The sequence below is a fragment of the Thalassospira sp. MCCC 1A02491 genome, assembly GCF_001613785.1.
GTDB lineage: Bacteria > Pseudomonadota > Alphaproteobacteria > Rhodospirillales > Thalassospiraceae > Thalassospira > Thalassospira povalilytica.
In genome coordinates, this window is record NZ_LPVX01000004.1 from 56875 (window position 1) to 114545 (window position 57671).

Sequence of the window (57671 nt, forward strand, 5' to 3'; positions counted from 1 at the left end):
CAATGCATAATTATATAGTTATGCAAAATACGCAATTCCTCATTTTACATAACCAAAACCATCTGCGAAATTGTGCGCAAATAAGCAGGGTGGAAACGACATGAGTCTACAAGTCGCCCCGATCAACGGGACACATATCCATTACAGCCAGTCCGGGCCGAAAGACGCGCCTGTGCTGCTGTTTTCGAACTCGCTTGGTACCGATCTGCGCATCTGGGATGATGTTGTTGCGGCATTGTCTGACCGCTTCAACATTGTGACCTATGACAAGCGCGGTCATGGATTGTCAGGCATCGGTGATGCGCCATATGACATTGCGCTGCATGCCAATGACCTGATCGGGCTGCTTGATCATCTTGGCCTTGGCAAGGTGATCATTTGCGGCCTGTCGGTTGGCGGACTGATTGCCCAGAAAGTCACGCAATTGCAGCCCGAACGCGTTCGCGGCCTGATCCTTTGTGATACTGCCCCCAAGCTTGGTGATTATAACGGCTGGAATACCCGGATCGAAGCCATCAAGGCCGACGGGATTGATGTTCTGGGCGATGCGATCATGGAACGCTGGTTGTCGCCGACGTTCCGCAAGGACCGTCCGCTTGAAACCGCGATGTATCGCGACATGCTCGTGCGCACGACAGAGGCCGGCTATATCGGCACCTGTGTGGCGCTGCGCGACGGTGATTTGCGCGAAGCGGCGGGCAAGATTGCGGTTCCGACCTTATGTATCTGTGGATCGGATGACCTGGCGACACCGCCCGATGTGGTGCGCGAAATGGCGACCATGATCCCGAATGCCGAATTTGAATTGATTGACGGGGTCGGGCATTTGCCCTGCATCGAAACCCCGGAATTGCTGACCCGGTTGATCGACCGATTTACCAAGGAGAAGAACCTTGTCTGAGAGCCGGTATGACATTGGCATGAAAACCCGCCGTTCCGTTCTGGGCGATGCGCATGTGGATCGTGCGTCAAAAAACATCACCGAAATTGATGAAGGTTTTCAGCGCTATATCACTGAAAATGTCTGGAATGGTGTCTGGACCAGCGACACATTCACCAAACGCGAACGGTCCATCGTTACCATCGCCCTTCTTGCAGGGCTTGGTCACGAAGAAGAACTCGCCATGCATATCCGGGCGACTCTGAATACCGGGGCGACACGCGATGATATCCGTGAAACCCTGATGCATGTTGCGGTCTATGCCGGCGTTCCCGCCGCCAACACGGCATTCCGCATCGCCAAACAAGCCTATGCCGAGATCGACGCGGCATCCAAGGGAGAGTAAGTTAAATGTCCGTTTTCAAACCGCGTGACTGGGGATCCCACGCCCCGTTCATTGCTCCGGGCTACAAATCCACCATTCTGCGTGGCCCGTCGCGCCCGCCGCTGGCGATCAAGTCCGGCCTGACCGAAGGCACCGGACCGCGTTTTGCCCCGGCCAGTGTGCGTGCACTTGATTTCGACCTGACCAAAAACGGGATCACCAACGGCGAACCGCTTGGCGAACGCATTGTGGTGCATGGCCGTGTCATGGATACTGATGGTCGCCCGCAGCCGAACATTCTTGTCGAAATCTGGCAGGCGAACGCGGCAGGCCGTTATGTGCACAAGGTTGATCAGCACGAAGCGCCGCTTGATCCGAATTTCCGCGGTTCGGGACGCTGCATGACCGATGAAAACGGAAATTACAAATTCTATACCATCAAGCCGGGGGCCTATCCGTGGGGCAACCATTTCAATGCCTGGCGTCCGAACCATATTCACCTGTCGCTGTTTGGTCCGGGCTTTGCCACCCGCCTTGTAACCCAGATGTATTTCCCGGGTGATCCGCTGCTTGAACTTGATCCGATTTTCCTGGGTACCGAAGACCCGGTCGCACGCGAACGTCTGATTGCCAAATTCTCGATCGACAAGACCGAGGAAAGCTTTGCGCTGGGTTATCAGTTTGACATTGTCCTGCGCGGACGCAACGGCACCCCGATGGAGAATTAAGTCATGGCATATGGTGAAACCCCTTCACAGACGGTTGGTCCGTATTTCGCCTATGGCCTGACAGCAGGTCAGTATGGCTATGATTTTACCGATATCGCCGATCCGGTTGTTGCCGGCCCGGATGCCAAGGGTGAACATATCCGCATCACCGGCACTGTGTTCGATGCCGAAGGCAATCCGGTCAATGACGCGATGATCGAAATCTGGCAGGCCGATGCCGACGGCGTTTACAGCGAAAAGCCGGTCGATGTTGCTGATGCCGGTTTCCGTGGTCTTGGCCGGTGCGGCACGGGCACGGATGCCAAAAACCGTTTCTGGTTTGATACGGTCAAGCCGGGCGTCGTTGCCGATGCCCAGGCCCCGTTTGTCAATGTGATCGTGTTCATGCGCGGCATGCTTGTTCACGCCTTTACCCGTTTTTACTTCGACGACGAAGCTGAACTGAATGCCACGGACACCGTCCTGCAATCGGTTCCGGCAGATCGTCGCGACACCTTGATTGCCAAGCGTGTCGAAACCCCAAGCGGGATCGAATACCGGATCGACATCCACATGCAGGGGGACGCGGAAACCGTGTTCTTCGACGTGTAGGCCGATCTGGTCCGATGGCTGCGTCCGCTGCTTTGGGGAAAGCCGGCGGTCGCAGCCATCGATCCGATTTCCCGCATGATGCGGGGCTGTTGCCCCGAATTTGTTTTGTTCTGTTTTGGTTTGATACCACAGGAGTTTTACCGTGGTTGCACGTTTCATGTCGCTTAAAGAGGCTGTCGCGTCCTGCGTTAAGGATGGCGACACCATTTCGATGGAAGGCTTCACCCATCTTATCCCGCATGCTGCCGGGCACGAGATCATCCGTCAGGGGATCAAGGATCTGACCCTGATCCGCATGACGCCCGATATGATCTATGATCAGCTGATCGGTGCCGGATGTGCCAAAAAACTGATCTTCTCCTGGGGCGGTAACCCGGGTGTTGGTTCGCTGCATCGTCTGCGCGAAGCGGTTCAGGAAAGCTGGCCGCACAAGCTTGAGATCGAAGAACATTCCCACGCGGCGATGGCCAATGCCTATGACGCCGGTGCGGCCGGTCTGCCCTGTGCGGTGTTCAAGGGATATCGTGGTGCGGAACTGCCGCGCGTAAACCCGAACATCAAGTTCATCAAATGCCCGTTCACCGGCGAAAGCCTGGCCGCGGTTCCGTCGATCCGCCCGGATGTGACGGTTGTTCACGCCCAGAAAGCCAACAAAAAGGGCGATGTCCTGTTTGAAGGCATCGTTGGTGTGCAGAAAGAAGCCGTTCTGGCCGCCAAGAAATCCATCGTGACGGTCGAAGAGATCGTTGATGATTTCGGCGATATCTCGTCAAACGCTGTGATGCTGCCGAACTGGGCGGTTACCGCGATTGTTGAAATCCCGGGTGGGGCGCATCCGTCCTATGCACAGGGGTACTACAAGCGCGACAACGCGTTTTACAAGGCATGGGATCCGATTGCCCGCGATCGGGAGGCCTTCCTGGCCTGGATCGAAGAACATGTCATGAATGGCGGTCCCGAAGATTTCGCGGCCAAGCGTGAAGCAAACAAAGGCTAAGCGGAGAAAAGATCATGGTTGAATATACCCCGACTGAAATGATGACGGTATCCGCCGCACGCGCGCTTAAAAACGACGATGTGTGCTTTGTTGGTATCGGTATGCCGTCTGCGGCCTGTAACCTGGCGCGTCTGACCCATGCACCTGACATCACTCTGATTTATGAAAGTGGCACGATTGGCACCAAGCCCGACGTTCTGCCGCTGTCGATCGGTGATGGCGAGCTGTGCGAAACCGCTGTGAACACGGTTCCGGTGCCCGAAATGTTCCGCTACTGGCTTCAGGGCGGCAAGATTTCGGTCGGTTTCCTTGGTGCAGCCCAGCTTGATAAATATGGCAACATCAACACCACCGTGATTGGTGATTACGACAACCCCAAAGTCCGTCTTCCGGGCGGTGGCGGTGCGCCGGAAATCGCAACCAGCTGTGGCGAAGTCTTCCTGGTGATGAAACAAAGCAAACGCGGTTTTGTCGAAAAGATCGATTTCGTGACGTCGCTTGGTCATGGCAAGGGCGGTGATGACCGCGCGTCCTATGGTGTGGATACCAAAGGTCCGTCGCGTCTGATTACCGATCTTTGCATCATGGAACCGCATCCGGTCGGCAAACAGTTCATCGTGACGTCGATCCATCCGGGCGTAACCCGCGAAGAAATCATCGAAAATACCGGTTGGGATGTTGAGTTTGCCGACGAAGTCGCCGAAACTGCGATCCCGTCCGAGAAAGAATTGCAGGTTCTTCGTGAACTGCATGCTCGTACCGCCAAGGCCCATGCGGGTCAGCAGTAAGAGTAATAACAAGGATCTTAGAAATGGCTGACGCATATATTTGCGATTACATCCGTACCCCGATTGGCCGCTTTGGTGGCAGCCTGTCACAGGTACGTGCCGACGATCTTGGCGCGGTGCCGCTCAAGGCACTGGTTGAACGCAATCCCGATCTTGGTTTTGGTGCTGTTGACGATGTGGTATTTGGCTGTGCCAACCAGGCAGGTGAAGACAACCGCAACGTTGCACGCATGTCATCGCTTCTGGCCGGATTGCCCGAAACCGTGACCGGAACCACGGTCAACCGTCTGTGCGGTTCGGGCATGGATGCGATCATCATTGCCGCACGCGCGATCAAGGCGGGCGAAGCCGACCTGATGATTGCCGGTGGCGTTGAAAGCATGTCACGCGCACCGTTCGTGATGCCCAAGGCAACGTCGGCGTTTTCGCGCAATGCGGAAATCTATGACACCACCATTGGCTGGCGGTTCGTCAATCCGGTGATGAAAAAGCAGTACGGCGTGGATTCCATGCCCGAAACCGGTGAAAACGTTGCCGAAGATTTCAACATTTCGCGCGGGGATCAGGATGCCTTTGCCGTGCGTTCACAGGAAAAGGCCGTCGCTGCCCAGCAGAACGGGACCCTTGCCCAGGAAATCACCCCGGTGACCATTCCCCAGCGCAAAGGCGATCCGGTTGTGGTGGATACCGATGAACATCCGCGTGCGGGTACCACGGTTGAAACCCTTGCCAAATTGCCGACCCCGTTCCGCGAAGGCGGTTCGGTAACCGCGGGTAACGCATCGGGCGTCAATGACGGGGCGGCTGCCCTGATCGTGGCATCCGAAGCCGCGGTCAAGAAATATGGCCTGAAACCGATTGCCAAGGTTGTCGGTGGTGCGACGGCGGGTGTTGCGCCGCGTATCATGGGCTTTGGCCCGGCACCGGCATCGAAAAAGCTTCTGGCACGTCTGGGCTGGACCACTGATCAGCTTGATGTGATCGAACTGAACGAAGCATTCGCATCCCAGGGTCTTGCGACCCTTCGTGATCTTGGCATTGCCGATGATGACGCGCGTGTGAACCCGAATGGCGGGGCGATTGCCCTTGGTCATCCGTTGGGCATGTCGGGTGCACGTATTGCCGGTACGGCTGCCCTTCAGCTTAAACGCACGGGTGGCAAATACGCATTGGCGACCATGTGCATTGGTGTCGGTCAGGGGATTGCGATTGCGCTTGAAGCAGTCTGATCCCGGGAACGATTTGCCCATGAGTTGAAAGACGCCCCTGTGCGCTCAGATGTTTCTGAACGGGCAGGGGCTTCTTTTTGCGTTGTTGACCAACCCGTTGCACAGCGCGACACTATGAATTCGCACCTGATTACCATGGTGGATTTGACCTGATGACGATTTCGCCTTTTGACTCGGCCCTGCTTGGTGGGCTGTTTTCCGATCCGGAAATTGCGGCCCTGTTTGATGACCGGGCACAGATTGCCTCGATGTTGCTTTTTGAATCTGCCCTTGCCGCGGCAGAAGCCCGCGCAGGTGTCATTCCGGGGGAAAGTGCCGCACGGATTGCCGAAGTTTGCCGCGATTTCAATCCGGACCCGGCGTCTTTGGCGGCGGGAACGGCAAGTGCCGGTGTGCCGGTCCCGGCCCTGGTCAAGGCGTTAAAGGCCGAGATTGGCGGTGAAGATGCCCGGTTCGCCCATTTCGGTGCCACCAGTCAGGATGTGGTTGATACCGCACTGGTATTGCGGTTGCGCGATGCAATCGGCATCATCCGCCGGCGCATTCGCAAACTGGCCAGATCGCTTGCGGCCCATGCCGATGCACATCGCAAGACCGTGATGATCGGGCGCACCCGTTCACAACAGGCTGTTCCGACAACATTCGGCTTAAAGGCTGCCGGTTGGTTGGCTCCGCTGGTGCGGATCGACCGGCGGATCGACAGCTTGGCGGCGGATTTGTTGCGTCTGTCCTTTGGCGGGGCGGCGGGCACGCTGGCATCAATCGGGGCAAAGGCCGCCGATGTCGAAAGCAACCTGGCCGAGGAACTTGATCTTCCGGCATCTGACATGCCCTGGCATGCGCAGCGTGATGTTCTGGTGGATTTCGCAAGCCAGTTAACAGCGTTAACCGGCGCGCTTGGCAAAATGGGTCAGGATCTTGTTTTGCTGGCGCAATCGGAAATCGCCGAAGTCCAGCCGGGCAAGGGCGGCGGGTCATCCACCATGCCCCATAAATCCAACCCGGTGCAGGCCGAAATGCTTGTGACACTGGCACGCTTCAATGCCGGGCAACTTGGCGTTTTCAGCCAGTCACAGCTTCATGATCATGAACGTTGCGGATCAAGCTGGCTTCTGGAATGGCTGACCTTGCCGCAGATCATTATTGCGGCGGGAACGGCATTGGCGCAGGCCGTCGATATGGTGCCGGACCTTAAAATCAATACCGGGCGCATGGCCGAAAACCTTGAATTGTCGCGCGGGGCGATGCTGGCAGAAGCCGCGACCTTTGCCCTTGCCGACCATATCGGGCGTGATGCCGCGGACAAGCTGGTCAAGGACGCCATTGCCAAATCATCGGCAAACGGGTCGAACCTGTTTGATGAATTGCCCAAATTGACCGACGCGCCGGTAAACTGGGCACAGGTCGGCGATCCTGCAAACTATGTCGGGCAGGCGGATTTGTTCATCGATCGTGTTCTGGGAACGGCCAAACGCGGATTGCGGGACTGATCAAACCGGTTTCAAATTCAAAAGGCTGCCAGCGTTGGACCGTTGGCAGCCTTTTTTATGCGGGTTGGCCCGGTTTGCGCAGGCGCTTTTCAACAGCATAATTGTGGATCGGAACGCCATTGATTTCAAAGTCGCGCCGCTCGACCACGGAAAATCCCTGTTTAAGCAGGAAGGATTTGGCAAGTTCGCTGGCCTCGGAATAGAGCTTGCCGATATTTTGCGCATTGGCGGCGTTTTCAAGTTCACCATAAAGGCTGGCAACCACCCCGGTTCCCGCCACATCGGGGCTGGCATATAAAAATCCGATATGGCCATCGGGTTCAACATCGCCAAAGGCAACCGCACGATCATTCTGATCAACGGCGACCAGGCAATAGCGCCCGTCGGTCATCAGTTTTTTGAACTGATCGGGATTTGGTTGCAGGCTGGCCCAGATCGCCACCTGTTCCGGGCCATATGATTTCGGGCCGAGTTCGGCGACCGCCCGGGCATATATGTCGGTCATTGTCGCGGCATCTTCGTCGCGAAACCGGCGAATGGTGATCATTGCGCTGATCCCCATGCGGTATCAAAGAACCGGACTTCAAGTTCCGTTGCCCGCGCAAAGAACGAAAGGCAGCCGTTGCGGTCCGATGCCGACAGGGTGGGGCCAACCTGATCAAGCTGATCATTCAGATAGCCAACCACACTTTCAAAATACGCACCGACATGAAGATCAAGCCATTCGGCATACCAGAAATCCTCGGGACGCTCTGTCAGGGACCGGTTGACCCGGTCCGCCCAGCCAAGATAGGTGCCTTCGGCCACGGCAAGTACGGCCAGCATATCGGCATAGCTGGTACCATTGGCAGCATCGGCCATCAATTGTTTGAAATCGCTTGTGGCAGGCCAGTCGGGCTGTGTTGCGCGGGCTTCATCGGTAACGCCAAGTGCGACAAAGCATCGCTCGAAATAGGTGTTTTCAGCCCCGGTCAGAAGAGCCAGAAACTGGCAGCCGGGAATGCGGTCCTTCAATGTCGGGGCGCGCGATACCGCAGCAGCCAGAAGGGCAACAAACCGGTCGATAAAGCGATGATCCTGAATAAGATAGTTTTCAAGATTGCGTTTGGGGATTGCCGCCTTACCCCAGGCATCCGTGAAGGGATGATGCGTGACGCGATTCCAGTTTTCAGCAACCGATGCCTTGAGCCAATCTGAAAATCTGCCGTCCGGGTTGGCGTGCTTCCATTCGGGATAATCCGGGGCGGATGAAGCCGCAGCAGGCTGGGGGATATCGATCGTCACGGCACGGTTCCTGATGTGTTTTGATGTGTTTTGATTTTTCCCCTTTTTACATGCCGCTCATATAAGGGCAATAATCCAAATCACATGTCTTCGAATTGGCCGCCAATTGATCATTATCAATGTAAATCAATACATAGTGATATAATGCTCGTGTGATCTTACTGCGACGGCCCAAGGAGGATGTCATGGCAAATGTCGGGATGATTGATCGTGTATTGCGTGCCTGTGTCGGTGCGTTTCTGATTGCCTTGCCGCTGATTATGGCAACACCCGAACAGGGGATGGTGGCCTATGGGACATTCGGCTGGGTGATGGTTGCAGCCGGGATTGTCATGTTATTGACCGCGGCCTTCCGGTTTTGCCCGCTTTATCTGTTGCTGGGTGTTCGGACCTGTCCGCTTTCGAAATAACGTGCGGGTTGCTGTCAGTCTTCTGCACATGACAATTTTCTGTTCAAGCGGTTGCAACGACCGCGCTATAGTGGCATCCGTATCAGTTAAGGTGTTCTGCGCATGTCCGTTTTGACGGGCAGATTGCGGTACGCCATCGGCAAGACATAACGGAACAGAAAAATGAAACGCCTGAGCGACGACCTGACGGTATCCCCGCAATTGCCACTTGATGCGATCGACGAGATTGCCAAGGCCGGTTACAAGACCATCATCTGTAACCGCCCGGATAATGAAGACCCGGGCCAGCCATCCTTTGCCGAGATTGCCGCCAAGGCCGAAGCCGCCGGCATCAAGGCAATTTTCCAGCCGGTCGCAAGTGGCAATGTTTCGGACGCCGATGCCGACGCATTTGCCGCCAATCTTGCCGCGGCGGAAAAGCCGATCTTTGCCTATTGCCGGACTGGCACGCGTTGCACGATCCTGTGGTCACTGGCCAATGCCGGAAATCTGCCGGTTCAGGACATTATCAAATCTGCATCCGATGCCGGTTATGACATGTCGCCGCTATTGCCGCGCATTGCTGCGCGCGCCTAAGTGCGGCTGTCCGTTTATTGACCTTTATGCGATGGGAACGGTCCCCATCGCATAAATGCGCGGCACGCCTGCCAAAATTGCACTATCGCATTTTTGCAAATCATGTCGATATGACAGGACGGTATGATACCGTGTGTCAGATTTTCTGCTGTGGGTGTGACTTTGAATACGCGTGAAAAGGCCAAAATTGATATCCGGTTGGCCGTGCCTGGCGACATTGATGCGCTGTGCGAAATTGAAGATCAATCCTTTGAAATTGACCGGCTGAACCGGCGCGCATTCAAACGCTTTGTCGGAAGCGAAACCGCGCGTCTGTGCGTTGCCTGCACCGATGACGGCGTGGTTGGCTATGCGCTGGTGATTTTCCGGCGCAATGTCGCGCTTGCCCGTCTTTATTCCCTGGCGGTATCGCCGCAATGGCGCGGGCAGGGGATCGGGCAGCAATTGATCACCCGGGCCGAAGAACTCAGTCTTGATTTCGGTGCGCCAATCCTGCGTCTGGAAGTCAGTCAGAAAAATGATCGCGCCATTTCGCTGTTTCATGCGGCGGGTTACCGCGAATTTGCGCTTTATCCGGATTATTATCCCGATCATTCCGACGCGTTGCGCATGGAAAAGGTATTGGTGCCCAATGCCCTGCGTCTGCCATCCCCCATTCATTTCTATCACCAGACCTTGCCATTCACCTGTGGCCCGGCGGCCCTGATGATGGCGATGAATGCGCTTGATCCGTCACTTGAACTTGATCGCAATCTGGAAATTGCCCTGTGGCGCGAAGCAACCACCGTGTTCATGACATCGGGCCACGGCGGATGTGGTCCGCTGGGGCTGGCATTGGCGGCCAATCGTCGCGGATTTGGTGCCGAGGTGCTAAGCAGCCGCGACGGGCCGCTTTTTGTTGATACGGTGCGCAAACCCAAAAACCGCGAAGTGGTCGAACTGGTGCATTATGATTTTGCCCGTCAGGCCCAGGATGCCGGCATTGTGGTGACGACCGGACCGTTTGGCGTGGCCGAAATCGAAGAACGCGCCAAACAGGGCAAGATGGCGCTGGTCCTGATCAGCCAGTACCGCATTTACGGTGACAAGATCCCGCATTGGGTCGTGGTGTCGGGCTTTGATGACCGGTTTGTCTATGTGAGTGATCCCGACATCGGCGATGATCACGAACCGTTTAATGGCAGTGATTGTTTGTCGGTGCCGATCCTGCGCAACGAGTTTGATCTGATGGCCAGATACGGGCGCGACAAGCTGCAAGCCGCCGTCTTCATAGACAAAAAGGCCGGGTAAACCCGGCCTTTTTTATTGTGCGATTGAGAATTCAGGGGCGGGCAATCTTGCCCAGAAGATGCGCAATGATGCGGCGATAAAGCTCCATGCCCAGAACCACGTCCTCGACCCCGGCATCGACATTGGGGTTGTCGTTCACCTCGATCACCATCGGGCCATGCGGGGTTTCCTTGACATCCACACCATAAAGTCCGTCGCCCATAAGCCGGGCCGCGGCAAGGGCGGTTGCAACGATATCGGCGGGCGCATCTTCAACCGCAAGCGTTTCAAACCCGCCTTCCTCGAAGCTTTTGCCGTCATCTTCATGTTTGACGATCTGCCAGTGGCCCGGCGCCATGAAATAGCGGCTGGCAAAGATCGGCTCGCCGCCAAGAACACCGATACGCCAGTCAAAGGTCGTTTCGACATATTCCTGAATGACCAGAAGTTCCGAGTTCTTGAACATCTCGGTCGCGACTTCATTAAGGTGTTCGGGTGATTTCACCTTGCGCACCCCGCGCGAGAAGCAGCCATCCGGAACCTTGAGAACCGACGGGAAGCTGAATTGCTGACCGATTTCGGCAATGCGGCGCTTGTCAAAAATCGCACTTTTCGGGGCCGGGATACGATGGGTGCGCAGCAACTCGGCCAGATAAACCTTGTTGGTACAACGCAGCATCGAGTCCGGATCATCAATCACCGGAATGCCTTCCTTTACCGCGCGTTTGGCAAAGCGATAGGTGTGGTGATCAAGGGCCGTTGTTTCGCGGATCAAAAGTGCATCAAATTCCGAAAGATGATGGAAATCCTTGGCCGTGATAAGTTCGGCCTTGGCGCCAAGATCGGATGCGGCCTGAACAAAGTTTGCCAATGCTTCCTTGTCTGACGGCGGCAAAACTTCGTCCGGGTCATGCAGGATCGCGACCAGTGCGGTCGGCGGGGTGACGTTGCCCTGCTTGCGCACACGTCCGCGCAAATAGGCGCGAAGGGCTGCTTCAAATTCGGCAAGGTTGCTGTCATCAAGCTGGCCAAGGGACGGGGCTTCGATTTCGCGCAAAATCTTGCGGTCCTGCTTGTTCAGATGCAGGCGCAGGATCGGGCAGCGGAACTGGTCAAATGCCCGTTCGGCGATCTGGCGGAACCGTTTGTCGGCGGTGCGCCCGAAATAGACATCAATATGATCCGGTGCCTGTTCCGGGCCATGGCCGGATTTTGCCAGCGCATCAATGATCTGCGGGCTGAGTTCCGAACGCGCGGTTTTCTGAAGACGTTTCCAGTTAAGGTCCAGAAGCACATCTGCCTCGGGAATGACACGTTCGGCACGCGCAGCAGCCAGAAGGCTGCAATAATAGCCGCGCGACAGATATTCATAGGATTGGCACAGGTTGATCACACGGCGGTTGCGCACCCCGTGATCAAGCGCAAGATAGTCACGCACCCGCATGACGCGCGCACCCGAAACAGCAAAACGCTGATCGGACAGGCGATCAACAAGGATCAGTGGTGCACCGGTGGCAACCGCCGGGGTGACATCGGTCTGGCCGTCATAGAGCGCATGTTCAAGGCGAATGCCGTCACCGCCATCTTCGTAATAGCCCGGAAGATCGGCGACCTTCTGATAGCCGTGGCGCTCATACAGATTGCGCGCGGTGTCGTTTTGAACCCGCACTTCAAGGCGCATACGATGGCAACCGGCATCCATTGCCAGATTCTCGAGCCCCGCCAGAAGCTGTGTGCCAAGACCTTTTCCGCGCCATTCCTGTGAAATCGCAAGCGAGTAAATCCGGGCGACGACCGCATTGGCCCGCAACAGCAGCAATCCGTATCCGACAATGGCCGGTTTATCGGCATCGCCGGCATCCGCAACAAGCAGACGCGCAGATGCCTGACGCAAGAAGCGCGAAAAAGAGGCGCGCGAAATCAGGTCGCTTTGAAAATTGGCGGTCTCAAGGGCGCAAAGCCCATCAAGGTCGGCACGTACTGCGTTGCGAATAATGACGGTATTGGTCTGGGTCGAAGCCACGAGACGGACCTCCTGCGATTGGATGTGATGCATATGTTGCGCGCAACTCCCGGTACGCTCAAACCAAAAAGCTCACAAGTGCGAATATTGTTCACAGCCATGCCATTTTTTCATGGGAAGTGGCACAGGTGACACTCGACCTGTAAGATGAATGAAAATATGGTGTTTTCAGTTCGCTGTTTTGAAAATAACAACAATTCTGTTTGCAACAATCCCTGATGGGATCAAAGGGTATAAAAGAACGCCAAACGATGTTAACTGGCGTCACCTGACCGGACACAAAGCACAAGGGATATGACGTTTGACAAGCCGCATCCGCCGCAAATTTGGATCATATGGGCGATCTGCTGCGATCGTTCCGCTCTTGATGGCGGGAACGATGCTGGCTGCGTGCTCATCTGACGAAGGAATTGGCGGGCTGGATTTCGGGTTTGGCAATGGCGAATCACAAGCCCCGGCTGATCTGCGCACCACCATCCCCTATGAGGTGCAACTGACCGGCATTGACGATCATGAAGAACAGCTGATCGAGGCATTGAACGCGGTCAGTACCGCGCGCCGGTTGCAGTCACGCCCGACCGCTTCGCGTGCCGGACTGCAACGCCGGGCCGAAGATGATGTTGAACGGTTCCAGGCGGTTCTGCGATCCAACGGATTCTATGACGGCCAGATCACGTTCGAGATCACCGAAAAAACCGGTGATGACGCGCCCGTCGAAGAAAACGGCAATCCGGCGGGCAGCGATAATAATGAAAATGATGATATCACCGCAAATGACACGGTGAATGGCACCGCATCGCAAGACACGGTTGATGAAGCTGATAACCGCGACAATGGTGCAAACGGTGATAACGGTAATAATGGTGAGAATGGCGATGGCGCACCCACACCGCTTGTTCTGACCTATATGATCGATACCGGTGCGCCATATCTGATTGCGTCGGTTGACCTAGTGATTGTGCGCCCGGACGAAGTCGTCGAACGCCCGGCAACCGATGCCGAACTTGAAAGAACCCGCCTGCAAATCGGTCAGCGCGCCACGGCGGAACCGATCATTCTTGGTGAACAATTCGGTGTCGATATCCTGCGTGATCAGGGCTATCCGCTGGTCAAGGCGACCAAGCGCACGGTGATGGCCGATACCGCACAGAAAACCATTTCGATCAAATATGCCTTTGAAACCGGGCCAAAGGCCAATTTCGGCGCGGTCACGGTCAATGGTGCAGACGAGGTCGATCAGGATTTCATCGCGGGATATCGCAGCTGGCGGGCCGGCGAACAATACAGTCCCGAACGGGTGCGCGAAACGCGGCGCGATCTGGCGCAGACCAACCTGTTTGACAGTGTGATCGTCAAGGTCGCAGGCCCGGTCGGCGAAAGCGGCGAGATCCCCGTTGAAATCAATGTGGTCGAACGCAAAATGCGGTCAATCGGCGGCGGGGTTGATTTTTCGACCGCGGATGGCCCGGGCGCCAACGCATTCTGGGAACATCGAAATCTGTTCGGTGCCGGCGAACGGTTGCGGCTTGGTGCCGATGCCTCAAGCCTTGAACAGGGTCTAAGTGCGGAATTCAAAAAGCCGCAATTCCTGCAACGCAAACAGGCCCTGGTGGCCGAGGCGAATGCAAAAAACAATGATACCGATGCCTATCAGGGTGCAACGGTTGACAGTTTTGTCGGTGTCGAACGTCCACTTGGTGAAAACTGGTCGACGACCCTTGGTGTGACGGCGGAATATTCCGACCTGACCGGGTCGGATTCCCCGAACGAGGAATTCTACCTTGCCGGTTTGCGCGGTATCCTGCGTCATGACAATACGGACAATCCGCTTGATCCCACGCGCGGAACGCGGTTTGAAATCAATGTGTCGCCCTATATGGGGCTGACCGATCATGATACCAATTTCACATCGGTGTCGCTGTCCGGGTCGCAATATCTTTCGATTGATGATGACGGGGATTATGTTTTGGCCGCAAGGGCGCGGACCGGGACAATCATTGGCGAGGAACGCGGCAATTTGCCATCGAACAAACGCTATTATTCCGGTGGCGGCGGGTCGATCCGTGGCTATGAATATCAGAAAGTCGGCCCCCTTGATGATGATCATGATCCGCTTGGCGGGCGTTCGGTTCTTGAACTCGGTTTTGAATTCCGTGCCCGGGTCACCGAAAGTTTCGGCGTCGTGCCGTTTGTCGAAGGCGGCAATGTCTATGCGCGCAGCGAACCCGAAGACATTTCCCTGTTATGGGCGGCCGGTCTCGGTTTCCGGTATTACACCGCCGTCGGGCCATTGCGCTTTGACGTTGCCGTGCCACTTGATAAGCGTGAAAACGTCGATGATGACTATCAATTCTATATCAGTCTGGGGCAGGCATTTTGACCAGGTCTGAACTTCCGTCAGAGAATAAGCCGCATGAACATGAACGCCGTAAACCAGCCCTGAAATGGGCCCGTTACGGTGCGTTTGGTATTGGCGGCACCGTCCTTGCCGTGGCTGCTGTTGTCGGAATTGCCGGGACCGGACCGGTGTTGCGTGCATTGACGCCGATGATCAATGAAACGGTTTCAGCTGCGACCGACAGTTCATTTGAGCTTGGCCGGATCGAGGGCAGCGTGTGGACCGGGCTGACACTTGATGGTCTGCGAATGGAACGCGCGGCAGACGGCTTTCACCTGGGTCTTGACCAGGTCGATTTTGACTGGTCGCCACTGGCCCTTTTGGGCGGGAAATTGCAAATCAATCAAGTTGGTTTGCAAACGGCCAGCATCGTGCTTCCTGATGGCAGTCTTCCCGATACCCCCGATGACGAAACACCCGATGAAAGTGGCGGGTTCAGTTTGCCGCTTGCTGTGTCGGTTGATGCGATTGATCTTCGCGAAATTGCGCTGGTTGAACCGGTTTCGGGCAAGGGATTTTTATACAGCCTTAAGGCCAATGGCGCGATCGGCACCAATCTTTCGGCAACAGCTGCGGTGAATTTGCAGCCACTTGATGGTGGCAGCGATCAGCTTGATGTCGATCTTGATTTTGATGGTCCCAAACAGCGACTGTCGGCCAGAATTGACGGGGAACTGGGCCGCGAAGGTGTGGTCATGACCCTTGCGGGGGTGACGCCCGATATTGCACCCGATGTACGCATCAAGCTTGCCGGGGATGGCCCGGCCGATGACTGGAATGGTAAACTTGAACTGACCGCAGGCGGTTATGCGGCGCTGACCAGCGATGTCGGTGTGCAATTGTCATCCGATGTTCTGGCCTTTTCGCTGGATGGCGGGGTTCAGTCATTTGACCGTATTTCCGGTGATTTGCCCGAACCGCTAAGGGGGGATATTGCCCTTGGCATTGGCGGGGCATTCAATGCGGATGATCAAAAACTCGCCCTTCATCGCATCACGGTGGCGATGGCAGATGTGCTTGATCTGTCGGCAAGTGCAAATCTTGATCTGGCTGAAAACCTGATTGCCGCACGGCTGGATGGCGATATTGATCCGGTCTTGTCCGGACTGCTTGATGATGTGGTACGCTGGGGGCAGGTTGCGCTGTCGGTCGAGGCCAATGGCGATCTTGCCATGCCCGGTCTTGTCGTTGCGATTGATGGTCAGGATGTTGCAACACCGGTTTCGACGATCGCACGCATGCAAGTGCGCGCCAACATGCCGGCATCTGATGGGGACGGGCCGGTTGCGGCAAGCCTTGATGCATCGACGTCGGGCACCGTCTGGCAAGACATTGATCTTGGTGCATTTTTGGGTGCGGATCAGGAACTTTCGCTCGATGCGCTGGTAAATCCGGATTTTTCGAGGATATCAGTCGGCAAGCTGGTGCTGACTGCGCCGCAAATGTCGGTTAACGGTTCTGCTGAAATTGATGAAACATTTTCGCTTAACAGGGCAAAGCTGGTCGGTGATGTTGCCGATCTGTCGATCTTTGCGCCGATTTCCGGTCTTGATCTTGGCGGGCAGGGGCAGGTTACGCTCGATAATCTGAGCTGGTCGGAACAGGACGGTCTGAAAAGTGATGTGACGGTTTCGGGCACGCAAACCACGTTCGGGATTTCCGATCTTGACCGGATTGTCGGACCGTCCCCGACGATTTCTGGCAAGGTTGCACTCCTGCCCAATCTTGATCTGATGGTTGATCTGGATGTGGTAAATGCGGCAACGCTCAAAGGACCGGTCAAAGTCGACATCACAAACGAATTCGAACGTCTTGCTGTTACGGTCGATCTTGATGTCGCGCCGGGTACGGTGCCACCCGATATCGGGGTGACGATTGCACCGGCAAAGCTTTCAGTGCGTCTGGACGGGGATATTGCCGCCCCGCCTGGTCAGATTGACCTGCGGGTGCCAAATGTCAAAGCCGGCGGCCAGCGCATTGATAATGTTGTGTTATCGAGCCGCATGTCATGGCCTGATCAGGCGGTATTGGCGCTGCGCAATAGCGGTTCGTTCAATCTGGGCAAGCATGCCTATGACATCGCGGCGAATGTGCGCCTGCCGGAAAATGATCTGTTGATCAGCGACATTCTGTTGCGCGGTGAATTTCTGGATCTGGGCGGCGAACTTGTTCTGCCGGGTTATGCCGTCCCGATGAAGGGCAGTCTTGAGCTAACCAAGCTTGATGCCGAAATGCTTGGCGATTTCGGGGTGCCCTTTGCCAATGGAACGATCAGTGGCGATATCGGCTTTGTGCCGGAAGACGGGCTTCAAACCGTCACGCTGTCGGCCTTGGCCAAAGGGTTGCGTATTGATCAGCAGCCCGATGGCAATCCGGCAATGATCGAGAATGTGAATATCGCCGCGACAATCCGTGATGCCTTTGCCCAGCCCGATATCAAGGCCGATATTGATGGCAAGGATATCGTCTTTTCACCCGTCGCCATTGATGACGTTACCATCGGGATTATGGGTGGGCTGGATGCCTTTGACGTCACGATGAACACGACCGGATTTTATCAGGGCAATGTCCCGATGTCGGCGGATTTGGCTGCGAATATCGGGTTGGGGGATGATATCCGTGTGGTCGCGGACAAGTTCGACTTTGCGCTTAGTGACCAGACCATCAAACTGCGCCGTCCGTTGCAATTTGTCATGGCAGCGAACGGTCAGCAAAATCTGGATGCTGATGTAACCGTCGGGTCCGGTCGTCTGGTGGCAACGGTTGCGCAGGAAGCAGGTCAGAAATCAATAGCCGGTGACCTTTCGCTTGATGATGTCGATCTGGGGCCATGGGGCCGCATTGCCGGGTATGACGGGCTAAGCGGTGTTGCAAATCTGTCGGCCAACTTGCGCGAGACCAAGGGCACTTTGCCCGTGGCCGCGGTCAAAGGTCGGATCAGTGGCATTACCGCAAACACGGTCAAGGATATGGAGCCGTTCGAAATGGTTCTTAACCTTGATCTTGCCAAGGGGATCCTTAACGGGACGGCCAATCTTGGCAATCGCGATGTCAAAATCCTGTCGGCGCAGGGAACAGTCCCGCTTGCGGTTTCGGTCCTTGCACAGAATTTCAGTCCCGATCTTGCCGCACCGGTATCGGCAAGTGTGCGGATGAATGGCGAAATTGCCGAATTCTGGCCCTATGTGCCGGCGCCGGATCATCAGGTATCGGGCACGATCAATCTGGAACTTGATGTTGCCGGAACACTTGATGATATCGGCTGGAAAGGCAATCTCGGCCTGTCTGACGGGCATTACGAGAACCTTGTTTATGGTACGATCCTTGAACAGGTTACGCTTGCGGGCGAATTTGATCAGAACGGGCTTTCGATCCCGTCAATCACCGCAACTGATGGCGGCAACGGCAAACTTGATGCATCGGTTGACCTGACGATGAAGGATGGCGGCGAGGCGGCCTATGACGTAACCGCCACCTTGCGCAATTTCGCCCTGTCGCGGGTCGATGAATTGCAATTCTGGGCCGATGTTGACACCAAGGTTACCGGCAATCAGGAAAGTGCCGATATCGAAAGCACGGTTACCGTTCAGCGTGGCGAGGTGGATTTGTCGCTCGCGCTGCCGGAATCGGTTCCGACGATCGAAGTCGCCAATCTGCCAGACGAGGAAGAAAAGGAAGAAGCCCGCAAGGCAGCTGAAAAGGATAACGGTTTTTCCGGTAATCTTGACGTGACTGTCGATATTCCCGGCCGTCTGTTTGTGCGCGGCAAGGGGCTTGACTCCGAATGGGGCGGGCGTCTTGAAATTTCGGGCACCACCGATGATCCCAGCATTGTCGGTCAATTGTCCGCCTTGCGCGGGCAGCTTGATATCATCGGCAAGACATTCGTCATCAAGGATTCCAAAATCACCTTTGCCGGGGGATCACCACCCGATCCGATGCTTGATATCAAAGGCGTCTATAGCACGGCCGATCTGGAAGTCACCGCCGGGTTCCAGGGGCCGTCAAGCGATCCGGAACTGGTTCTGACGTCGGTGCCGTCCTTGCCCGAAGATGAAATTCTGTCCCAGGTCCTGTTTGGCAAATCCCAGGGCAGCCTGAGTGCTGTCGAAGCCGTGCAGCTGGCCAGTGCGGTGAACGAGCTTTCAGGCGGGGGCAGTGGGCTTGATGTGGTCGGAAGTGTCCGACGCTTTATTGGTGCCGATGTGCTTCAGGTCGGGGGCGGTGAAAACGGGCCTGAGGTCAAGGTCGGCAAATACCTGACCGAGGGGGTCTATGTCGGCACCAGGGCCGGATCAACACCGGGATCAAGCGGGGTTGAAGTCGAAATCGAAGTCACACCAAATATCAGCGTGACCAGCGAAACCACCGAAATCGACAGCAAGGCGGGTGTTCAGTATCGGCTGGATTACTAGGTCGGGGCGAACTTAGCCGAATTTCAGGTCGCTGATATCAACCAGCGCCCCGTGGCGGCAAATCACCCTTCCTGCGACCTTTTGGGCGACGGCAATGGCGTCTTCGATGCTGTTGCCGTGTGACCGTGCTGCCAGAAACGCCCCGTTAAAGGAATCGCCGGCCGATGTTGTATCGACAATGTCGTTGATCACGGGCGGGGAAACAAAGCCCGACTGTCCGTCACGATTGCACCAATAGGTCGGCGCACCGCCCGATTTGACCACAACTTCGCGCAGACCGGCATCAAGCCATCTTTGGCCCGTCTGTTGCACGGATGTATCCCCGAAAAGGGCAGCATCATCGTCAAAGGTCGGAAGTGCCGTGTCACAATATGGCGCAATCGCCTGATAGATATCGATTGCGGTTTTTGCATCAGGCCAAAGGCGCGGGCGATGGTTGGTATCAAAGTAAACCTTACCACCCTGATCGGCATATTCGGCGACAAGCCTGATCATGTTCTGGCGATCAGCAGGCGAAAGGATCGCAAGACTGATCCCCGACAGATAAAACCCGTCAAAGCGCGCAAAGGCATTTTTGATGGTCTGGTCATGTCCGCCCGCCAGAACCTGTTTGGCGGCGGCCTGATCGCGCCAATAGGAAAAGCTTCGTTCGCCGGTGGCATCGGTCTGGATGGTGTAAAGACCGGGCAGGGCGCCGTCGATCTGGCGGACAAGATCGGTCGCAATGCCATCGGCCTGCCAGGCCGCAATCATCGCATTGCTATAGGCATCGCGACCAAGTGCCGTGATATAGGCAGCCATCCCCGATTGTGCCGGATCAAGAAGGCGGCTGGTGCGCGCCATATAGGTCGCGGCATTCAACGTATCCCCGGCAAAGCCAAGCTTTGCAGCGCCGAAAACAGACCCGGGCTGTGCCCCGGAAAGTTCAAGCATACATTCACCGATAAATGCGATCTGGGGCATGGGGGTACCTTTGTGCGGGGCAGATAAATTTGGTGGGCGCGCCTAGTCCCCGATGGGCTGGCGCCCGGTCGGCAGATTGACCGTCAGAAGGGATGATCTGATACGGCGCAGCTTTTCTTTTGCCTGATCTGGCATGCGGCGCGCAACAGCGGTGGCAATGACATCGATGGTGGCCAGAAACGCATGGCGTGTTGCCGTGGGTTTATAGATATCGGGGTTTTCAGGCATCTCTATCCCGATGACAAGATCGCTTTCCGCAGCAAGCGGGCTGTCAGGATTGGTCAGCGAGATGACCTTGGCACCATATTGCCGGGCAATGGCGGCGGAATGGATCAGCTCGGTCGGGCGACCGCTGGTCGAAATGGCGAAAACCACATCGTCGGGCCCCAAAGTTGACGACAGCATGCGTTGCAAATAGCCGTCACTTTGCGATTGTGCCGGAATGCCCAGGCGGAAAAACCGGTTGGCAGCATCAAACGCCACGGTGGTCGAACCACCCCCGACGCCGAAAAACGCAATCTGGCGGGCCTTGACCAGAATGTCGGCGGCCTGATCGACCTGGCTTGATGAAATCTGTTCGCGCAGAAGGCGCAAATTGTCGATGATAACGCCCAGAACGTGACTTGAAAGAACGTCTGCATCTGTTGTGTCATCCGAAATGTCTTCGGATGTCAGATACTGCATACTGACCGCAAGGTTCTGCGCCAGACGCATTTTGAAATCACGGAACCCGTCACACCCCAGTGTCCGGCAAAAACGAATGACCGTCGGTTCGCTGACGCCAACATTGTTGGCAAGATCGGAAAGGGCAATCGTGGTAACCGCTTCCAGATTCTCGCTGACATAATTGGCAACCAGCTGTTCCCGGTTGGGGAACTCACCCGACTGGTTACGCAGCAAACTGATAATGTCGGCCGTCGGTTGCATGGGTCTTGTCCGGTTCTGTTTCAAAGGTCGGGCAGGGGTGCCAAAATTGGCACCCCTTTGGGAAATATCACTTTTCCGGTTTGTAGGCGATAGCTTCAATTTCAATCTTTGCGTCAACCATCATCTGGGACTGTACCGTGGAACGTGCAGGACGCTCACCCGGGAAGAATTCGGCATAAACGCGGTTAAAGGTCCAGAAATCGCGGGTATCAGCCAGCCAGACATTGATCTTGAAGACATCATCAAGCGTGCAATCGGCCAATGCCAGTGCGGCCTTGACGTTTTCCATGGTCAGACGGGTCTGGTCTTCGATACCGCCATAGGCGATTTCACCATTTTCCTTCATTGCGACCTGACCGGAAATATAGACGTAGTCGCCTGCGCGAACTGCGGGTGAAAACGGCAATTTCTGTCCGCCGGCACCGCTGCGTTCATTGCCATAATGTTTGATCGCCATTGAAAACTCCCTGCTTTGGCTGATGGATCGTTGTAAAAACAATATCCTGTTTAAAATGTAGTTTAACTACCTAAATCAGTTTCAAATTTCGGTCAATAGCCGAAAAATTGTACTTTTAATGTCAAAAATGTGTAGACAAGCTACAAAATGATACTCAATATGTAGAAAAAATACACAAAAGATTCATCAGCGGAGAGTTTGGCGAAGATGGCATTACGCCGTGTTGAAACCATTGCAGCAATGTTAAGCCGTGGCCTGAACTGGGGTGTCGAACGCGTGATCGCGGTTCTGATGCTGGTTCTGGTTCTGGATGTATGGCTTGGGGTTATTGACCGATACATTTTCCATTGGCAATTGCCATGGCCCGAAGAACTTGCCCGTTATCTGATGATCTGGGCGGCACTTCTGGCGATTTCGGCCGGGATTGCGCGCCGCGAACATATCGGCATCGGCATGTTTGTCTTAAGCCTGCCAATGCCGATCCAGCGCACCATCCTGTTTCTTGTCGATCTGATTGCGCTTGCAGCCTTCCTGTATCTGGCGATCTACGGATTTGGTTTTGCCGAAGGCGGCATGCGCCGACAGGCGATGATTTTCGGCATGTCGCTCGCACTTCCCTATGCCGCAGTGCCGGTTTCGGCACTTCTGGCAGCCATCCAGCTTCTTCTTGTTGCCTTGCGTGATCAGGGCCGTTTCATCCCGGTTGATCTTGCGGAGGGCGCAGAATGATCGTCGCCATTATCTTTGTTATTCTGATGGTTCTGGGCATGCCGATCGGCTTTGCCCTTGGTGTGGCGGGCGTTGTCGGCCTGTTTGACATGGGCGGGGGGATGTTCCTGTCCCAGGGCCCAAGCAAGGTGTTTAACGGTCTGAACGTATTCCCGTTCCTTGCCATGCCGTTCTTTATTCTGGCCGGCGAAATCATGAACCATATCGGCATTACCAGCCGTCTGGTCAAATTCGCCCAGGCCCTTGTCGGGCATATGCGCGGTGGTCTTGCCCATACCAACATGCTGGCATCGGTCTTCTTTGCCGGTCTGACCGGGGCTGCGACCGCGGATGCGGCGGCCTTTGGCAAGACGCTTGTGCCAGCGATGGTTGAACGCGGATATCGCCGCGACTATGCCTGTGCGGTTACTGCGGCCGGATCAATCATCGGCCCGACCATTCCGCCGTCAGGCCTGATGGTGGTTTATGGGTCGCTGATGGGGGTTTCGATCGGTGGTCTGTTTGCCGCGGGGATCCTGCCCGGTCTGATGATCTGTCTGATCTGCATGACCGTGATTGCCGTGACTGCACGTGCCAAGAACCTGCCGAAAAATGAACGCCGGGCGACACTTCTGGAAATCTGGCAGATTTTCAAATCATCGATTACCGCCCTGATCATGCCGCTGATCATTCTGGGGGGGATCCTTGGCGGGGTTGTCACACCGACCGAGGCGGCATCAGTTGCCGTCGGCTATGCGCTGTTTATCGGGGTGTTCATCTATCGCGCGCTCAGCTTTGCGGATTTCTTCAAGATGCTGGTGCGCACCGCGCGTGTGACCGGGGTGATCTTTGTGATCATTGCCTTTGCGTCGATCCTTGGCTGGTGGCTGAGTTTCAACCGCATCCCGCAAGAAGTCGCAAGCCTCGTTCTGGGCGTCTCGGAAAACCCCTATATCGTGATCTTTATGATTGTCGGGCTGCTTTTGATGATCGGCATGGTGATGGATATCAATGCCATCCTGATCATTCTGGCGCCGGTTCTGGTTCCGCTGACCCTTCAGATCGGGATGGACCCGATCCATGCCGGGATCATCTTTGTCCTTGCACTCAATATCTCGCTGATGACGCCGCCCGTCGGGGCCTGTCTGTTCGTGCTGTCATCAGTGACGGGTGAAAAGCTTGAAAAAATTGCTGCACAGCTTTGGCCGTTCCTTCTGGCCGAGTTGGGCGTGTTGTTCCTGTTTGCCTTCTGGTCGGATCTGGCACTCGCGATACCGCGACTGCTTGGCTTCCGCTAGGCCAGCGGGTTGAAGACAGCCCCGGTCAGTCCGGGCCGGGGCGCGCACCAAAACAAGATGCCGGACACCATAAAGTCGTTACATCAAGGAGAGGTAAGAATGAAAACCGTAAAGCGTTTGGGCGCTGCTGCCCTGGCAACTGCGATGCTGATGGGCAGCACCTCGATGGCGTTTGCCGAAACCAAGGTTCTGAAATTCGCGCATGACAACAAGGCCGACCCGTTTGAAAACCCGGCCCATGCCTGCACCGCGGTTTTTGCCAATATTGTCGAAGCTGACACCAATGGCGAAATCAAGGTCGAAGTCTATCCGTCCAACCAGCTTGGTTCGGCTGCCGAACATGTTCAGATGGTGCGCGATGACCTGATTCAGGCGACGCTGACCTCGACCGGTGCGCTGGCATCCTATTATCCGCGCATTGATGTTCTGAACCTTGCATTCGCGTTCGACAGCAACGCATCGACCTATGATGTGTTTGACGGTCCGTTCGGTTCGGCACTTGCATCGGATATCGAAGGCACCCTTGGTGACGTCAAGGTTCTTGGCTTCCCCGATACCGGCGGGTTCTTTGCTGTGACCAACTCCAAGCATTCCATCGCGACGCTTGAAGATTTCAAAGGCATCCGTATCCGTACCATGTCGCTGCCGTCGCATCAGAAAATCATGCAGGCGCTGGGTGCAGAAGCATACCCGATGGCCTGGGGTGAAGTTTATGCCGGCCTTCAGACCGGTGTGATCGATGGTCAGATGAACCCGGTTCCGACCGTGACCTTTGCCAAGTTCAACGAAGTCCAGGGCTACCTGACGCTGACCAACCACCTGTTCTCGCCTTACACCATGATGCTGTCGAAAACCTTCTGGGATGGTTTGACTGCCGATCAGCAGAAAATCATTCGTTACGCTGCGCAGTCTTGCGTTGTTGCAAGCCGTGGTGTTTCGCGCGTGATCGAGGCATCTGATCGTGGTCTTGCCGGTCTTAAGGACAAAATGGAAATCACCGCACTGTCGGCTGAAGACCGTGAAAAGTTCAAAGAAGCAACCCAGCCGGTCGTGGTCAAACACGTTCAGGAAAGCCTCGGTGACGAAGGCGTCAAGCTTCTGAACCTGTTCCAGCAGGAAGTCGATAAGGCCAACGCCAGCCGTTACATGGAATAAGCCGTTCCATCTGCCGAAGGGGCAGGGTTCTGCCCCTTCGGATTCCATTTTCCAATTTCATAAGACCAATAACAAAGGCACGGGCCATGCGGATTTTTTGCGCCTCGATTGCAACCGAGACCAATACATTTTCCCCTTTAAGAACTGATTTTTCCGATTTTCAGGAAAGCTTTTACGCACCTCCCGGCCAACATCCGGTCACACCGACGCTGTGCAGTGCCGTCTTTACCGAAGGCCGTCTTCGCGCTGCCAAGGAAGGCTGGGAACTGATCGAAGGAACCGCAACCTGGGCCGAACCGGGCGGGTTGGTCAGCCGCGAGACGTATGAACAACTCCGTGACGAGGTTCTTGGTCAGTTGCGCGCGGCCATGCCGGTGGATGGCGTGATCCTTGGCCTGCATGGGGCAATGGTGGCCCAGGATTATCTTGATTGCGAAGGTGATCTGATTTCGCGCATTCGCGATCTGGTCGGTCCGGATGTCGTGATCGGCACCAGTTTCGATCCGCATAGTCATTTGACCGCACTTCGGGTCGACAATGCCGACATTATCGTGGCGTTCAAGGAATTTCCCCATACCGATTTTGTCGAAACCGGCCGGGCGGTTGTTGATCTTGTCCTGCGCACCTTGCGTGGTGAAATCACCCCGACCAAGGCGGTGTTTGATTGCCACATGATCGAAGTTCTGCCGACGTCACGCGAACCGATGCGGTCCTTTATCGACCGGGCAAAGGATATGGAAGGCACGGGCGATATCCTGTCGATATCGTTCATTCACGGATTTATGGCTGGTGACGTTCCCGATCTTGGGGCCAAGGTCGTTGTCACCACCAACAATAACCCTGCGGAAGCCAAACAGATAGCACGAGACCTGGGGGTTGAGTTGTTTGGTTTCCGTGGGGCCACCCGTCCGACATTCCTTAAACCCGAAGCCGCCCTTGATCAGGCACTGGCATCCGATGCACAGCCGATTGTTCTGACCGATGTCTGGGATAATCCGGGCGGCGGTGTTCCGGGCGACAGCACGATTTTGCTGCGTGCGGTGATGGAACGCGGGCTTTCCGATTATGCCTTTGGCACGCTTTGGGATCCGATGGCGGTAAAGACCTGTTTCTCGGCTGGCGAGGGCGCGACATTGCCGCTGCGCTTTGGCGGAAAAACCGGGGCCCATGCGGGCGCACCCATTGATGCCGAGGTGGTGGTCAAAAAGCTTGAACGCGATGCCTGGCAGTATTTTGGCCAAAGCATCGTGCCGCTTGGTGATTGCGCGGTGATTGAACTTCCGGGCGGGGGCGAGGTCATTTTGAACACCAACCGGTCGCAAAGTTTCGATCCCAGCCTGTTTTCCAATATGGGCATCGATCCGAAATCAAAAAAATATCTGTTTATCAAATCGACCAATCACTTCTACGATGCCTTCGCCAAGATCGCGGGCGAGATCATCTATATCGATGTGCATGGTCCTTATCCGTCGGATCCGAAAACCAACGGATACCGTCATGTCAAACGTCCGCTTTGGCCGATTGTCGATGATCCGTTTGCCCAAAAGGCAGGCTGATTGTCGATTGCCACTGCACCCTTCGCGTCACCACCGAATATCAAAGGACGTTTTTCATGACCCGTTCACCGCAATATCCCGAACTTGATACGCCTTGTGCAGTGGTCAATCTTGATACGGTCGATCGGAATATCGATGCCTATCAGGCCTATTGCGACAAGCATGGGATTGCGCTGCGCCCTCATATCAAAACCCACAAACTTCCGGCCTTTGCCAAACAGCAACTTGATGCCGGGGCCAAGGGGATTACCTGTCAGAAAATCGGCGAAGCCGAAGTCATGGCCGATGCCGGCATGGATGACATTCTTCTGACCTATAACGTGTTGGGGGATCGCAAACTTGCCCGTCTGCGGGCTTTGTTTGACCGGGTCAAAACCCTGCGCGTGGTGGCCGATAACCTGCCGGTGATCAATGGTCTGTCGCGTGCCTTTGCCGATAGTGCCAAGCCGCTTGAAATCCTGATTGAATGCGATACCGGTGGTGGGCGCTGCGGCGTTCAGACCCCGCAGGCGGCCCTGGAACTTGCGCAAAAGATCAAGACCCTTCCGGGCATATCCTTTGCCGGTCTGATGACCTATCCGGCGGCCGGGGGTGGTGACAAGGTTGCCGCATTCTTTGGGGATGCGATGACCAAGCTTGCGGCGGTCGGCATTGACTGCCCGATCAGAAGTTCCGGCGGAACCCCCGACATGTGGAAGGCCCACGAGGTCGCCAATATCACCGAATACCGTATCGGTACCTATATCTATAATGACCGCTCGCTGATGGCGCGCGGTGTGTGTGCGGAAGATGATTGTGCGCTTCGTGTTTTGACCGAAATCGTGTCGCTTCCGGCCCCGGGCCGCGCGATCATTGATGCCGGGTCCAAGGTTCTGACATCTGATCTTCTGGGACTTGACGGGTATGGCTATGTGGTTGGTCATACCGATGTTGCGGTGGTCGGGCTTTCCGAAGAACACGGCATTTTGCATTTTGACGCGGGTCTGACCCCGTTTGAAATTGGCGAACGGATTGAAATCATCCCCAACCATGTCTGCGTGGTCAGCAATATGCTTGATCAGGTGCATCTGGTGCGCGGTGATGCAATCCAAACCGTCGATGTGGAAGCGCGCGGCAAGGTTCTGTAATCAAACGAAAATATGTTGGATGAGCCCGGAATTTACGCCGGGTCATGGTTGGGCAGATAGCCGGTAAACCCGGTAATCAGCCATTTTCCATCCGGCTGCTTTTCGCAGTAATAATGGGTTTTCCAAAGCAGACGGTCTTCTGTGCCGTCTGCTTTTTTGATGCGCCCGTTGAAATGTTTGCGCACCAGTGCCCGGTTGCCGGTGATGTCGATTTTTTCAAGTCGGGTGGCGCGAAATACCCCGTCAAACAGGTCTTCGGCAAAGTCGATCTTTTGGGCGTCGACGGCCTGGCGCAGCCATTCATCGCGATAGGCACCAAGGTCGGGAAACATCATTTTCCAGTCATCGGGATTATCGGATTTGCAGGCATCAATCGCGTAAAAGCCGTCTGCCTTGAAATCATCCGCAACCATTGACCAGTCGGCGGCGACAAAGGCCGCAATATCACGCAAAACCAGCATTTCCCAGATACGGGTGCGGTCGGTATCCGTGGACGGAAACGGGCAGGAACGGGGCAGGGGCATGGGGTGCTATCCGGTTGATATAAAAATTGTTTCCATCAGTTTCGCATCCCGGTCCCGACCAATCAATCATCGGGTATGAAAACGCGTAAAAATACGCATCCCTTATCCGAAGTGATTGCAAACAGGGTAAAATTGAAGAAAGATCGAAACAGGACGTCAATTCCTGTGGCGTTCAGTCCCGCAATGTCCGAGGTGCCGATGGCTTGGGGTGGTTTCACATCTGCTGAACTTGAATGGCAATATAATCCGCGCGAAACCGTGCCGGAATTCATGACCCATTTCGAACGGTTTGTGAAACTGTCCGATGAAACGCGTGCCCAGCTTGGCGGCAAGATCGATGTTCGCTTTGGCGACGGTCCCAAGGAAACCATGGATGTTTTCATGGCATCGGAACCGGGGGCTCCGGTTCATGTGTTTTTCCATGGCGGATATTGGCGCAGCCAGGACAAAAAGGATTACGCCTTTGTCGCCCGTGATCTGGTCGCGGCCGGGTTTACCGTGATTTGCCCGAATTATGATCTGTGCCCGGATGTGACGGTGGCTGATATCACCGACGAAGCCGTGCGCTGCATTGATTATATCTATCGCCATATCGAAGACTTTAACGGTGATCGCGACCGCATTTCGATTTCCGGCCATTCGGCGGGTGGTCAAATCGTGGCCCGTCTTGCCACCCATGACTGGGAAGAAACGCTTGGCGATCCGGCACCATTTTCCGCCGTTGTTCCGATATCGGGTGTGTTTGATCTCGAACCGGTCCGTCACACGACGCTGAATGAGGATATCCGGCTTGATGCGGCGTCTGCGGCGGATAACTCGCCAATGCTTGATGCGGTGCCGGTGGATGTGCGGATGATGGTGATTGTCGGCGGTAATGAAAGCCCGGAATTCGTTCGTCAAAGTGATGCCTATGGCGCCTATTGCGGCAGTGCCGGGCACAAGGTCCCGGTCTATAAGGCGTGGGGGGCAAACCACTTTACCGTGCTTGAAGAAGTCTTTTTGGGCACGGGGTCACTGTTTGGGCATCTCAAGCGGTTTCTGCTGCCCTAAACGACGGCAATTTCCATAAAAAACAGCATAAAAAACCGGTGCTCATCCTGTGACGGGGCGGTCCTGACGTGGTATAAAAAACGTCCGCTACCAAACTGAAATCAAAAATAATTCTACAGGAAGGCACATGCGTTTCATCACTGCTGAAGATATCGACAAATTTGTATCGCCCCGGGACCTGGTCGAAGCCCTGCGCAACGGATTTGCCCAAGGGTGCGAAGCCCCGCTGCGCAGCCATTTCAACATGGAACGCAGCAACGAGGATGATGCGACTTTCCTGATCATGCCGGCCTGGCAAAAGGACGGGGCCGCGGGGGTGAAAATCGCCGCCGTGGTGCCGGGGAATTCGGCGCGCAATCTTCCGGCGGTTTCGGGGACCTATGTTCTTCTGGATGCGGTAACTGGTCAGCCATCCGCCGTGATTGATGGTACCAAACTGACCACGCGCCGCACGGCCGCGGCATCGGCCCTGGCGGCGGATTATCTGGCGCGCAAGGATGCGACTGACATGGTCATGGTCGGATCGGGTGCGATGGCCCCGCAACTGATCAAGGCCCATGCATCGGTGCGCCCGATCAAAAATGTCACGATCTGGAACCGCAATGCCGATAAGGCGACAAAGCTTGCCGCGGAAATTGCCGAACTTGGTTTCAATGCGTCGGGTACTGATGATCTTGAAACGGCCTGTAAGTCCGCAGACCTGATTTCATGCGCCACCCTTTCGACCGAACCGCTTGTGCGCGGTGACTGGCTGCGCGACGGCACCCATGTTGATCTGGTCGGTGCTTTCAAACCAACCATGCGCGAAACCGATGATGGCGTGATGGCAAAATGCCGGATCTTTGTCGACAGCGTCGAAGGGGCCAGTGCCGAAGGCGGTGATGTGGTTCAGGCGATCAATAGTGGTGCGATCGCCAACACCGATATTCTGGGCGATCTGTTCGGTCTGACCCGCGGGGACGTTTCCGGACGCCAAAGCGACGGGGAATGCACCGTTTTCAAATCGGTCGGTCATTCGCTTGAAGATTTCTTTGCCGCAGTCGCCGTGGTAAAGGCGGTCGAAAAATGATCAGTGCCGATCTGTTCGCCCCGGAACCGCTCGAAGCGTTTCGTGGCAAAATCAAACCGGAATGGATTGATTTCAACGGGCATATGAATGTCGGCTATTACGTCGTTGCCTTTGATCTGGGATCGATGGCGTTCCTTGATGCGGTGGGGATGGGATATACTTATCCCGAACGGCGCGGCGGGTCGACTTTCGGGCTTGAAATGCATGTGACCTATGATCGGGAAATTCATCAGGATGACCCGTTCGTCATCTATACAAGGGTGCTTGATTGCGATCAGAAACGCATTCACATGTATCATGAAATGCGCCATGGCACCGAAGGCTGGCTGGCCTCGACCAACGAAATCATCACCATGCATATCAATATGGCGGAACGCCGGTCGGCCCCGTTTCCCGATGATATCATGACGACCCTTAACCGGATCCGCGAAGCCCATGCCGAACTTCCGATCCCGTCCGGGGTCGGGCGCAAAATCGGCATTCGCCGCAAGTAAAATGGAAACCCCCGCAGTCATCGATGCGGGGTTTTCTTTTGGGCCTATGGGCGGGTTGCCATATAAAGTCGGCACATCTCTCCCGACAGATTGACATCCTGATCACGCAGAAATGTCAGGCCAAGCTTTTCCAGCATGTGAATGGATGGGCCATTGTCAGGCAGGCAATACCCGTAAACCTTGTCAAACCCATATGTGTTCCAGCCATGATCAAGCAGGGCAGAACAAACTTCATAAGCATATCCCTTGCCCTGATGGGTCTCGGTCACGGCATAGCCGATATCGGGCGCATCAAGGGTTTCGCGTTTGACAAAACCGATCAGTCCAATCGGGTTTCGGGTTGCCTTTTCAACGGCAACACACATTCCAAATCCCAGCTTTTCATAATTCTCGCGAAAGCGCAGATCGATGTAATCGCGCGCAGCGGCAAGATCATGGATATTGCGATCGCCGATGAACCGGATCCAGCCCGGTTCGTTCAGTAGTTGCAGGATGAACGGGGCATCGTCATGGTTGGCTTCGCGCAGGATGGTGCGCGGTGTTTCAAGAATGGTCATGATGTGGGGCGCTTGTTATGGTGGAAACTGTCGATCAAAACTGTAGCGTGAATTCCATGTAATCAAAGCCGTTTTTCGTTTGCAAACGCGGAGGAAACAATGCCGGTCAAGCCCATCAAACTGACATTCGAAGGTGCCCACGGGGCGGAACTGGCCGCAAGGCTTGATTTGCCGGTCGGGCCGGTGCGGGCCTATGCGCTGTTTGCCCATTGCTTTACCTGCAGCAAGGATTTGACTGCGGCGCGTAAAATTGCCCAGTCCCTGACCTTGCAGGGGATCGGCGTTTTGCGATTTGATTTTACCGGGCTTGGTGGATCGGGTGGAGATTTTTCATCGACCAATTTTACATCGAACCTTGAAGATCTGCGACGTGCAGCAGATTTCATGCGTCATGAATTTGCCGCGCCAAAACTTTTGATAGGCCATTCGCTGGGCGGCGCGGCGGTTCTTGCCGTGGCCGATAGCGTGCCCGAGGCAACGGCAATTGCCACCATCGGTGCCCCGGCCGATGTCGAACATGTCACCCATAATTTTGACGATTACCTTGCCGATATCGACCGCGACGGGCAGGCGGAAGTATCGCTTGGCGGGCGTCCCTTTGTGATCAAGCGGCAGTTTGTCGATGATCTGCGCAATCACAGCATCGAAAAATCGGTGGCCAGGCTGCACAAGGCGTTGCTGGTTTTGCATGCGCCGATGGATCAGACGGTGGGGATTGAAAATGCCGGGCGGATTTATGATGCGGCCAAACATCCCAAAAGCTTTGTCTCCCTTGATGATGCGGATCATTTGCTGCGCAATCCCGATGATGCCCAATATGTGGCAACGGTGATTGCCGCATGGGCGACGCGTTATATTCCAAAAGCCGTGGAAGACATTCCGGAACCGGCCGAAGGCGTGGTGGTGCGCGAAACCGGTCTTGGCAAATTCCAGTCGATGGTCATTGCCGGGCAGCATCGCATGATTGCCGACGAGCCGGAAAATGTCGGCGGGTTTGACAGCGGTCCGTCACCCTATGATTTTCTTGCGGCTGGGCTTGGGGCCTGTACGGTCATGACGCTTCGCATGTATGCCGATCACAAACAAATACCGGTTGATGGTATCCGGGTCGAAATCCGCCATCAGAAAGTTCACGCGGATGATTGCGCCGAATGTGCGTCGGAAAAAATCGGCAAGTCGGGCAAGATTGACCGGTTTGACCGCCTGATCACCCTGCATGGTGATTTTACCGATGACGTGCGCAAACGGCTGCTTGAAATCGCGGATAAATGCCCGGTCCATCGGACACCGGAAGCCAGTTCCGTCATCGTGACCCGGGAACACGGGGCTTGACCCGAGGCATCCCAAACAAAAAAAGCCCGGCATATGGGGATATGCCGGGCTTTTGTGTTCGGATCGATCCGATTACGGTTTTGCCGCAACCACGATGAATTCGACAAGGTATTCCGGGGTGGCAAGCTTTGCCTCGCCGCATGCACGCGCCGGGGTGTGGCCCTGCGGTACCCAAGCATCCCAGATTTCGTTCATGGCAGCGAAGTCTTTCATGTCAGCCAGCCAGATGGTGGTCGACAGGATGTTTTCCTTGCTCGAACCGCATTCGGCCAGAAGCGCGTCAACCTTTGCCAGGCATTCTTTGGTCTGGTTGGTCACGTCGCTTTTGGGATCGCCAACCTGGCCTGCAAGATAGATGGTGTTGCCGTGAACAACGGCCTGGCTCATACGCGGGCCGGTGTGGAAACGTTGAACGCTCATGAAGCTCTCCTTTGGTGACAAAATTGAATAATTTATTCGGGTTTAGCTACCACGCTTTTGCACACCGCACCAGTCTGCAATGAACAGCGCAAGGACCTCGGTGACTTCCATCATCGATGCGATTGAAACCCGTTCATCAATGCCGTGAATCCGTTCGGCCTTGGGCCCGTAACAGGTGGCCGGGATATTGCCGTAAATCTGGAAGAAACGGGCATCCGTGGTCGCGGTCGAGGCATAGTTTTTAATCGCGTTTCCGGTCACTTCCTGATGGATATCGCCAATCATCGTCATCATCGGATGATTGGTATCCATCTCGCATCCTTCGGCCTGAAAACCCCGATAGGTGATGTCGATCTTTGCACCCTTGCAGGCCGGATGATTATCAAGCGCGCTTTGCCTGACCATCTCGATGGTTTCGCGCACTTTTGCAAGCTCCATCCCCGGATAGAAACCGACACGGATATCGGCCGTACATACCGGTGGCACGGTTGATGCCCATTCACCGCCTTCGATCTTGCCAAGGTTGAAGTTCACGGGGTGAACATGCGCCCCGTATGCACAGTGCCGGTCGGTCGGATGGTTCCAGATATCTTCGACTTCTTTGAGAACTTCAAAAAAGCCAAAGGCCGCCTCAATCGCGTTGCTCCCGGCCGAGGTATCCAGAACGTGCGCCGGGCTTCCCGATACATGGATCTGGAACCACATTACACCAAGCTGTGCGGTCATAAGCGTCTGGTTGAACGGTTCGGGAATGATCGCGCAATCGGCACGATACCCGGCATGAAGACAGGCAAGTGCACCATTGCCGGTGCATTCTTCCTCGATCACCGATTGCAGGGTGACCGGGGCGGCGGGTTCAAGCCCGATATCATGAAGTGCCCGAAGGGCATGGCAATAGGCAATGATACCGGCCTTCATATCACCGGCACCGCGTCCATAAAGCCAGTCACCATCGACATGCGGATCAAACGGACCGCGACGCCATTGATCGACCGGTCCGGTCGGCACTACATCCATATGCCCGTTCAGGATCAGGCTGCGACCGGTCGGATTTTTCGGGCGGTGCAAGCCGACAACATTTTCGCGTCCGTCATAGGTGTCAATAACCGGCGGGGAAAAGCCCGGCTGATCGCGCAATGCGTCGATGTCGATCGTCACACGTTCAACATCCAGTCCCATTTGGGTAAACTGATCGGCGATCCAGTCTTGCGCCGATGCTTCATTGCCCAAAAGACTGTCATGACGCACCAATGCGCAAAGATCATCAATCGCCTGTGATGTGCGGTCGGCAACCGCCTTGCGAAGGGTGGCGCGATCAAAACCGGTCATGCTGTTTTCTCCATCAGGCGGGGGGCTTTCATCCCTGCCGGTATTTGATCATTTCCCAGATGCAAGTGTCGGGCGGCTTGCCGACAGGGCATCTTCGCTTACTCCAAGCTTTTCCATATGGGCCGGAATGCCGTTGCCACAGATCAGGCTTGCGGCATATTCACCCATGGCGGGGGCTGTCTGAATGCCATAGCCACCCTGGCCTGCCAGCCAATAGAAGCTGTCATCTTGCGGATCAAAGCTTGAAACAGGATCGCCATCAGCAAAGAAGCTGCGCAACCCGGCCCAGGATTCACCCGGGCGACGGACCACAACGCTGGTCGCGGTCATCAGACGGTCAATCGCAATGGCGATATCAAGTTCTTCGGGCTGGACATCATGGGGTTCGGTCGGGGTTTTATCGGCGGGCGATACCAGCAACCGGCCTGCGTCTTCCTTGAAATACAGGCTTTCGTCAAGGGCCGCGACCATCGGAAGACCATGAATATCCATGCCATCGGGCGCATCCACCATCACGGCAGTCCGGCGTTTTGGCACAATGCCAAGCGGTTTGACACCGGCCTTGGTGGCGATGTCATCGGCCCAGGCACCTGCGGCATTCACAAGGATTGCACCGCTATGAACATCGCCATTGGCAAGGGTGACCTGCCAGTTATCACCGGCTTTGGCAATCGCACTGACATCGGCCTTGATGACAAGATTGCCACCCACGGCCTTGAACTGACGGATAAAGCCCCAGTGAAGGGCATGAACATCAATGTCCATCGCATCGGGTTCATGCGCACCCTTGGCGATCAGATCGGTATTAAGGATCGGTACGATTTCCTTAAGCGCATCCGGGGTCAGTTCTGTAAAATTCGCGCCGTTTGCCCTGCCCTCGGAAATCAGGGCATCAAGTTCGGCTTCTTCGCCTGGCCCGGCATACATGATGATCCCGCGCGGGGTCAGGATCGGGTTTTCGGTAAAACCGGCTGGCGGGTTCAAAAAGAAATCGCGACTTGCCGTCGACATCTTGCGGATGATTTTCGGGCCATAGGTTTCGCTATAAAGGGCGGCGGACCGTCCGGTGCTGTGATAGCCCGGCTGATCTTCGCGCTCCAGAACGGTTACGGATTTTCCCGCCTTGGCCAGAAAATATGCGGCCGACATACCGGCGATGCCGCCGCCAATAATCAGGATGTCTGAATGGGTCATTTGGGGCCTTCTGATATCGAAATGTTTTTGTTGGTGGCGCCAAAGGCGCTTAGAAACTGATACAGGTTTTCTGCCAGCGTGACGCTAACATAACCACCTTCCTGCACTATCACGGTTGGGCAGGTAAGGGTGCCAATTTTTTCACCGATCCTGGAAAAACCATCCGGGCTGACAGCAAGGCCGCCAAACGGATCATCGCGCGATGCATCAAGACCAAGTGCGACCACCACCGCATCGGCCCCGAATTCGTCAATCGCGGCCATCGCCCGATCAAGTGCGGCAAGGAACACGTCATCTCCACTGCCCAGTGCCAATGGATAGTTCTTGTTAAAACCAACCCCGTCCTTGGCACCGATTTCTTCGGTATTGCCCCAGAAGAATGGATAAAAATCCATCGGGTCGGCATGGATCGAAAGGGTCAGCACATCGGACCGTTCATAGAAAATATGCTGGGTGCCGTTGCCATGATGCAGGTCGACATCAAGGATCGCCACCCGGTCATGTTTTTTGCGCAATTCCTGTGCGGCAATCGCACTGTTATTCAGATAACAGAACCCGCCGGCAAGGTTGGAACTGGCGTGATGTCCGGGCGGACGACACAGCGCATAGGCCGATTGCGCACCGCCATCACGTACATGACGGGTGGCTGAAATCGCGGTTTGCGCACTGGCATAGGCCGATTGCCACGTGGTTTCCGATATCGGGCAGGATGTATCACCCAGATGAAAACCGGCCTTGCCGGCATGATGGCGCGGGTAGGGGCCATTACGATCAAACGGGTGAATGTTGGGGATCACCAGCTCCGACCCGCCTGCGGCAATCCATTCCGGGTAAATGGTTTGCAGGAAATTCAGATATTGATTGTCATGAATGGCGGCAATCGGGGCCATGCCCGCATCTGATGGTGCACAGACCTCAAGCCCCAGCCGCGCAATTGCCGTATGCAGGATTTCGGCGCGTTCGGGGACTTCGGGGATCGGCTTTTTCTCGCCCGCGACAATGAATGTCTTGCCGTGGTGGCGTAACTGATCGTCTGAGAAATAGGCACGCATCATCGCTGCCGCCTTTCACTGTTACGTGGATAAACGGTTGTCGTATCAACTGGTTCGTCGTTTCAGGCGGGCTAGAAGGCGACCTTGTCAGCCCCTTTAAGCCCCAAAATCGCACGCGCCTCGTCCGGTGTTGCGATTTCAAGTGACAACCCGTCCAGGATTTCGCGGATTTTGCGAACCTGTGATGCGTTGTCCGGCGCAAGTTCGCCCTTGCGCAGATAAAGATTGTCTTCAAGTCCGACCCGGACATTGCCGCCCATCGCGGCTGCCATGCTGGCAAGCGGCATCTGATGACGACCGGCCCCCAGAACCGAGAACTGGTATTGATCACCAAACAGCTTGTCGGCGGTGCGTTTCAGATGGGCAAGGTTATCGGGATCGGCCCCGATCCCGCCCAGAACACCCAGCACAAACTGGATAAAGATCGGGCCCTTGATCAGGTCGCGGTCAACGAAATGGGCAAGGGTATAAAGATGGCCGACGTCATAGCATTCAAATTCGAACCGCGTGCCGTTGGCTTCGCCAAGGTCGGCCAGAATGGTTTCGATGTCGGAAAACGTGTTTTTGAAAACAAAGTCGCGGCTGCTTTCAAGAAATTCCGGTTCCCAGTCATGTTTCCATTCGCTGCGTCCCGCAAGGGCCGGAAACAGTCCGAAATTCATCGTCCCCATATTGAGCGACGCCATTTCCGGTGATGCATGGGTGGCGGCACGAATGCGGTCCTTGACCGTCATGGTCATGCCGCCGCCGGTCGAGATATTGATCACTGCATCGGTTGCGGCCTTGATCTTGGGCAGGAAATCCATGAACAGGTCGGGATCCGGGCTTGGAAAGCCGGTCTTGGGATCACGGGCATGCAGATGCAGGATCGATGCGCCGGCATTGGCCGCATCAATCGCCTGCCTGGCGATTTCATCGGGTGTGATGGGCAAATGAGGGCTCATGGACGGGGTGTGAACCGATCCGGTAACCGCACAGGTGATGATAACTTTCCGGCTCATGAAAAGGCTCCGGCGACGAGAAGTTCATCCTGAAGTTCGGCAAGGGCGGCACGCAATGGCACCATAATGTCGTCGAACTGTTCGGGCTTGATGGTCATGGGCGGGCAGACCATCACGTGATCGCCCCGATATCCGCCGCGTGTACGGCGCCAGTAAATGATCAATCCCTTGTCATAGGCGATATCGACCAGTCGGGCGGCCGCCATATGTTTGGGATCAAGCGGTTCCATGGATTTGCGATCCTTGACCAGTTCAACCGCAAGCAACAATCCCTTGCCGCGTACATCGCCGATCATGGTGAATTCATCTGACAGCTTGGAAAGTTCGGCTTTCAATGCCGCACCGCTTGTTGCGGCATTTTCAAGAAGACCGTCTTCATCAATCACATCAAGAACCGCATTCCCCGCCGCACAGGCAAGCGGGTTCCCGGCATAGGTATAGCCATGGATAAACCCGCCATGATCAAGAACCGGGCCGACAATACGATCGGGCGCAATCATCGCACCAAGCGGCGCATAACCCGCGGCCAACCCCTTGGAAACGGCAAGGATATCGGGCGTGATGCCCCAATGTTCGCAGGCAAAATATTTGCCGGTCCGACCGGCCCCTGTCATGACCTCGTCATAGATCAGAAGAATACCGTATTGATCGCAAATCTCGCGGATGCGGCCATAATAACTATCCGGTGCAACCAGCGCGCCGGTTGCCGCCCCGCCAACCGGTTCCATGATGAAACCAAGAACGGTTTCCGGACCCTGTTTGATGATCTCTGCTTCGAGCATGTTGGCATATTTGATGCCGCGATCATGATCGGACAGATCATCACGATCCAAATAACAGGTCGGGGCAGGGATTTTGGGTTGATCGACCATCATCGGCGCGAACGGCGCATGCATCGGCGTATAGCCGGTCAGGGCAAGCGCACCAAGGGTGGAGCCATGATAGCTTGGGAACCGTGAAATGACTTTGGTGCGCTGGGGTTCGCCCTTGGCCAGTGCGTATTGGCGGGCAAGCTTGATGCAGCTTTCAACTGCCTCGGACCCGCCCGAAACAAAGAACACCCGTTCAAGATCGCCCGGTGCACGTTCGGCCAACCGCCAGGCAAGGTTTTCGGCCGCGTCATTTTCAAAATGCAGGCGATAGGCGAAACTTGCCTTTTCAAGCTGTGCATTCATCGCGGCAATCACGCGCGGATCACTATGGCCGATATTGCTGACCATCGCCCCGCTGGACGCATCGATATAGCGTTTGCCATCGACGTCCCACATATAAACGCCTTCGGCGCGGTCAATCAGCGGGCGGCGCGACCGGCTTTGATAAAACAGGCGGGATTCCCGGTTATGACCGACCGGATTTTTCATATCATGCGTCATTTATGGTGGCTCTCCTGAACCGGTATCAGCGATCCTTAGTCCTGATGACCGGGCAACAACACACAATTACGTGCCGCGATATGCATAAAGATATCGGCACCTTCCTGATGGGGGCGGGCATCAATCGGATTGATCACCTGCCAGTCACGGCCATTGGCCGTAACGAAATATCGGGCCTGCTGGCCAAGATAATCGACTGTCTTGATCTTGCCGGGAATGGCGATGCTGCCCTCCTTGGCGCTGTTTTGATCTGACAGTTCAATCTTTTCCGCACGGATGACCGCACGGACATCCTTTGATCCGTTGGCCTTGGCGGTTTGTTCCGCTGTGGTCAAAAGCGTTTCACCACTTTGCAGATTAACACTGGTAAAGGCCGCATCCGGGCTGCCAAGGTTTGCGGCAATAATGTTGGAATGTCCCAGGAAGTCGGCAACGAATGCGGATGCCGGATTGTTATAAACATCTTCCGGGGCGCCTTCCTGTTCGACGATGCCGTTATTCATCACCACCAGCTTGTCAGACATGGCAAGGGCCTCTGACTGGTCATGGGTGACAAAGACGGTTGCAACGCCCAGTTCGCGTTGAATGCGTTTAAGCTCGACCCGCATTTCTTCGCGCAGGTTTGCATCAAGGGCGGATAGCGGTTCATCAAGCAACAGCACATCGGGTTCGATCACAATCGCACGCGCAAGCGCAATACGCTGTTGCTGGCCGCCGGAAAGCTGATTGGGATACCGGTCCGCCACATGGGGAAGTTGCACCAGTTCAAGCGCGTCGGTAACTTTCTTGGCAATGTCGGCCTTGGCGACTTTGCGGTATTTCAGGCCAAAGGCGATATTGTCGAAAATCGTCTTGTGCGGGAACAGGGCGTAGTTCTGAAACACAAGGCCAAGATTGCGCTTATGGATCGGAAGACTGTTGACCCGTTTGCCCCGGATCAGCAAATCACCCTCGGTAACGTCGGTCAGACCTGCAATCATGCGCAAGGTTGTCGTCTTGCCACAGCCCGACGGGCCAAGGAAGGTGACAAAGCTGTTATCAGGTACGGTCAGATCCATGCGTTTGACCGCGGTGAATTCCCCGTAACGTTTCACGACATTTTGCAGTTCAACAGCGTTGGTTGTGTCTGCCATTGTTAGATACCCTGTCAGAATAAATGTGCCTGCCGCCATTGCGGGGCAGATGTGTCCTGGCCGGTTGTGCGAAGGCCAGGACACAGGTTCAGGTGTGCAATCGGGCCTTAATAGCCGCGCTGCACACGAGAGAAGGTTTTCGACCAGTCAGCTTCGTTTTCGTTCCAGTATGCCGGATCAAAGAAGCTAAGCGATGCAAGCGTGCCTTTCGGGTCGAACGCTGGCAGGGTCGGGATGATTTTGCCAAGATCGACCTTGTTCGGGTCAAGGGCCGGTGGGTAGCTCTGACCTTCGGCAACTGCAATCGCCACTTCGGGTTCAAGCATGAAGTTCAGAAGTTCTTCACAGGCGGCCATCGGGCTGCCGCGCAGAACAAACAGACATTCCTGCCAGCCAAGACCACCCGCCGGATCAAGATAACCAATGTCATGGCCCTGATCCTGAAGCGCCTTGATACGGCCCGACCAGCCTTCGGTGACATAGATTTCTTCTTCGGCCAGAAGGCTCATCAGTTCCGCGCCCGAACTCCAGTATTTAAGGGCCAGATCACGGTGCGAACGGATCATGTCCCAAACCGCATCGATATCCTTGATATTGTTCGGGTCCTGATCGGACTGAAGCGCGCCGTACCAGATACGGGTTTTCCATTCACCCCAACCGCCAATCTTGCCTTTATAGGCCTCATCGACCATCAGCTTGGCACCCTTGGCCTTGGCTTCGTCGTCGCTGATATATTTGCGGTTATAGGCAATGCCCGTGGTGCCGTAATCATACGGAACCGCCGAAAGCGTGCCGTCACTGATCTTGCGCAGCGGATCAATCAGGGTCGGGATCACGTTTTTAAGGTTCGGGATATTGGCTTCGTTCAGTTCGGATGTCAGTTCCAGACCGTGATAGCGCGCATAGTCAAATACACCTGACAGGTGGGCAAGGTTGAATTCGCCCGGCTGGCCGGCCTTGACGCGTGCGATATATTCATCTGCCCCGCCAAAGGTGCCGGAAATGACCTTGATGCCGGTTTTCTGGGTATAGGGCGCGAAGGCATATTTTTCGAATGCCTCGGAAACGACGCCGCCCCAACCGTCAAAGCGGACCTGTTCCGGGGTGGCTGCGCGCGCATTTTTGGCAAGCATGCCCATCGGGCCGCCGGTGACACCGGCAACAACACCGGCCGCGCCAAGGGCGGTCAGGAATGTGCGACGGCTGATATCGCCATCACGGTAACGATTAAGCAGGCGTTCATAGCGTTTCGTATCGTCCATTTAAGGCCTCCTGATAAAACAATTTGTTCCGTTATCGGTTTTGTTCTTGGTCGTTGGTCTTTTGGTCTTGTTGTTGGTTTTGGCGGTTACCCGCGATATTCGAAATCCACTAGGCAGTCTGTGTCTTGCGGTTTGATGCCCGAAACTTGCGTGCGGACATGACCCGCGCAATCGATGCGGCAATCAGCGGAAGGGCGATGGTAAAGATCACCATGACCGCACCAAGCGCGTTGATTTCCGGGCTGATGGAGTTGCGCAGCATGGCAAAAATCTGGGTCGGGACTGTTTCCACACCACCCGGTTTCCAGAACAGGGTGCCGGTGATGTCATCAAAGGAAATCGTAAAGGAAAACAGCATCCCGGCCATCACGGCCGGCAGCATCAGCGGCAGGGTGATTTCAAAGAATGTCTGAACCGGGGTGGCCCCCAGGCTCATGGCGGCTTCTTCAACGTCGCGGCGGATCGATACCAGACGCGCCTGAACCACAAGCACCACAAAGGGCAGGGTAAAGACAACATGCCCCATCAAAAGCAGGCCAAAGCTTTTGGGCATGGAAAGCGCCTGAAGGAACAACAGCAACGCAACCGCAAGAACCACTTCGGGGATCAGGATCGGCGCAACCAGCAAGGTCGAGATCGTCCGTTTCCCGGGGAAGTCATAGCGCACCATGGCAAGGGCAGCCATGGTGCCAAGCGTTGTTGACACCGCACTGGTCAAAAGGCCCAGCAACAGGGACGTTTTGAACGCCCTTACGATGGCATCATTGTTCCAAAGCGCTTCGAACCAGCGCAGTGAAAACCCTTCGATCGGAAATCCGCCAAACTGATTGGCGTTGAATGCCAGAAGGATCACCACGGCAACAGGGGCAAACAGGAACAGATAAACAAGGATCGTGGCAATACGGATCATCGACCAGCCGGACATTGTCATATACCTCCCTTACTTGAAGCTCTTGGCGATCTGATCGATGCCGAGATAGCGGGTGTAAATGACGACCAGCGCGCCCAGAAGGGCCAGCAGGACGAGTGAAAGTGCCGATCCAAGCGGCCAGTTCAACTGGGTGACGATGGCTTCAAACACCAGATTGGCGAACATCGCATCGCGTGGGCCGCCCAGAACAATCGGGGTGATATAGGTCCCCGCCGCCAGCACAAAGCACAGAAGCGACCCCGCCGCCAGACCGGGAAGCGAGAGTGGCAAGGTGACTTCGCGAAAGGCCTGAAATCCGGTGCAGCCAAGGCTTTGGGCTGCTTCGGTCAGGTTCTTGTCAATGCCATCAAGGCTGACATAAACGTTCAGGATCATGAAAGGCAGCAGATAATGTACCAGTCCCAGCACAACCGTGGTCTGGTTATATAGCATCTGGATCGGTTCATCGATGATGCCAATTGACAGCATCACGGTATTAAGTGCGCCCGACGTGCCCAGAATATTGATCCATGACATGGTGCGGATGATGTAGCTGATCCAGAATGGCAGCATCAGCATCAAAAGCAGAAACGCCTTTGATTTCATCGGTGTATTGGCAACGAAATAGGCCGGGATATACCCAACCAGCGCACAGATCACCGTGGTGTAAAAGGCAATGGCAAAGGTTTGAAACAGAATATCGCGATAGAACCGGTCGCCAAGGACCTCGATCCAGTTATCAAGATAAAAGCCGACCTGATCGGCCCCGGTTGAGGTGCGCAACCAGAACGAATAGACGACGATAAACAGCATCGGGATGATCAAAAGCAGCCCGACTGTTGCCAGTGATGGCGATAACAGCATCCAGGGTGCGCGACGCGCCCCGGCGATATCTGCGGCCATTTATGCCTCCCGTTATTGTGCTCCGGCGATGCCGTGCGCGGTTATTTGGCCGTTGAAATATTTTCTGGAACCATTTCACCCCAGACTTGCGCATAGCGCAAATAGATAAGTAGAATAGATCCCATAGCCAATAACTATGGGATGGCTGACCATACCGGTCCGGGGGATGAAATGAACGAATTGATGCGCCGCCAGTTTGACTGGAACCTGTTGCACACATTCACCGTCATTGTCGAAGAACGCTCGATAACCGGGGCGGCCAACCGGCTTTTATTGCGACAGCCCAGTGTCAGCAACGCCCTGAAACGGCTTGAAGATCAAATCGGTGCGCGCCTGATTGACCGCGAACGCGGGCGGTTTGAAGTCACCGAGCAGGGCTTGGCGCTTTATCATGAATGTCGCGAAATCTGTGGGGCGATCGGGCGATTGTCCGATGTGATGTCTGATAGCGGTAATCAATTGACCGGGCATCTGCATTTGTGGCTGGCCAGTCATGTGGTGTTTCCGCCTCTTGATGATGCGCTGTTTGATTTCAACCGGTCCCATCCCGAAGTGACCTATGAAATCAATGTCGCGACCTCGATGCATGTGATTGATCAGGTGCTTTCACAACAGGCAAGTTTTGGCATCTGTCTGGTCAAGGAACAGCACCCCAGGCTTGAATATCGCAGGCTGTACCGCGAACATTTCGGCTTTTTCTGTGGGCCGACCCATCATTTGTTCGGAAAAAGGGACCTGACGCTTGCCGATTTGCGCAGCGAAGCATTCGTGTCGTTTTCCACTGACCAGTTGACGGATGCACTGGCCCCGGTGGCCATTCTGCGCGCCCAGCAGGGGATGAAGGGGAAGGTCGTTGCGGTAAGTCCCCATCTTGAAGAAGTCCGGCGTCTGATCAATGCGGGGCTTGGCATCGGGCCACTGCCGATCCATGTGGTGCAAAACGCCACCGAACGCGGCCAGTTGTGGCGTTTACCCCCTTATGACGCGCCGCCTGCTATTGATATCTATCTTGTAACCAACCCGCGCATGTCGCTCAGCCGGGCGGAACGGTTTTTCATCGATAACCTGACCGCGCGCCTTGAAAATGCCCCCGATGGATATTTTGTCTATCCCTGACGGGATCGTTCACGGCTTCGGGACTTGCGTCTTGGGGGCGATTGCGCAAGCATGGCGCCAAATTCAATCTTGCCATCAGGAACACTTATGAAACTGGTCTATTTTTCGTGGGTCAAGGACCGCATCGGTTTTGGCGAAGAAGACATTGATCTGCCTGATCATGTCAAAACCGTTGACGGGCTTTTGGCCTGGCTTCCCGAACGTGGCGAAAATTTCGCCAATGCCCTTGCCGATCCCGCGATCATCCGTGTTGCGGTCGATCAGGAATATGCAACATCCGATGCCGATGTGACCAAAGCCCGCGAGATCGCGCTGTTTCCGCCGGTCACGGGCGGCTAATCATCATACAAAAAGGGCGCCGCAAATTTGCGACGCCCTTTAATCATCATACTATTTCGGGGCGTCAGTCCGCGACCGTTGCCGTCTGCGTCAGACTGTCAAAGAACTCCTTGCGGCCCAGCGTTCCGGAAATCTTGCCCTCGCGGGTCAGAATGACCGGGTTCTGGGTGATGGACCGCATATCAATCAGATCCTTAAGCAGCACCTCATCCTTGGCGACAAAGATGATCGTATTGTCGGTCGGATCCAGATCGGCCGGAAGGCTGCCGTCATAATTGATCAGCTTCAGCTCCCCGCGCGCACCATTGGTTGCGGCACGCACAACACCGTTTTCAAGGGTGATCCGGATGTTTTCATCTTCGATCTGAAGATCACCCGAACCGTTGCGCTGATCCTTGGCAACACGCTGCATGATGGCGCGACCGCGCAGGATATTGACCGGGTTCATATGGGCGACAAAGTCGGCAACATATTCATTGGCCGGACGCAATGCGATGTCTTCGGGGGTGCCATGCTGAACCACATAGCCGCCTTCCATGATTGCGATCGAATTGCCAAGCTTCATGGCTTCGTCAAGATCATGACTGACAAACAGAATGGTCTTGTTGAGCTTTTCCTGAAGATCAAGCAACTCGTCCTGAAGCCGGTTACGGATCAGCGGATCCAAGGCCGAAAACGGTTCATCCATCAAAAGGATCGGTGCATCGGTCGCAAAGGCGCGGGCAAGGCCGACACGCTGTTGCATGCCACCGGACAATTCATGGGCATATTTGTCCGCCCATTCATCAAGCCCGACCAGTGCCAGTTTTTCATTGACGATGTCACGGCGTTCCTTGCTGCCCATACCGCGCAGCTCAAGCCCGAAGCCGACATTTTCCGCAACCGTACGCCATGGCAGCAGCCCGAATTGCTGGAACACCATGGCAACGCATTCACGGCGCAGCTTGCGCAATGTCGGGCCATCGCATTTGGTGACATCGGCCATCCAGTCGCCATCGCGCACCCGCAACGATCCGCGCGACACGGTGTTCAGTCCGTTCACACAGCGCAGAAGCGATGATTTGCCAGACCCTGAAAGCCCCATAAGAACGCAAATCTCGCCTTCGGGAACGTTGAAGCTGACATCGGCAACGCCAAGAACGTTGTTGGTTGCCTCGGCGATTTCAGCGCGCGTTTTGCCTTCATCCAGCAGTCTGAGCGATTCAGCCTGACGGTCGCCAAAGATCACATCAATATTATCGAATTCAACAGCATTGGTCATGATCACTGCCCCGTTGTTTCGGTGTTTTCGCGACGGCAAATGCGATCAAGCACAATGGCCAGAATCACAATTGCAAGGCCCGCTTCGAAACCCTGGGCGACATTCACGGTGTTAAGTGCGCGCACCACCGGTTTGCCAAGGCCGTCGGCACCGACCAGGGCTGCGATCACAACCATGGAAAGCGACAGCATGATGCATTGGGTCAGGCCCGCCATGATTGACGGCATTGCTGATGGCAATTCGACCTTGAACAGAAGCTGGCGCGGGGTGCAGCCGAAACTTTCACCGGCTTCAAGCAAGGCCTTGGGTGTGCTTGAAATACCCAGATGGGTCAGGCGGATCGGGGCGGCGATGGCAAAGATCACGGTTGAAATCAGACCCGGAACAACCCCCAGACCAAACAGAATAAGGGTCGGGATCAGATACACGAACGTCGGGATCGTCTGCATAAGATCAAGAACCGGGCGCATGGCCTGATAAAGCCACGGCCGATGGGCCGATGCCACGCCAAGCGGCACGCCGATCACCATGCAGAACAGCGACGCATAAATCACCAGAGCCAGCGTCTCCATCGTTTCTTCCCAATAGCCCAGATTGACAATCAAAAGCAGGGACAGAACGGTGAAAGCCGTCAGCTTCCAGGATTTGTGCAAAACAGCCGCCAGGGCGCCAAAACCGGCAATAATCAATAGCGGCGGCAACCACACCAGAAAATCGATGGTGTTTTCAATAATGAATTCAAGAACATCCGAGATGGTATAAAAAACGAAATCAGCATGTTCGTTCAGACCATCCATCAAGGACGATATCCACTGTCCCAGCGGAATCTTTGTTTCCGTGAGCCATTCCATGGGAATATTTCCGTTGTTTTCAAAGTAAATAAAGATGCGATACGCCCGCGCAAAGCCCATGCGGGGCGCGGGCGTATCAGCATTATAGCAAAATCGGGCAGGGCCCGGTCATTTGCCGGACTTAAAGGCCAAGTTCGCTTTTGAGCGCGGCCTTTGCATCGCCACCGTCAAAGGTGGTGACGCCGTCAAGCCATGCATAGGCAGCATCCGGATTGGCTTTGATCCAGGTTGCGGCTGCTTTTGCCGGGTCGGTGCCTTCGTTCAGGATCGCGTCCATGATTTCGTTTTCCATGGCGAGGCTGAATTTCAGGTTGGTGACGAATTTGCCGGCATTCGGGCAGTCGTCGGTGTAACCGGCACGCAGGTTGGTGTGAACCGTGGCACCGCCAAAGTTCGGGCCAAATACATCATCGCCACCATCAAGATAGGCCATGTCGTATTTCGCATTCATCGGATGGGGTTCCCAGCCAAGGAAGACGATGAACTGATCGCGTGCGGACTTGCGTTTGACTTCTGCCAGCATGCCCTGTTCGGAGGATTCAACAAGTTCGAATTCGCCCAGACCGAACTGGTCGCCATCGATCATGTCCTGAATCAGGCGGTTGCCGTCATTGCCCGGCTCGATGCCGTAAATTTCGCCATCAAGTTCGTCCTTGAATTTGGCGATGTCAGCGAAATCTTTCAGGCCTGCATCATAAGCATTCTTGCTGACCGCAAGGGTGTATTTCGCACCTTCAAGATTGGCACCGGTCGAAACAACCGTTCCCTTGTCGAGATAGGGCTGAATGTCTGCTGCCATGGTCGGCATCCAGTTGCCAAGGAAGACATCCACGTCGCCATTGGCAAGGCTGGTATAGGTGACCGGAACAGACAGCAATTCGGTTTCTGCGTCATAGCCCAGTGCTTCAAGAATGACAGATGCGGTTGCCGTGGTGGCCGTAATGTCGGTCCAGCCAACATCGGAAAATGTCACGGTTTTGCAGGCTTCGCTATCGGCGGCCTTGGCAGATGCGGCACCCAGAAGGGTGGTGGCAACGATGGTGCTGCCAAGAAGGCGGCCGAAAGTGGAAAGTTTGGTCATGTTTCTGGTTCTCCCTTGTGTGGACCTAACGGTTACTAATGACTGCGAACAAGCGGTCATCAGACTCTCGGTTCCGGAGGCCAGACGAACATCAACGTAATGTAAAAGGTCGCTAACACTCGCCCAGAGCCACGCCATCAGGCTCCCTCGAACCTGTTGGTATGGACCGGAATAATCACAAAAACGGTCGCAATGCTGCGCAACAAGGGATCCTGTCCTTTGCTGAACGCGCCGCGAAAGACGACGTGTTTTTATTGATTGATTGTTCAATTAAAATACAGCATATTCGTCAGACGTCAATTGCGAAGGGTTAAAAACTGCATCGCAGCTTGTTGTGACTGTGCTTAACCCTTTGGATCGCTTTGAATTGGATGATGTGAATGCCCAAGGTTGGTATGCAGCCTGTGCGCCGCAGGCAGTTGATCGACGCGACGATTGAAACCATTCATCGTCACGGATTTGCCGATACGACAATTGCGCGTATCGCCAATGCGGCGGGTATGTCGTCGGGCATCATTTCGCATTATTTCGGCGGCAAGAACGCACTTCTCGAAGCCACCATGCGGTTCTTGATGCAGGAATTGCGCAAGGATTACCTGTCGCGCTTGGCCAAGGCAAAGACCCCGCATGAACGGCTCGAAGCGATCGTGAACACCAACTTCAACGAAGAACAGTTCACCCCGCAAGTCACTGTGGCGTGGTTGTCCTTCTGGGCGCAGGTGCCGTTTTCAAAGGCGCTGAGCCGTATCAACAATATCTATTTTCAGCGACTGGCGTCCAATCTGCGCCACGAGCTGCGCCAGCTGACCACTGTGCAGCGGGCAGATGAAATCGCGACTGCAATCGCGGCAATGATTGATGGCATCTGGGTGCGTTCCGGTCTGTCGGACGGACGTGCCGATGTCAAAGGGGCGCGCGAAATGGTGCTCGATATGATGCGCCTTTATCTGGCCAATTCGCCCGCGCGCTGAAGACAAGCAAACACACAAAGTTTTGGGCTGCCCGGATCCGGTGCGGCCCGCAGGAGTTTTGAAATGAGCCTTTACCAGATTCAGAATTTCATGAATGGCAAGAAAACTGCCGGTTCCGGGGCCGAAATGGTGACCCTGAACCCGGCAACCAATACGGTTCTTGCCAAGGGACATGAAAGCACGGCGGGTGACGTGGATGCCGCCGTAAAGGCTGCGCGCGCCGGGTTTGAAATCTGGAAAAATACCCCGGCTGCCGAACGGGCCCGCATTCTGTTCAAGGCCGCCCAGATTTTGCGTGATCGCAATGATGAACTGGCCTTGCTTGAAACCCGTGATACCGGTCGCGCCATCCAGGAAACCGAAATTGTCGATGTGATTTCTGGTGTCGAATGCCTGGAATATTTTGCCGGTGTCGCCGGAAGCCTTGCCGGGGAACATATCGATCTTGCCGGGAACTTTGCCTATACACGGCGCGAGGCCGTTGGTGTTTGTGCTGCCATTGGTGCCTGGAACTATCCGATCCAGATCGCCTGCTGGAAGGCGGCACCGGCTTTGGCCTGTGGCAATGCGGTCGTCTACAAACCATCCGAGGTAACACCGCTTTCGGCGATTGCGGTGGCAGAAGCCTTGCAGGAAGCCGGTCTTCCCGACGGGGTTTATAACGTTGTGCAAGGTGCGCGCGAATGTGGCGCGTCGCTTGTCGAACATCCGGGTGTCGACAAGGTATCGCTGACCGGTTCGGCGGCGACCGGGGCAAAGGTTGCATCGGTTGCGGCGGGCGGCATGAAGGCCGTGACCATGGAGCTTGGCGGCAAATCGCCAATGATCGTGTTTGAAGATGCCAATCTTGATAACGCGGTTTCCGGTGCGCAGATGGCGAATTTCTATTCGTCAGGCCAGATTTGCTCGAACGGGACGCGGGTTTTTGTCCATGAAAGCGTTGCCGATGCCTTCATTGAAAAACTGATCGCGCGGTCGAAAAACCTTGTTCTTGGCGATCCGGAAAAGCCGGAAACCCAGGTTGGTCCGATTGTGACCAAAACCCAGTTCGATCAGGTCATGTCCTATATCGAAAAGGGCAAGCAGGAAGGGGCAAAATGCGTTCTGGGTGGCCATGCTGTCACCGATGGCATGCCCGACGGCGGGCTTTTTGTCGCCCCGACGATCTTTACCGACTGCCGCGACGATATGACCATCGTGCGCGAGGAAATCTTTGGTCCGGTCATGTCTGTCCTGACATTTAGTGACGAGGACGAAGTCATCAAGCGCGCCAACGATACCCAGTATGGTCTTGCTGCGGGCGTGTTCACCAGGGACCTGTCGCGTGGTCACCGCGTTGTTGCCCGTCTTGAGGCCGGCACCTGCTGGATCAACACCTATAACATCACGCCGATCGAAATGCCGTTTGGCGGGGTGAAGAAATCCGGTGTCGGACGTGAAAACGGTCGGGCGGCAATCGAACATTACACCCGTATCAAGTCGGTTTATGTCGAAACCGGCGATGTCGAGGCGCCTTATTGATCGCCATCATTGTTGATGTGACGGGCTGCCCACACTGCTTGAAGAAACAAGGGATCAGATATGACGACCCCAACGACGACTGAAAAATTCGATTATGTGATTGTCGGTTCCGGTTCTGCCGGTGCCGTGCTTGCCAACCGGCTGACCGAAGATGCCGACGTCAAGGTGCTGGTGGTTGAAGCCGGACCCAAGGATCATTGGTGGGATTGGCGTATTCATATGCCGACCGCACTTTCCTATCCGATGCAGTCGGAAACCTATAACTGGGCCTATTGGACAACGCCGCAGCCCAACCTGAACAATCGCCGGATGGAAACCCCGCGCGGACGGGTGTTTGGCGGTTCAAGTTCGATCAATGGCATGGCCTATGTGCGCGGTCATGCACTGGATTACAATCGCTGGGCCGAAGAAGACCCGGCGCTCAAGGATTGGGACTATGCGCGGTGTCTGCCCTATTTCCGCAAGGCCGATACCCGCAATGAAGACCCGGGCGGCGACGAGTATCACGGCAACGGTCCGCTTCATGTGACCACCGGTGCGTGCCGGAATGAGTTGCACAAAGCCTGGATCAAGGCCGGTCAACAGGCCGGATATGAATTCACCCCGGATCAGAACGGCTATCGCCAGGAAGGTTTGGGAACCATGGATATGACGGTCTATAAAGGCCGGCGCTGGTCCACGGCACGGGCCTATTTGCATCCGGCAATGAAACGCCCGAACCTAACCGTTTATCATAAGGCCTTTGCGCAAAACATTGTTTTTGAAGGAAAGCGTGCGATCGGACTTGATTTCATCCATCAGGGTGAACTCAAACGCGTACTTGTTGACCGTGAAGTCATCGTATCTGCCGGATCGATCAATTCGCCGAAACTTTTGATGCTGTCTGGTGTTGGTCCGGCGGCCCATCTGCGCGAACATGGCATTGATGTTGTCCATGATTTGCCAGGTGTTGGTGAAAACCTTCAGGATCATCTCGAACTTTATGTTCAGATGGAATGCACCAAACCGATCAGCCTCAACAGCAAGCTTGATCCGTGGAGCAAATTCAAAATCGGTCTGGAATGGTATCTGTTCAAAACCGGTCTTGGTGCCACCAACCACTTTGAAGCAGGTGGCTTTATCCGGTCCAAAGCCGGTGTCAAACACCCGGATCTGCAATATCACTTCATGCCGGCGGCGATTAACTATAACGGGTCAAAGGCCGCTGAAAAGGATGGTTTCCAGGCCCATGTCGGACCGATGCGATCCAAGTCGCGCGGCACTGTGCGACTGGCATCAAGCGATCCCAAAGATCGCCCGATCATTGATCCGAATTATATGAGCCACCCGGAAGACTGGGAAGAAATGCGCGCATCGGTGCGTCTGACCCGCGAAATCTTTGGTCAGGACGCCTTCGCCGATCTGCGCGGGGCGGAAATCGCACCGGGCAAGGATATCCAGACGGACGAGCAGATTGACGCCTGGGTCGCTGATCATGCCGAAAGTGCCTATCACCCGTCCTGTTCGTGCAAGATGGGCAGTGATGACATGTCCGTGGTCGACGAAAAGACCCGCGTGCATGGCATCGAAGGCCTTCGTGTGGTCGACAGTTCGATCATGCCGTCGATTGCCACGGGTAACCTGAATGCGCCAACGATCATGATCGGTGAAAAGGCTGCCGACATTATTCGCGGACGCGATCCGTTACCGCCATCAAACGCGCCGTTCTTTGTCCATCCCGAATGGGAAACAAAGCAACGTTAACAGCCATAACGTCAAAGCCCCTGATCATTGGTCAGGGGCTTTTTTTATCTGGTGCGATGTTATCGACGCCGTGATCTGGCACGGGGCAGGTCGCGCCGCTGGACCGGGCGGTCACCATTGCCACCACCAACACCATCACGCAGTCTGTGGTGCAACCCCGCACCGATGGCGGTGCCGATCGCGCTGCCCATGGCTGTTCCCATTGCGATATATGGGGCATGGTTTCCGGTAACTGTGCCCAGAAAAATACCGGCAGCAGTACCCGAAAGCGTCCCGACAAGCAGGCAAATTGACATCGACATTACCGGATCATCCGCTGTGCAAAGGGTGAGATTAAGGGGCAATAATGCGCAAGCGCGAACCGGTTTGCAAGATAAGTAGATTGCAATTGCCGCAATGGCGGGTGATCATCATGGAATATTGTATGCAATGCGCATGTTGTTTCCCGCAATCATCCGAAGTCCCGCCATGCAAGAAATCAGTCTGCTTAATTCCGTGATCGGCCCCGTGATGCGCGGGCCTTCAAGTTCGCACTGTGCCGCGCCCTATATGATGGCAAAGCTGGTGCGCGAACTTTCATGTTCTAATGGCGAGGTCCTGAAAAAGGCGGTGGTGCGGTTCGATCCGCGCGGCTCGTTCGCCCCTTGCTACAAGGCGCAAAGTTCGGATGAAAACTTTGCCGCCGGTCTTTACGGGGCCAAGCTGACCGATGCGGATTACCGTGACATTCTGGGGCGGGTGGAACGCGGTGAAGGGTTCCATTTCGCAATCGAGGTCACCGAACTTGATAACAACAACCATCCCAACCGGGTTGATCTTGAACTGACCCTGCAAACGCAAGATGGCGGGCAGCGCACCGATCTTTATACCGGGGCGTCGGTTGGCGGCGGGATGTATTACATCGACAGTATGAATGGCGAGGCCCTGTTTCTGACCGGGAAAACCGCAAGCGTCTTTGTCTGGGGTGAGGCAGCGGTAACGGATGCCGACACCATTGCCGAAATGCTGGCCGGTGGTGGCAATATGTTGCTGGGGGTGGCTGTCGATCAGAAACACACACGCATTGAAGTTTCCCTGCAATCCGTGCCCGCGATGGACATTCTGGGGCAAGTCGCCAAACGCGATGGCGTGACCGATCTGCGCTTTGCCGATGCATCGCAATATCCGGTCTGTGCGATGGATGATCTGTTTTCAACCAGCGATGCGGTAATTGCGATTGCCGATCAGCAGGAAGGCGGATCGATTGCCGATGCGGCCCTGGCACTTGAAGCCAAACGTCTTGGCCTGTCGCGCCAAGCAACCCGCGATCTGTTTCGTGAGCGGTGCGAATTGATGCTGCGCGTCGTGGCCGAGGGATTTGATGCCAAACCTGAAGATAACGTGATGCGGTTCCTGACCCTTCGGGCGCGCAAGGTGCGCGATGCCAATTTGCCCGATGGTCTGGGCGGTCCGGTGTTGCAGGATGCGATTGCCGGTGCGCTTTCGGCAATGGAACGTGACAGCAATCGGGGGCTGGTCTGTGCTGCCCCGACGGCGGGCAGTGCCGGGGTGGTGCCCGGAACGCTGTATGGTTTGATCCGTCATGGCATTGATATCGAAGGTGCAACCGACGCCCTTCAGGTCATGGCATTGATCGGGGCGGTGTTTGCCGCACGCGGGACATTCGCCGCAGAATGCGGGGGATGTTCGGTTGAAACCGGGGCATCGGCGGCAATGGCGGCGGCTGGTGTGACCCAGGCCTATGGCGGGACGGCACAGCAATGTTTTGATGCGGCCAGCATGTGTTTGATGAATACTCTTGGTTTGGTTTGTGATCCGGTCGGCGGGGACGTTGAAATCCCGTGCCATGCCCGCAATGTGGCCGGTGTTTCGCATGCCTTTTCATCGGCGATGGCGGTATTGGCCGGGTTTGATGCGGTTCTTGGCTATGACGAACTGGTTGATCAAACCGTCAAGATCGGGGCAATGATGCATCCCGATTTGCGCTGTACGGCGCGCGGTGGCTGTGCTGCGACCAAGACCGCCTTGCGCATGGTCGAAGCCGCAAGTCTTGGCAAATAGGACAGGACTCCGTCCATGACGGCGGACGGGATTTGTCATCCTGCCTGTTTTGGATGGTTTTGACGGATTTCTGCTGACAGATATCGCGTTGCGGATGCGGGTTGACGCAATCCTTTATCCCGATGGTTGCCTGTTTTGGCATAATCCGCGAAATCCGGTCAAAGTCATTAGAAACAGGCAGTTTTCCCTTGATAGCTGCCCCTGATCGGGCAGGATAGAGCCACAATATTCAACGAAAATGAGGATTCCTCATGTTTACCCCGAACCTGCTGACCGCCAATGACCGGGACGGCACCTATCCGGCATCCTATTACGCGGCAACGGCGAATGCGACCGACCCGTTTGCCAAGCTGGAAGGCGATCAAACCTGTGACATTGTGGTGATTGGCGGGGGCTTTACCGGGTTGTCATCGGCACTGCATCTGGCCGAGCGCGGCTTTGATGTGGTCGTGCTTGAAGCCCATCGTGTGGGGTGGGGTGCATCGGGGCGTAATGGCGGGCAGGTCGGGTCTGGCCAGCGCCGCGAACAGGATGATCTCGAAAAAATGGTCGGGCGCGATGATGCCCGCAAACTTTGGGATATCGCCGAACAGTCCAAGGATATCGTCAAATCCCTGATCACCAAACACGATATCAAATGCGACTGGAAACCGGGCATCCTCCATGCCGATCATCGGGCGCGTTTTGTCCCGGAAACCCATGAATATGTTGAAAAGCTTCAATCCGAATATGGCTATGACCAGATCCGGGCCGTGGATCGTGATGAAATGCATGCCATGCTGGGGTCGGAATTTTATCACGGCGGGTCACTGGATATGGGGGCGGGGCATATTCATCCGCTGAATTTCGCATTGGGGATTGCCGATGCGGCACGTGCCGCCGGGGCGCGGATTTTTGAAAATTCCGTTGTGACGTCCTATGAAAGTCAGGCTGGCAAGGTAACGGTGAAAACCAGGGATGGCGGCGTTGTTAGCGCTAACAAACTGATCCTTGGCTGTAACGGGTATCTTGATGCGCTTGATGATCGTGTCGCGAAACGCGTCATGCCGATCAACAATTTCATCATCGCGACCGAACCGCTGGGTGATGATGTGGCGCGTGAATTGATCCGCGATGATGTGGCGGTCGCAGATTCAAAGTTCGTGATCAACTATTACCGGCTGAGTGCCGATAAACGCATGCTGTTTGGCGGCGGGGAGACCTATGGTTATACTTTCCCCAAAGACATCAAATCGTTTGTCGCGCCCCATATGCTGGAAGTCTATCCGCAGCTTAAAGACGTTAAAATCGATTATGGCTGGGGCGGGACATTGGCGATCACCATGAACCGCATGCCGTTCTTCCGCCGGATCGAGGATAATATCTTTACCGCCAGCGGCTATTCCGGGCACGGGGTGGCGATGGCGACCCTTGCCGGTCAGATCATGGCCGATGCAGTGGGCGGAACCCTGGAACGGTTCGATGTGATGGCCAATATCAAGACCCCGGTTTTCCCGGGTGGCAAGGCATTGCGGTTCCCGATGCTGGTGGCGGCCATGCTGTGGTATTCGATCCGCGACAAGCTGTGATCGGTGTGGGCAACTTCGGATGCGCTGGCTGACGGGGTCAGGTGTCGCCGTTCCCGGGCGACCAGCTTGTCACCGGGTCATAGCGTTCGCCCTTGGACAGGATGACGCCGTTATGGGCGGCAATCCCGATTTCAAAACTTGACGCAATGCGCAGCGCACGTTCCATGAAATGCCGTGCGGCGGCTTCCTTGCAATGTTCCGAAAGGGTCAGCGCAAACAGTTGCAGCCAGCGATCAAAATGATGGCGGGTGATTTTAAGCGGCAGGTGCTTTTGCATCGGGCGGCCGTCATAATTGCCAGTGGCAAGGGCAACCGATGACCAGAACATCACCATGCGATCAAGGTGATGGTCCCAGTTTTCGACCTTTTCGGCAAATACCGGACCGAGCATTTCATCTTCGCGAACCTTGGCATAAAAGCCGTGAACGATGTTTTTGATCATGTCGTGATCGATCCCGGTATCTTCCTTGATACGGCGGGTGGCGATTTCGCGGCGTTCCTTGATTTCGGCAAGGGTAGGCTGTTTTTCAGACATGTCACATGGTCCGTGGTTCGCTGGATAGACCGCAGTTTTACGCAAATCCGCGATGTTGGAATATGACATATGTCACTTTGACCCGGGGTGCAAACAGATCACCGCCGCCGGTCGGGCAGACCTGTTATGCGTAACGGTCGCGCAAACCGTAATAGCGATAGGCAACCGACCGGGCAACGCGCCGCAGGGCTGGCAGCGGGAAACGCTGCATCGGTGTTGCAAGAACAGCACCGAGATCTTCCTGATCGCTGATGCCCAGCATGCATTCCGCCAGCATCTTGCCGCCCAAACTGGCCAGCGCCACACCATTTCCATGCCAGGCAAGTGCGGTCCAGACATCATGATGACCGGGCACGCGCCCGATATAGGGTCGCCAGCTTTGCGACAGACAGGCAAGCCCGTTCCAGTGATGGGTCAGTTCAATGTCGCGCCAGGCCGGGAACATGCGATGGAAATTATCAAGCAAGTCCTGCTTGCCCGCGGCAAAGGCGGCCTCGGTCGCGGTAATGCCGCCACGTCCGCCAAACAGGAACCGGTTATCAGGCAGTTTGCGGAAATAATGCAGCAGAATGCGGCTGTCAAAAGCCATCAGATCACTTGTCCAGCCCTGTGCAGCCAGTTCCGCATCGTTTAGGGGCCGGGTGACAAGAATGCCCGAAAAGACCGGCATCAGGCGCCCGCCAAGCCAGTCAGGAAGGTTTTCGGCACTGTATCCGTTTGTTGCAATGACAATCTTGCCTGCGGTGATCTGGCTGTCGCCGGCATAAAGACGATAGTTTTCACCATCTTCTACAAAGCGGTCGATGCGGGCCTGTTCAAATATCCGAACACCTGCCGCAATGCATTTTTCATGCAAACCCGCCAGATATTTCATGGGGTTAAGGCCAAAACCTTCTTTGACGTGCAAGCCGCCATAGGTATCCCCGGCATTCAGCCCGCGTTCGATCAGGGCATCCTTGTCAAGAAATTCGGTCTGAATGTTGGTGAAATGGGCGATCTCGTCAGCTTCGTGATGAAGGTCGCGCACGCGGTTGGGTTTGTGGGCCAGAACAACTTCGCCATCCGAATGACGATCGGCATCAATGTTCCAGTCGCGCAGGCGCTGATCAACCAGATTGATGGCATCGCGCTGAATGCGGGCAAAGTGACGCACGGCATCGTCGCCAAACCGTTTGGCAAGCTCACCATATCCCTTGCCGCTGCCGCCCATGCAGCAGAAACCGCCATTGCGTCCAGAAGCCCCCCAGCCACTGCGACCGGCATCAAAAACCGCGACATCAGCCCCGTTTTGGGCAAGTTCAAGTGCCGCCGACAGACCACAATATCCGCCACCGATAATCGCAACATCGGCTTTGATGACCGCATCA

53 protein-coding genes (1 of these 53 running past the window's edge) are annotated in these 57671 nt (G+C 55.4%); 29 read left to right on the forward strand and 24 right to left on the reverse strand.

Annotation, left to right across the window (positions count from 1 at the left end; all coding sequences use genetic code 11):
* Positions 1-100: 100 nt before the first annotated feature.
* The 8 genes from pcaD to AUQ42_RS02435 all read left to right on the forward strand — a co-directional run bounded on the left by pcaD (position 101) and on the right by AUQ42_RS02435 (position 7088).
* Positions 101-901 (forward strand): 3-oxoadipate enol-lactonase, encoded by an 801-nt coding sequence (gene pcaD, locus AUQ42_RS02400; RefSeq protein ID WP_068517363.1) that lies wholly within the window; start codon positions 101-103, stop codon positions 899-901.
* A complete protein-coding gene (gene pcaC, locus AUQ42_RS02405) occupies positions 894-1286 on the forward strand; it encodes a 4-carboxymuconolactone decarboxylase (protein WP_101246371.1) in 393 nt (130 codons plus the stop codon). The genes pcaD and pcaC overlap by 8 nt, the downstream gene beginning before the upstream one ends.
* Positions 1287-1291: 5 nt before the next feature.
* On the forward strand, positions 1292-1993 hold the full coding sequence (pcaH, locus tag AUQ42_RS02410; protein ID WP_068517365.1) for a protocatechuate 3,4-dioxygenase subunit beta: 702 nt from the start codon (positions 1292-1294) through the stop codon (positions 1991-1993).
* 3 nt (positions 1994-1996) lie between these two features.
* Positions 1997-2584, forward strand: coding sequence for a protocatechuate 3,4-dioxygenase subunit alpha (gene pcaG / locus AUQ42_RS02415; RefSeq protein ID WP_068517366.1), 588 nt, complete (start codon positions 1997-1999; stop codon positions 2582-2584).
* 142 nt (positions 2585-2726) lie between these two features.
* Positions 2727-3581: a CoA transferase subunit A gene (locus tag AUQ42_RS02420; protein ID WP_068517367.1), complete on the forward strand. Its 855-nt coding sequence runs from the start codon at positions 2727-2729 to the stop codon at positions 3579-3581.
* A 14-nt stretch (positions 3582-3595) separates the two neighbouring features.
* Positions 3596-4369: a CoA-transferase subunit beta gene (locus AUQ42_RS02425; protein WP_068517368.1), complete on the forward strand. Its 774-nt coding sequence runs from the start codon at positions 3596-3598 to the stop codon at positions 4367-4369.
* Positions 4370-4392: 23 nt separating this feature from the next.
* Entirely contained in the window at positions 4393-5598 is a 1206-nt protein-coding gene (pcaF, locus tag AUQ42_RS02430) for a 3-oxoadipyl-CoA thiolase (RefSeq protein WP_068517369.1), read from the forward strand.
* Positions 5599-5750: 152 nt separating this feature from the next.
* Entirely contained in the window at positions 5751-7088 is a 1338-nt protein-coding gene (locus AUQ42_RS02435; protein ID WP_068517370.1) for a 3-carboxy-cis,cis-muconate cycloisomerase, read from the forward strand.
* 55 nt (positions 7089-7143) lie between these two features.
* Here the strand turns inward: AUQ42_RS02435 and AUQ42_RS02440 are convergent, their stop codons facing one another.
* A complete protein-coding gene (locus AUQ42_RS02440; RefSeq protein WP_082817695.1) occupies positions 7144-7635 on the reverse strand; it encodes a GNAT family N-acetyltransferase in 492 nt (163 codons plus the stop codon).
* Complete coding sequence (locus AUQ42_RS02445) at positions 7632-8372, reverse strand: TenA family protein (RefSeq protein WP_231856660.1); 741 nt, start codon at positions 8370-8372, stop codon at positions 7632-7634. The genes AUQ42_RS02440 and AUQ42_RS02445 overlap by 4 nt, the downstream gene beginning before the upstream one ends.
* 185 nt (positions 8373-8557) lie before the next feature.
* On the opposite strand from AUQ42_RS02445, the gene AUQ42_RS02450 reads away from it, so the two are divergent.
* The 3 genes from AUQ42_RS02450 to AUQ42_RS02460 all read left to right on the forward strand — a co-directional run bounded on the left by AUQ42_RS02450 (position 8558) and on the right by AUQ42_RS02460 (position 10648).
* Positions 8558-8782: a DUF2892 domain-containing protein gene (locus AUQ42_RS02450; protein ID WP_068517372.1), complete on the forward strand. Its 225-nt coding sequence runs from the start codon at positions 8558-8560 to the stop codon at positions 8780-8782.
* 162 nt (positions 8783-8944) lie between these two features.
* Complete coding sequence (locus AUQ42_RS02455) at positions 8945-9358, forward strand: TIGR01244 family sulfur transferase (RefSeq protein ID WP_068517373.1); 414 nt, start codon at positions 8945-8947, stop codon at positions 9356-9358.
* Between the two features lie 162 nt (positions 9359-9520).
* Complete coding sequence (locus AUQ42_RS02460; RefSeq protein ID WP_231856661.1) at positions 9521-10648, forward strand: peptidase C39 family protein; 1128 nt, start codon at positions 9521-9523, stop codon at positions 10646-10648.
* Between the two features lie 31 nt (positions 10649-10679).
* On the opposite strand, the gene AUQ42_RS02465 is transcribed toward AUQ42_RS02460, so the two are convergent.
* Entirely contained in the window at positions 10680-12650 is a 1971-nt protein-coding gene (locus tag AUQ42_RS02465; protein WP_156480806.1) for a GNAT family N-acetyltransferase, read from the reverse strand.
* A gap of 301 nt (positions 12651-12951) precedes the next feature.
* Here AUQ42_RS02465 and AUQ42_RS02470 point away from each other — a divergent pair, with 301 nt between their 5' ends.
* Positions 12952-15030 (forward strand): autotransporter assembly complex family protein, encoded by a 2079-nt coding sequence (locus tag AUQ42_RS02470; protein ID WP_231856662.1) that lies wholly within the window; start codon positions 12952-12954, stop codon positions 15028-15030.
* The gene (locus AUQ42_RS02475) at positions 15027-19463 is read left to right on the forward strand and encodes a translocation/assembly module TamB domain-containing protein (protein WP_068517375.1); all 4437 of its coding nucleotides are present in this window, start codon (positions 15027-15029) and stop codon (positions 19461-19463) included. The genes AUQ42_RS02470 and AUQ42_RS02475 overlap by 4 nt, the downstream gene beginning before the upstream one ends.
* A 12-nt stretch (positions 19464-19475) precedes the next feature.
* On the opposite strand, the gene AUQ42_RS02480 is transcribed toward AUQ42_RS02475, so the two are convergent.
* From AUQ42_RS02480 to AUQ42_RS02490, 3 genes are all read right to left on the reverse strand, one after another.
* Positions 19476-20426 (reverse strand): sugar kinase, encoded by a 951-nt coding sequence (locus AUQ42_RS02480; protein ID WP_068517376.1) that lies wholly within the window; start codon positions 20424-20426, stop codon positions 19476-19478.
* A 42-nt stretch (positions 20427-20468) separates the two neighbouring features.
* Positions 20469-21353, reverse strand: a complete 885-nt coding sequence (locus tag AUQ42_RS02485; protein WP_068517377.1) for a MurR/RpiR family transcriptional regulator — start codon at positions 21351-21353, stop codon at positions 20469-20471.
* Positions 21354-21420: 67 nt separating this feature from the next.
* Complete coding sequence (locus AUQ42_RS02490) at positions 21421-21810, reverse strand: RidA family protein (RefSeq protein ID WP_068517378.1); 390 nt, start codon at positions 21808-21810, stop codon at positions 21421-21423.
* Between the two features lie 207 nt (positions 21811-22017).
* On the opposite strand from AUQ42_RS02490, the gene AUQ42_RS02495 reads away from it, so the two are divergent.
* The 5 genes from AUQ42_RS02495 (at position 22018) to AUQ42_RS02515 (ending at position 27654) form a co-directional block, all read left to right on the forward strand.
* Entirely contained in the window at positions 22018-22539 is a 522-nt protein-coding gene (locus tag AUQ42_RS02495) for a TRAP transporter small permease (protein ID WP_068517379.1), read from the forward strand.
* Positions 22536-23816, forward strand: a complete 1281-nt coding sequence (locus AUQ42_RS02500) for a TRAP transporter large permease (protein WP_068517380.1) — start codon at positions 22536-22538, stop codon at positions 23814-23816. The genes AUQ42_RS02495 and AUQ42_RS02500 overlap by 4 nt, the downstream gene beginning before the upstream one ends.
* 99 nt (positions 23817-23915) lie before the next feature.
* Positions 23916-24971, forward strand: coding sequence for a DctP family TRAP transporter solute-binding subunit (locus AUQ42_RS02505; protein ID WP_068517381.1), 1056 nt, complete (start codon positions 23916-23918; stop codon positions 24969-24971).
* Positions 24972-25057: 86 nt separating this feature from the next.
* Positions 25058-26527: a M81 family metallopeptidase gene (locus AUQ42_RS02510; RefSeq protein ID WP_068517382.1), complete on the forward strand. Its 1470-nt coding sequence runs from the start codon at positions 25058-25060 to the stop codon at positions 26525-26527.
* Positions 26528-26583: 56 nt separating this feature from the next.
* Positions 26584-27654 carry a D-TA family PLP-dependent enzyme gene (locus AUQ42_RS02515; RefSeq protein ID WP_068517383.1) on the forward strand — a complete coding sequence of 357 codons (1071 nt, stop codon included), beginning with the start codon at positions 26584-26586 and terminating at the stop codon, positions 27652-27654.
* 32 nt (positions 27655-27686) lie between these two features.
* Here the strand turns inward: AUQ42_RS02515 and AUQ42_RS02520 are convergent, their stop codons facing one another.
* Positions 27687-28178, reverse strand: coding sequence for a hypothetical protein (locus tag AUQ42_RS02520; protein WP_068517384.1), 492 nt, complete (start codon positions 28176-28178; stop codon positions 27687-27689).
* Positions 28179-28343: 165 nt separating this feature from the next.
* Between AUQ42_RS02520 and AUQ42_RS02525 the strand changes: the two genes are divergently transcribed.
* From AUQ42_RS02525 to AUQ42_RS02535, 3 genes are all read left to right on the forward strand, one after another.
* Positions 28344-29228 carry an alpha/beta hydrolase gene (locus AUQ42_RS02525; RefSeq protein WP_231856663.1) on the forward strand — a complete coding sequence of 295 codons (885 nt, stop codon included), beginning with the start codon at positions 28344-28346 and terminating at the stop codon, positions 29226-29228.
* A gap of 127 nt (positions 29229-29355) precedes the next feature.
* On the forward strand, positions 29356-30297 hold the full coding sequence (locus tag AUQ42_RS02530) for an ornithine cyclodeaminase family protein (RefSeq protein ID WP_068517385.1): 942 nt from the start codon (positions 29356-29358) through the stop codon (positions 30295-30297).
* On the forward strand, positions 30294-30791 hold the full coding sequence (locus AUQ42_RS02535) for a thioesterase family protein (RefSeq protein ID WP_068517386.1): 498 nt from the start codon (positions 30294-30296) through the stop codon (positions 30789-30791). Before AUQ42_RS02530 ends, AUQ42_RS02535 begins: the two co-directional genes overlap by 4 nt.
* 44 nt (positions 30792-30835) lie before the next feature.
* Here AUQ42_RS02535 and AUQ42_RS02540 read toward each other — a convergent pair whose 3' ends face one another.
* Positions 30836-31348, reverse strand: coding sequence for a GNAT family N-acetyltransferase (locus AUQ42_RS02540; RefSeq protein WP_068517387.1), 513 nt, complete (start codon positions 31346-31348; stop codon positions 30836-30838).
* 99 nt (positions 31349-31447) lie between these two features.
* On the opposite strand from AUQ42_RS02540, the gene AUQ42_RS02545 reads away from it, so the two are divergent.
* Positions 31448-32680, forward strand: a complete 1233-nt coding sequence (locus AUQ42_RS02545; RefSeq protein ID WP_068517388.1) for a bifunctional alpha/beta hydrolase/OsmC family protein — start codon at positions 31448-31450, stop codon at positions 32678-32680.
* A gap of 72 nt (positions 32681-32752) precedes the next feature.
* Here the strand turns inward: AUQ42_RS02545 and AUQ42_RS02550 are convergent, their stop codons facing one another.
* The 10 genes from AUQ42_RS02550 to AUQ42_RS02595 form a co-directional block, all read right to left on the reverse strand.
* A complete protein-coding gene (locus AUQ42_RS02550; RefSeq protein ID WP_068517389.1) occupies positions 32753-33100 on the reverse strand; it encodes a RidA family protein in 348 nt (115 codons plus the stop codon).
* Positions 33101-33142: 42 nt separating this feature from the next.
* Complete coding sequence (locus AUQ42_RS02555) at positions 33143-34429, reverse strand: ArgE/DapE family deacylase (protein WP_068517390.1); 1287 nt, start codon at positions 34427-34429, stop codon at positions 33143-33145.
* Positions 34430-34477: 48 nt separating this feature from the next.
* A complete protein-coding gene (locus tag AUQ42_RS02560; RefSeq protein WP_068517391.1) occupies positions 34478-35623 on the reverse strand; it encodes an FAD-binding oxidoreductase in 1146 nt (381 codons plus the stop codon).
* Positions 35620-36678, reverse strand: a complete 1059-nt coding sequence (locus AUQ42_RS02565; protein WP_082817689.1) for a histone deacetylase family protein — start codon at positions 36676-36678, stop codon at positions 35620-35622. The genes AUQ42_RS02560 and AUQ42_RS02565 overlap by 4 nt, the downstream gene beginning before the upstream one ends.
* A gap of 68 nt (positions 36679-36746) precedes the next feature.
* A complete protein-coding gene (locus AUQ42_RS02570) occupies positions 36747-37676 on the reverse strand; it encodes a 3-keto-5-aminohexanoate cleavage protein (RefSeq protein WP_068517392.1) in 930 nt (309 codons plus the stop codon).
* Complete coding sequence (locus tag AUQ42_RS02575) at positions 37673-39049, reverse strand: aspartate aminotransferase family protein (RefSeq protein ID WP_082817690.1); 1377 nt, start codon at positions 39047-39049, stop codon at positions 37673-37675. Before AUQ42_RS02575 ends, AUQ42_RS02570 begins: the two co-directional genes overlap by 4 nt.
* A gap of 35 nt (positions 39050-39084) precedes the next feature.
* Positions 39085-40182 carry an ABC transporter ATP-binding protein gene (locus AUQ42_RS02580; protein WP_068517393.1) on the reverse strand — a complete coding sequence of 366 codons (1098 nt, stop codon included), beginning with the start codon at positions 40180-40182 and terminating at the stop codon, positions 39085-39087.
* A gap of 107 nt (positions 40183-40289) precedes the next feature.
* A complete protein-coding gene (locus tag AUQ42_RS02585) occupies positions 40290-41444 on the reverse strand; it encodes an extracellular solute-binding protein (protein ID WP_068517394.1) in 1155 nt (384 codons plus the stop codon).
* A gap of 109 nt (positions 41445-41553) precedes the next feature.
* Positions 41554-42369: an ABC transporter permease gene (locus AUQ42_RS02590; protein ID WP_068517431.1), complete on the reverse strand. Its 816-nt coding sequence runs from the start codon at positions 42367-42369 to the stop codon at positions 41554-41556.
* A 15-nt stretch (positions 42370-42384) separates the two neighbouring features.
* Complete coding sequence (locus tag AUQ42_RS02595) at positions 42385-43257, reverse strand: ABC transporter permease (RefSeq protein WP_068517395.1); 873 nt, start codon at positions 43255-43257, stop codon at positions 42385-42387.
* A gap of 171 nt (positions 43258-43428) precedes the next feature.
* Here AUQ42_RS02595 and AUQ42_RS02600 point away from each other — a divergent pair, with 171 nt between their 5' ends.
* On the forward strand, positions 43429-44373 hold the full coding sequence (locus AUQ42_RS02600; RefSeq protein WP_228195613.1) for a LysR family transcriptional regulator: 945 nt from the start codon (positions 43429-43431) through the stop codon (positions 44371-44373).
* Positions 44374-44460: 87 nt separating this feature from the next.
* Complete coding sequence (moaD, locus tag AUQ42_RS02605) at positions 44461-44712, forward strand: molybdopterin converting factor subunit 1 (protein ID WP_068517396.1); 252 nt, start codon at positions 44461-44463, stop codon at positions 44710-44712.
* Positions 44713-44776: 64 nt separating this feature from the next.
* Here the strand turns inward: moaD and choV are convergent, their stop codons facing one another.
* The 3 genes from choV to AUQ42_RS02620 all read right to left on the reverse strand — a co-directional run bounded on the left by choV (position 44777) and on the right by AUQ42_RS02620 (position 47905).
* Positions 44777-45973, reverse strand: a complete 1197-nt coding sequence (gene choV / locus AUQ42_RS02610; RefSeq protein ID WP_068517397.1) for a choline ABC transporter ATP-binding protein — start codon at positions 45971-45973, stop codon at positions 44777-44779.
* 2 nt (positions 45974-45975) lie between these two features.
* A complete protein-coding gene (gene choW, locus AUQ42_RS02615; RefSeq protein WP_068517433.1) occupies positions 45976-46824 on the reverse strand; it encodes a choline ABC transporter permease subunit in 849 nt (282 codons plus the stop codon).
* Between the two features lie 121 nt (positions 46825-46945).
* A complete protein-coding gene (locus tag AUQ42_RS02620; protein WP_068517398.1) occupies positions 46946-47905 on the reverse strand; it encodes a choline ABC transporter substrate-binding protein in 960 nt (319 codons plus the stop codon).
* 380 nt (positions 47906-48285) lie between these two features.
* On the opposite strand from AUQ42_RS02620, the gene betI reads away from it, so the two are divergent.
* The 3 genes from betI to betA all read left to right on the forward strand — a co-directional run bounded on the left by betI (position 48286) and on the right by betA (position 52140).
* Positions 48286-48876 carry a transcriptional regulator BetI gene (gene betI, locus AUQ42_RS02625; RefSeq protein ID WP_068517399.1) on the forward strand — a complete coding sequence of 197 codons (591 nt, stop codon included), beginning with the start codon at positions 48286-48288 and terminating at the stop codon, positions 48874-48876.
* A 63-nt stretch (positions 48877-48939) separates the two neighbouring features.
* On the forward strand, positions 48940-50397 hold the full coding sequence (betB, locus tag AUQ42_RS02630) for a betaine-aldehyde dehydrogenase (protein ID WP_068517400.1): 1458 nt from the start codon (positions 48940-48942) through the stop codon (positions 50395-50397).
* 60 nt (positions 50398-50457) lie between these two features.
* Positions 50458-52140, forward strand: a complete 1683-nt coding sequence (gene betA, locus AUQ42_RS02635; RefSeq protein WP_068517401.1) for a choline dehydrogenase — start codon at positions 50458-50460, stop codon at positions 52138-52140.
* 59 nt (positions 52141-52199) lie between these two features.
* On the opposite strand, the gene AUQ42_RS02640 is transcribed toward betA, so the two are convergent.
* Positions 52200-52442 carry a glycine zipper domain-containing protein gene (locus AUQ42_RS02640; protein ID WP_068517402.1) on the reverse strand — a complete coding sequence of 81 codons (243 nt, stop codon included), beginning with the start codon at positions 52440-52442 and terminating at the stop codon, positions 52200-52202.
* 166 nt (positions 52443-52608) lie between these two features.
* On the opposite strand from AUQ42_RS02640, the gene AUQ42_RS02645 reads away from it, so the two are divergent.
* Positions 52609-54201: an L-serine ammonia-lyase, iron-sulfur-dependent, subunit alpha gene (locus AUQ42_RS02645; protein ID WP_068517434.1), complete on the forward strand. Its 1593-nt coding sequence runs from the start codon at positions 52609-52611 to the stop codon at positions 54199-54201.
* A gap of 251 nt (positions 54202-54452) precedes the next feature.
* Positions 54453-55769, forward strand: a complete 1317-nt coding sequence (locus AUQ42_RS02650; RefSeq protein ID WP_068517403.1) for an FAD-binding oxidoreductase — start codon at positions 54453-54455, stop codon at positions 55767-55769.
* 37 nt (positions 55770-55806) lie between these two features.
* Here the strand turns inward: AUQ42_RS02650 and AUQ42_RS02655 are convergent, their stop codons facing one another.
* Complete coding sequence (locus AUQ42_RS02655) at positions 55807-56304, reverse strand: group III truncated hemoglobin (protein ID WP_068517435.1); 498 nt, start codon at positions 56302-56304, stop codon at positions 55807-55809.
* 124 nt (positions 56305-56428) lie between these two features.
* On the reverse strand, positions 56429-57671 hold the 3' portion of the coding sequence (locus AUQ42_RS02660; RefSeq protein WP_068517404.1) for an FAD-binding oxidoreductase. 107 nt of this gene lie beyond the right edge of the window; 1243 of the gene's 1350 nt are visible here — the last part of the coding sequence; its start codon lies off the right edge, out of view — the gene reads right to left on this strand; the stop codon is at positions 56429-56431.

What these genes read in the sequence shown, in the direction of transcription:
- pcaH (WP_068517365.1), top strand. Translation starts at nt 1,292, where the DNA reads ATGTCCGTTTTCAAACCGCGTGACTGGGGATCCCACGCCCCGTTCATT.
- AUQ42_RS02530 (WP_068517385.1), top strand. Translation starts at nt 29,356, where the DNA reads ATGCGTTTCATCACTGCTGAAGATATCGACAAATTTGTATCGCCCCGG.
- AUQ42_RS02520 (WP_068517384.1), bottom strand. Translation starts at nt 28,178, where the DNA reads ATGCCCCTGCCCCGTTCCTGCCCGTTTCCGTCCACGGATACCGACCGC.
- AUQ42_RS02495 (WP_068517379.1), top strand. Translation starts at nt 22,018, where the DNA reads ATGGCATTACGCCGTGTTGAAACCATTGCAGCAATGTTAAGCCGTGGC.
- AUQ42_RS02620 (WP_068517398.1), bottom strand. Translation starts at nt 47,905, where the DNA reads ATGACCAAACTTTCCACTTTCGGCCGCCTTCTTGGCAGCACCATCGTT.
- AUQ42_RS02425 (WP_068517368.1), top strand. Translation starts at nt 3,596, where the DNA reads ATGGTTGAATATACCCCGACTGAAATGATGACGGTATCCGCCGCACGC.
- AUQ42_RS02550 (WP_068517389.1), bottom strand. Translation starts at nt 33,100, where the DNA reads ATGAGCGTTCAACGTTTCCACACCGGCCCGCGTATGAGCCAGGCCGTT.
- AUQ42_RS02575 (WP_082817690.1), bottom strand. Translation starts at nt 39,049, where the DNA reads ATGACGCATGATATGAAAAATCCGGTCGGTCATAACCGGGAATCCCGC.
- AUQ42_RS02640 (WP_068517402.1), bottom strand. Translation starts at nt 52,442, where the DNA reads ATGTCGATGTCAATTTGCCTGCTTGTCGGGACGCTTTCGGGTACTGCT.
- AUQ42_RS02435 (WP_068517370.1), top strand. Translation starts at nt 5,751, where the DNA reads ATGACGATTTCGCCTTTTGACTCGGCCCTGCTTGGTGGGCTGTTTTCC.
- pcaF (WP_068517369.1), top strand. Translation starts at nt 4,393, where the DNA reads ATGGCTGACGCATATATTTGCGATTACATCCGTACCCCGATTGGCCGC.
- betA (WP_068517401.1), top strand. Translation starts at nt 50,458, where the DNA reads ATGACGACCCCAACGACGACTGAAAAATTCGATTATGTGATTGTCGGT.
- AUQ42_RS02485 (WP_068517377.1), bottom strand. Translation starts at nt 21,353, where the DNA reads ATGCAACCGACGGCCGACATTATCAGTTTGCTGCGTAACCAGTCGGGT.
- AUQ42_RS02565 (WP_082817689.1), bottom strand. Translation starts at nt 36,678, where the DNA reads ATGATGCGTGCCTATTTCTCAGACGATCAGTTACGCCACCACGGCAAG.
- AUQ42_RS02455 (WP_068517373.1), top strand. Translation starts at nt 8,945, where the DNA reads ATGAAACGCCTGAGCGACGACCTGACGGTATCCCCGCAATTGCCACTT.
- AUQ42_RS02535 (WP_068517386.1), top strand. Translation starts at nt 30,294, where the DNA reads ATGATCAGTGCCGATCTGTTCGCCCCGGAACCGCTCGAAGCGTTTCGT.
- AUQ42_RS02560 (WP_068517391.1), bottom strand. Translation starts at nt 35,623, where the DNA reads ATGACCCATTCAGACATCCTGATTATTGGCGGCGGCATCGCCGGTATG.
- pcaG (WP_068517366.1), top strand. Translation starts at nt 1,997, where the DNA reads ATGGCATATGGTGAAACCCCTTCACAGACGGTTGGTCCGTATTTCGCC.
- AUQ42_RS02510 (WP_068517382.1), top strand. Translation starts at nt 25,058, where the DNA reads ATGCGGATTTTTTGCGCCTCGATTGCAACCGAGACCAATACATTTTCC.
- AUQ42_RS02585 (WP_068517394.1), bottom strand. Translation starts at nt 41,444, where the DNA reads ATGGACGATACGAAACGCTATGAACGCCTGCTTAATCGTTACCGTGAT.
- choV (WP_068517397.1), bottom strand. Translation starts at nt 45,973, where the DNA reads ATGACCAATGCTGTTGAATTCGATAATATTGATGTGATCTTTGGCGAC.
- AUQ42_RS02505 (WP_068517381.1), top strand. Translation starts at nt 23,916, where the DNA reads ATGAAAACCGTAAAGCGTTTGGGCGCTGCTGCCCTGGCAACTGCGATG.
- AUQ42_RS02645 (WP_068517434.1), top strand. Translation starts at nt 52,609, where the DNA reads ATGCAAGAAATCAGTCTGCTTAATTCCGTGATCGGCCCCGTGATGCGC.
- AUQ42_RS02555 (WP_068517390.1), bottom strand. Translation starts at nt 34,429, where the DNA reads ATGACCGGTTTTGATCGCGCCACCCTTCGCAAGGCGGTTGCCGACCGC.
- betI (WP_068517399.1), top strand. Translation starts at nt 48,286, where the DNA reads ATGCCCAAGGTTGGTATGCAGCCTGTGCGCCGCAGGCAGTTGATCGAC.
- AUQ42_RS02650 (WP_068517403.1), top strand. Translation starts at nt 54,453, where the DNA reads ATGTTTACCCCGAACCTGCTGACCGCCAATGACCGGGACGGCACCTAT.
- AUQ42_RS02590 (WP_068517431.1), bottom strand. Translation starts at nt 42,369, where the DNA reads ATGTCCGGCTGGTCGATGATCCGTATTGCCACGATCCTTGTTTATCTG.
- AUQ42_RS02450 (WP_068517372.1), top strand. Translation starts at nt 8,558, where the DNA reads ATGGCAAATGTCGGGATGATTGATCGTGTATTGCGTGCCTGTGTCGGT.
- AUQ42_RS02515 (WP_068517383.1), top strand. Translation starts at nt 26,584, where the DNA reads ATGACCCGTTCACCGCAATATCCCGAACTTGATACGCCTTGTGCAGTG.
- AUQ42_RS02440 (WP_082817695.1), bottom strand. Translation starts at nt 7,635, where the DNA reads ATGATCACCATTCGCCGGTTTCGCGACGAAGATGCCGCGACAATGACC.
- pcaD (WP_068517363.1), top strand. Translation starts at nt 101, where the DNA reads ATGAGTCTACAAGTCGCCCCGATCAACGGGACACATATCCATTACAGC.
- AUQ42_RS02570 (WP_068517392.1), bottom strand. Translation starts at nt 37,676, where the DNA reads ATGAGCCGGAAAGTTATCATCACCTGTGCGGTTACCGGATCGGTTCAC.
- AUQ42_RS02595 (WP_068517395.1), bottom strand. Translation starts at nt 43,257, where the DNA reads ATGGCCGCAGATATCGCCGGGGCGCGTCGCGCACCCTGGATGCTGTTA.
- AUQ42_RS02490 (WP_068517378.1), bottom strand. Translation starts at nt 21,810, where the DNA reads ATGGCGATCAAACATTATGGCAATGAACGCAGCGGTGCCGGCGGACAG.
- AUQ42_RS02500 (WP_068517380.1), top strand. Translation starts at nt 22,536, where the DNA reads ATGATCGTCGCCATTATCTTTGTTATTCTGATGGTTCTGGGCATGCCG.
- AUQ42_RS02540 (WP_068517387.1), bottom strand. Translation starts at nt 31,348, where the DNA reads ATGACCATTCTTGAAACACCGCGCACCATCCTGCGCGAAGCCAACCAT.
- AUQ42_RS02545 (WP_068517388.1), top strand. Translation starts at nt 31,448, where the DNA reads ATGCCGGTCAAGCCCATCAAACTGACATTCGAAGGTGCCCACGGGGCG.
- AUQ42_RS02480 (WP_068517376.1), bottom strand. Translation starts at nt 20,426, where the DNA reads ATGCCCCAGATCGCATTTATCGGTGAATGTATGCTTGAACTTTCCGGG.
- betB (WP_068517400.1), top strand. Translation starts at nt 48,940, where the DNA reads ATGAGCCTTTACCAGATTCAGAATTTCATGAATGGCAAGAAAACTGCC.
- AUQ42_RS02655 (WP_068517435.1), bottom strand. Translation starts at nt 56,304, where the DNA reads ATGTCTGAAAAACAGCCTACCCTTGCCGAAATCAAGGAACGCCGCGAA.
- AUQ42_RS02580 (WP_068517393.1), bottom strand. Translation starts at nt 40,182, where the DNA reads ATGGCAGACACAACCAACGCTGTTGAACTGCAAAATGTCGTGAAACGT.
- moaD (WP_068517396.1), top strand. Translation starts at nt 44,461, where the DNA reads ATGAAACTGGTCTATTTTTCGTGGGTCAAGGACCGCATCGGTTTTGGC.
- AUQ42_RS02600 (WP_228195613.1), top strand. Translation starts at nt 43,429, where the DNA reads ATGAACGAATTGATGCGCCGCCAGTTTGACTGGAACCTGTTGCACACA.
- choW (WP_068517433.1), bottom strand. Translation starts at nt 46,824, where the DNA reads ATGGAATGGCTCACGGAAACAAAGATTCCGCTGGGACAGTGGATATCG.